Raw genomic sequence first — 57,671 nt, 5'->3', positions numbered from 1 at the left:
GTCATTTGGGACGCGGAGTAAGGATTCCATTCAATATCTAACCCACTGGCTTCTAACTGATCATAAAAACGCTCTTGTTCGAGAACTTCTTCTAACGGTGGCAAATAAGTATCTACAAGCAAATCATAGGATTCAAATTCTTCTGCACCATACAAAAATATATTGTTTTCTACGATAGTTCGCCCGTTTTCTATGTAATCGGGTAAAGCAGCCATTCCCTTGATTTCATTTCCACTGCGTTGACTTAAGATATAACGATTAACCCCTAAAGCTACAGAGTTACTCCCTAGGGCTTTTTGGACTTCCTGTCCCAATTCGCTGTCAAAATGACTTTGAGGAATGAGTCGGTAAATTTGTCGTTCATCTTCATACTCTTCGCTCATCTCAATAGCTGGAAACGTCACATTTTGTTGTCGATAGAGTAAGGAGAACGAGCCAAAAAAGACTAAAAATAAGGCAAGTAAGATTCGTGTTTTCCAATCTCTAAGGATTCTTAAGCCATTCCATTTTGCAATTTTTTTCATTTTCATTCTCCTCCTCTAACTCATAAATTTTTGTCGGGTCATTTTTTTGGAAGATCCATAGATAAAACCTTCTGTAATTAAAATTGTGGCTCCTAATACAAGTAACCCTTTCGTGTAAAGATTAGGGATGGCGACTAGTTGTTGTTGTTCCAATCTTCCAGTCAAGACTTTCCCAAAATCGATATAAGTTTGGGGAAAAATACTGAGATCTACTTCTGCTAATTCAGCTGAATCTCTTCCATAGTAAAGAGTTTGAAAGAGTATTAAAAACATTCCAAGGACCATTGTGACCACAGATTGTTTTGTCCAAAGGCTTAGAAGCGTGTTCAACCGAGTAAATAAATAGCCCAATAGCAATAAGTACGGCAGAGCTTGCAATAAAAAACGTCCTAGAGTTTCTACTTGATAATTCTCTTGATTTAAAAAGCCCAGCTCAAAATTTGGATCATAGTGGCCAATGGGTAAAGCAAATGAACCGAAACCATAAAGTAAACCATTCACTAAAAAGAAGACTCCAAATAAAAAGAGATAAAAGAGACTTACAAAACAAAAAGCCGTTAGCGCTTGAGTGAATGAATATTTTTGCCAACTCATTGGTATCCCTATTTTTTGGGTTTGTAAGGAGCGATCTTTTACATGGACATCGCTAATTAAAAAGACTAAACCTAAAAGTAAAAGGACAGGACCTAAACCAATTAAAAAAAGATGAATTTGTTGTAAGCTTGTTCGATCATGGACAATGTGGAAGGACAAAGGCTCAACCTCATCCTGATAGACTTTATTTTTCACTGTTTGATAGGGCTGTTCTAATTCATACCCAAAAACATTAAACACCAATTGTTCTAACCCACTTGCTTCTCGTTCGGTTGCAGTAGTTGGTCGATAATCAATCTCAATATAACGTTTAGCATCGCCTTGTTTGAGTGCAGTGAGTAGTTCTCTTTGAGCCACGGATTCACGTCGCCACTGATCATAGGCGGTGGTTCCTGTCAAGACATTAGGAACAATCAGTCCCTCATCCAAAGCTTCTTCAAACTGAATAACATTTCCTGTCATTTCACGTTCCATCATTTCGATATCTACTTCAACGTCTCCCGAAATCTTAGGAACAAGGAATAATGAATAAATAAGAACAAGCGCTGTGGTTAGAGCCATAAATAATCGATTCTTCTCACTTCGCCACATGTATTTGACTGTTTCTCTGATTACTTGTGTCATATTTTTAATCCTCTCACTTTCGATCCTTTCTGCAAACCCTGTAACTTGAAAAATAACAATATTCAATTAATGTTGCAGCTTTCTGTTGTATTGAATGAATTCTCGTTGTCGCAAGACAATCTTCTCGATATTTTCTCATAAAAACAAGCCATTTTAGATTTTGACCATCTTAAACCGAAACCTATTTTATTTCAATACGTGCGTGACTTCCTTCTTTTTTATTCTCCACAAGAATTCTTGCGGGTATTCGATCTTTCAACTCATCCACATGGGAAATAATACCGATTAACCGGCCGGACTCTTGTAATTCCATCAGGGTTTCAATTGCATTTTCTAAAGAATCAGCATCCAATGTGCCAAACCCTTCATCAATAAATAAAGTATCTACGCGCACACCACCTTGTTGACTCTGAATAATATCACTTAGTCCAAGTGCCAAAGAAAGTGCAGCTTTAAATGTTTCTCCACCTGAAAGAGTTCGAACGCTTCGTTCAAGACCTGAGTAGCGATCAAATACATTCAATTCTAATCCGTCTGCAGCACCACCCTTTGTTTTCTCTTCTCGACGAACAAGTTCAAAACGATGATTGGTCATTTTTTCAAAGCGTTGATTCGCAGCAATCAAAATTTCTGAAAAGTAGATACTTAAAACATAGCGTTCAAAAGAAACTCGATTCGTTCGGTTAGTCGAACCATTCGCGACTTCCGATAATTCCTTATAAATAGCTAGTGGCTTCAGTAACTCTTTACTGCTTTCATAATTTTTCTGGATCTCTTGGTGAGAGTTCTCTAAACGGCTTGTCTTTCGGATAATCTTTTCACGGATATCCTCCGCTTCATTTTTTAACGCTTGTATTTTTTCTAACTCCTCTTCCAACTCAGCTACAGCAGGAGCATCTTCCCCATAAACCTTTAATTCCTCTTCCACTTTTACAAGTTGTTGATGCGTATAAGAAACTTCATTTTCATACGTCTTTATTTGTTGCTGATACGCCTCCACGGCACCCTGTTCTAATAAATAATCCGTATAATTTTGATCCATTTCATGTTCTTGTCGTTTCTTTTCATAAATTTCTTTTTGCTTCGTTTCTTTTTCCTCGTTTTGATTTTGCTGCTCTTTTAACATCTCAATCGATGTTGTCACTTGAGATTGTTCAATTTCTTTCTTATTCAAATTTTCCCGAATCCACACAGCTTTATTTTCTATTTCTTTGATCGTTTGTTTCTCTTCATCCATTTTACGTTCAACTTTACTTGCCGAAGTATGAGTCAACTTTTTCTCTATAACCCGAATATCTTCCGCAAATTTTTCAATTTGTTCGAGAAGTATTTGTTGGTTCATTTTTTCTTTTTGGATATTTAAGGCATTCGTTTGGCTCATCTGTTGCGTCGTTTCCAAATATTTTCGCCATTGCCCTTCTTGAGAAATATGATTTTCAAGTTCACGGATTGCTGTTTGAGTCTCTTGCAGGCTACCTTTTAACTTCTGCTCTTTGTTGGAAGCTTCCTTCAGTCCCTCTAAGTACTCTCCTTCGAAAGGACCAAGTAAAGCCTTTTGTTCATTTATTTGTTGTTCGGTTTGCTTAATTTCTGCCATAATCTGAGTGCAAGCTGTTTGATCTTTATTTTTCGTTCGTTCATAAGCTTCAAGTTCCGATTTTGTTATTGCCTTCTCGTCCCTTTTAGCTGGATGAGGATGATGGACAGAGCCACAGACCGGGCAAGCTTCTTCGTCGACCAACTCGAGCGCAAGAATCCCCGCTAAGTTCCCAAAATACTGTTGTCGAGCTTGATCATATTGTTTTTGTGACTTATGTAATTGTGTGCTCAATTCTTGATCTTTTTTGAGCTGTTGAGCCAAAGTATCTTGTAGATGAAGCAACTTGTCGAAAAGTTCTTTTTCTTGTTGGTTTTTATGAAGCTCTTCTTCAATCTTTACTAATTCTTTTCGCTTCTCTTCAAGATGCATACGCTGCGTGGAAAGTTCGTTTAATTGTACCGAAAGACTTTGAATATCCTTTGTATAAGTCTCAGTATTTTTCTCCAAAGATTTAATTTGTACGGTTACTTCTTTTTGTTCCTTTTCAGCCTTTACAATTGCTTCACTCAATTGATCACGTTCTTCAAAAAGGGTTCGCTCCCCTTCTAGTTGTTTGATCGCTTCGCGAATGACTTCTAATTGAGATTCTGCTTCTTTAGAATTTCTTTGTTCATTTAGAAGATGCTTGTGCTCTTCATTTATCTGAATTAACTTTTTTTGTTTTTCTTCTAACTGCTGGGTTAATTTTACTCGTTCGCTTTCTAATTCTTCTAACTTATCCTGTTCTCCTTTAATTTCACGTGCTTGGTCATTTTGAATAAGGGCTTTTTGAAAGGTTTGAATTTCAGCGGAACGTTCAGAGAGTTCCTTTTCTTTCAATTTCAGTGCTTGGTGTTCTTTTAATTGTTGAATCCAACGCTCATTTTTTCGCTCAAGTTGTTCAAATTGGCTGATTTCTTGTTTCTTTAAGGTTAGGACGCGATTTTTTTTATCTATTCGCTCAGCTAATAAATTTAAAATTTTCTCGTAATCTGTCTTTTCTATCGCTTCCGCTAACTCATCTTCAGAATCATATTCAATATTAATTAAAGACTGGTCAAGTCGCGTACCATACTCTTCGTAGGCTTTATTTAAGTCGCGGGCTTTAACCCGTAGATTTTCTTGGAAATTTTGAATCGTTTCGGTCCCAAAAATATTTCTAAAGATATCTTCTTTTTCGCGACTGTTTGAAAGAAGTAATTTTCGAAACTCCCCTTGGGGCAGTAAAACGATTTGGCGAAATTGTTCATAGGATAAGCCTAGCAAATTCTCAATCGCTTGATCTGCTTCAGTTCCTGTATCTAATAATTCTTCTTCTTTATAAAATTCTACTTCTCGTGCTTGGTTGATTGGGTTTCCTCTTACGCCTGGGCCTTTTTATTTTGGAATCCGTTTAACTCGATAACTGGTAGTTCCCATCTCAAAGGTTAATTCGACAGAACAAAGATCTTCATCCGTCGCAAACTGTGATTTCAACATATCCGTTTCACGCACGCTGCTACTTGCTTTATTGTAAAGCGCGTAAGAGATTCCATCGAAAATTGTGGTCTTTCCTGCACCAGTTTGTCCTGAAATCAAATAAATGGAGGAAGCATTGAATTTAGTAAAATCCAAATCCACTTTTCCTCGGTATGGGCCAAATGCATTCATCACTAAACGTGTAGGTCTCACTGAGCATTCCCTTCTTTCCTTACTTCTTCAAGTACTTGGATGACCGCCGTTTGATGTTCCTCATTTAACGGCATCCCAATATGCTCCTCATAAAAATCTGCAAACAATTCATCTAAACGCAGCTTTTGAATATTTTCCTTTGAATGGTACAATTCCAACTGCTCATGCTCTTTATGATTCACATATTCTAATCCCATCGCATTCGGATAGTGCTTCCGCAACTGATTCATCGCATCCACCACATAAGCCGTATCCTCCAACTCAAAAAAGATATAATCCTTGGAGGACTCTTTTAAAATTTCTTCAAAAAATCCTCGAATGACTCGCAAATTCTTTGATACCTTAATTTCATGCGACTCCACCTCAACGCCCGCTTTAGAAAGTTCCACCACTAAATGCTGTTTCTTATGCTTCGCTTCGGACTTTGAATATTTAAGAGGCGAACCACTATAACGCACCTGCGCACTTTTTACTTTTTGCGCCTTATGAAGATGCCCTAAAGCTACATAATCAAACGCCTCCACTAACTCCACCGGCACATACTCCACCGTACCAATGGTCAATGGCCGCTCAGATTCTGACTCTTCCGGCACCTCACCCGTTTTCGTATTCATCACAAAGCCATGGTACAACAACACATTTAGCTCTTCTTCGTTCCATCCTTCGGCAATGACTTCAAGTTGAGCTTTTAAGGCATCTTCTGGAGTACGAATAGTGTCATCGTTTAACACTTGACGAATATTGCGCGGATCATCATAAGGGAGCAAGTAAAAATTGGTGTCTTTTATTTTTACTTTTCGGATTTGTTCTTTCGTCGTCCCTTCAATAAATAGATTCCCTGCGGAGAAAAGCTCTGAACCATACTCAATGCGTTCATTGCTATCATGATTTCCTGCAATAACCAGAAGTGGAATTTTTAAATCTTGGGTAATTTTCGTAAAGACACGATTAGCTAACGAGACCGCTTCTTTTGGTGGGAGTGCCCGATCATATAAATCTCCCGCCATAATTACAACATCGATCTTCATGTCTTCGAGTTCTTCCATTAAACGATTCAAATATTCTTCTTGCAAATCTAGCATCGAAAACTCATTCACAATTTTTCCAAGGTGCCAATCTGCTGTATGTAAAATTCGCATATCGCTACTCCGTCCTAATTTAATCTTATTTTAATGATAACAAAAATATTCCATGCTCAAACATTATATTTTAGAGAATTTCACAAAGATAGCCCTTAAAAAGAGATTCCTTTCCATAAAGATAAAATCTATAGGCTTTAATCGATCATCTTATGATTGAGTTGTTGTTCTTTTGTCGTCATTTCGGTGATGCCTTTTTGATCGTATTTTACTTCTCTGACATGAACATATCCTTTTTTATCCACTAAAATAGCAGTTGTTCCAACCGTACCAAATTCGCTTCCTTGGATAAACACTGGTGTATTTTGTTTGACCATTTCATAGTCTAGCTCTTTTGGATAGTCTTTAATTATTTCTGCTTTTTTATTATCTTGCATTAATCTTGTTAATTCTTTTAAATCTAATTTCTCTTTATTTGTATACACATATTGTGCTAAACGCTCCGATGAGCGATCTTTGCGGTGTTTACTCAAGTCATCCGTCGTGTTTGCGAGGCAGTGAATGCCCGCTTTGAAGGTATGGAACTTGTCCTGTACATTTGAATAATATCTGAGATCGTTAAATGTTCCATAAAGTAAATGGTAACCATTATAATCAAATCGGGTAGTCCGTAAAGTCTGATTGAAATCATCGATCAATATATCTTTTGTTAGATAATCGCGTAAAAGTTGGCCCCGGGATCTTGGAGTTGCCATTTTTGGCTTCCAATCTGTAAAAGGATGATTTAAAACAGCAATAAATTTTCCTTCGTTTGTATAACCTAGCCAGGTTCCTTTTTCTTTTAAGTCTAGGCCAGCAGTTACCATTGCTTCGTCAGCCCATTGATGAATAGCAGCAGTCGGGCGATCATAACGTTCATCCCGGTTAGCAACTAATATGAAGGGGTAATCTGGGTGCGCGTCTTTCATAAATGTCACTAAACACATTTCTTTTCCTCCTATTTTTTTCTTTGTCTCTTTATTATACCAAGATTTTATTTTCGATCTATCTCATAATAAACAAACAACTTCGAAAATTTGTTTATTTGATTAGTTAAAAATACGTGAGGAATGTAAACTCTATCATTTCTATGCCTATAACAAACGTTGATTTAATAGCTTTTGTTTTTCTTTTTCGTTTTCATTGTTTTCTCATTTAACCCTTGCTTCTCACTTTTCTTTAATGTATATTGATAACAATTTAATTCAGACAAATAAATAATTTTTATAAAAAATACGTGAGGCGGATATACATGTTTAACTTCGGCATTTTATTATACTTAATTCTTTAGGGCTTGTGCTTTTTTCAAAAAAAGCAAAGGCCCTGTTTCGCTTAAGTAAAATGGGACCTTACGAGAACCTCCCATTCTATATTGTTTGGGAGGTTTTTTAATTTGACAAATGGGATATTAAAAATGAGAAATAAAGAAAGGAAATGTATATGACAAAACAAATAAGAATCGAAGAAATAGAGAAAACGGTGCAATAGCATTTAACCCCTTTTGAGGAATTCATTGCTTTAGAAACAGTCTCTACACAAGGACGCCAATTAAGAGAAACTGCTGAATATGTGGTTAAAATGTTTGAAGACCTAGGTGGCGAATCAGAAATATTGGATGATTTAAATGATAGTTTTCCTTTTATATATGGATTTTTTGAAGCAGGTCCTGGAGGAAACAAAGAAAAGACGATTCTTTTCTATAATCACTTTGATGTCCAACCGGAAGAGCCGATTGAACTGTGGGACACGCCTCCTTTCCAACTTACTCAAAAGGATGGAAAATTAATCGCTCGAGGAATTTCTGATGATAAGGGCGAATTGATGGCTCGTTTATATGCGATTCAAATGTTGCAACAAACGGAAGACGGCCTACCAGTAAATATCAAATTCATTGTCGAAGGTGAAGAAGAGATTGGGAGTCCAAATATTGATGCTTATATTGAAAAATATGCAGATTTGCTTCAAGCGGATGTTTGCTTCTGGGAAGGTGGCGGCAAAAATGTGGATGAAAATATTGTTTTATCTGGCGGGATTAAAGGGATTGCCTATTTCGATATTTGGGTAAACAGTGCAGATACGGATATCCATTCTTCGAAGGGAGCCGTTGTGAATAATGCGGCTTGGCGTTTAGTGCATGCATTGGCGAGTTTACGAACACCTGATAACAAAATTATCATTGAGGACTTTTATGACATAATGACGGAACCTACTGAAAAGGAAAAAGAAGTGGTTAAAAATATTCCTTTTGATGCGGAAAAAGAAAAAGAAGTCTATGGTTTGAAGTATCCTTTGATCACAGAGGATTTAGATTACACCCCTCAAGAGGCGCTTGTTTTCTACCCTACTTTAACAATTAGCGGGATGGAATCCGGGTATAATGGTGAGGGGACAAAAACGGTATTACCGAGCACTGCAAAAGCAAAATTAGATTTCCGCTTAGTTCCTGGTTATACTGCACCTGAAGTTGAAAAATTACTACGGGCTCATTTAGATAAGCATGGTTTTGAAGATGTACAAATTGCTTTATTGACTGAGTTGATGCCTTTCCGAACAGATTTAGAAGATCCTTATGTAGATGTTGTGGTAGAGGCTGCTGAAGAAATTTACGGCACAGGAAATATTGTCCTTGAACCAAATTCTGCAGGTGGTGGGCCAATGTATGGTTTTGATGAATTCTTAAAAGTTCCGATTATGGGGACTGGGATTGGCTGGGCAAAAACAAATGTCCATGCACCGAATGAGAATGTTCGATTGCAAGATTTTTACGAAGGCGTTGCTTATATCATGACCCTTCTAGAAAAATTAAAATAAAATTAAGAAGAGTTTGGGAACCCAAAGGCCTTGATGCCTTTGGGTTTCTATTTTTCTAGGTAAATTAGTAGAGCTTTCGATAAGCGATTACTCTTACGCGTTATTCTTCGCAATTTATGTGCGAGGGAGCGTACTTGCACGCACTTTTACACGATTTGTGTGGGGTGAAACACTTTGCGCGTTATTTTTCGCGATTTGTGTGCGAAAGAGCATACTTACGCGCACTTCTACACGTTTTCGTGTGGGATGGAACACTTTGCGCGTTATTTTCCACAATTTGTGTGCGAGGGAGCGTACTTGCACGCACTTTTACGCGATTTGTGTGGGGTGGAACACTTTGCGCGTTATTTTTCGCAATTTGTGTGCGAGGGAGCGTACTTGCACGCACTTCTACGTGGTTTCGTGTGTGATGGAACACTCTGGTGTATTTTTAATGCTAATTATTCTGATTGTCTGAACGATTTGTATTTATGTGCTAAAATAGAAGAAATAGGACGAGGTGAAATAAATGATGACTCTTTATATTGATAAAGTTGAAAGCGATGTCTGGTCGGGATTTTTAGTAGTCAGTGAAAAAGGCTTATGTTTTGTTAGTCACTATACAGAAGATTTAAGTGATGTCGTTGCCTGGCAAATGAAACACTATCCTGAAAGTAAACTTATTTCTGACCGTGAAAAAGTTGCGCCTTATCGTAAGCAGTTCGAAGAATATTTAGAAGGTACACGCTTTGAGTTTGATTTACCTGTGGATCTTATGGGAACAGATTTTCAAAAAATAGTTTGGGCAGCTATGTTACAAATTCCTTATGGAGAAACAGCTAGTTATTTAGACCTTGCACATTGGATTGGTCGTGATTATAAGTCTACTCGTGCAGTAGGTGGGGCGGTTGGACGAAACCCGTTATCGATTATTTATCCTTGTCACCGAGTAGTCGGCCAAGATGGCTCGCTTACTGGTTATGGCGGCGGTTTGGAGAATAAAATTGCTTTACTGAATCACGAATTAGAACATGCTGTTGAGATGAAATCTTCCTATTAAAAATTAGGACAAATAAATATCTAAACCAAACTTTCTCGTATTTCCGAGGGAGGGGTTGCGGTTTTTTAAACGGAAAAATCTTCCTTCTTTAAGCGCTTGTTGGCGTAATGTCAGGAAGATTTTTATTTTATAGGGTTAGGATGACGATAAAGCCAAGCAAGTTATTTAGAAAGTGATAAACGATTGATGCTTCAACGGCTTCTGTATGTTTGGCTGCATAGGAGAAGATTAAACCCATTCCTACATAGGTATAAATGGAAAGTAAGTCTGTTGGTGTATGTACGAAACCAAAGATAATGGCACTGATACAGACTCTCAGCCAAGTAGTCTCTCTTCGATCACCTGAAAAAAGAATCATCCCTCTAAATAATAATTCTTCTGCGATTGGTGCGACCACCACAATCATTAAAAACATTTGCCATACTGGGATATACTCAAACATCGACTCTACAGCGATCTGATTTATCGGCTCACTTGGGCCTAATAAATTAATTAAAATGTTTTCTCCTAAAATATATAAAATATAAGAAGAGGGAATGTAGAAGAGTAAAAATTTCCAATCTTTTTTCGATAAGCCTCGAAGAATGAAGGATTGATTCTTCGTTAATTGTTTTCGATTAAATAAGGGAATTTCACGCTTATGAACGACCCATAACGTAAGCGGTAAGCTAGCAATCGTTCCATAAATCGTGCCATAAACGGGAATAAGATCCAACATTTCGATTGTAAATGGGGTATTAAAAAAACGATTGAGGATGAAAGGTCCATAAAGGGACAACGCTAGTGTCACAATGACTTGTAAAGCCAACGAGGACGTGATAATCATGAGTGTCCAATCTTTCCAATCATATTTTTTTAAGGAATAACCATCAAGCATTTCATCATCTCCTTTATTTAAATGACTATACTCATAAAAGTATAACGTAAAATTTCTTAATTGAAATACAAAGCGACCTGTAAATTACAAGTCGCTTTATTTTTTATTAAAGTAAGGTGCCTTTTATATTTAATTCTTTCTTTAGATACCACTTGGCCAAGAGAGCCACTACACCAATGATAAGAATGGCGACTGGAGGTATCGATGGATTTAATACGGCTGGCAATAAGTAAAGAATCAAAGTGATCGCAAGAACCCAAGCTAGCATTACAGAAACAGTTGCTAGAATGTATTTGAGCATGCCTTTGGTCTGCCCTTGTCTTGGCGCATATTTGGTTAAGACCAATACAGCTAAACCACCTAATAAAAAGTTCGAAATGAGTTGGAATAAGCCAACATGTGCCTGTGGATCTTGATAAGCGCCTATCCCATTTACGATACTGAATAAACCACCTAGCAATAAAGCCCCATCCATATAAATCATCCACGTTGGGGATTTCTCTTGGGCCCCTTCAGGAACATCGTAATCTTTACCTACAATGTTTTCAGCTTGTTCCGTCACAGTTCCATAAATTTTCTTTGCGGGAATATGAGAATGTTGGGCTTCAATAATTTCATGGAGCATTTCATTCAAAACATATTCTTTGGCGACTGGATCATAGTCCAGTTCCTTTAACCTATTGTTTAGTTGGAACATATATTGTTCATTTTTATTGGTTAATTGTTGATATAATTCTTTATTTTGTGCTTTCGTTTCTTCTAAATTCAAATGTTCTACTTTGTCTTTTTCTTTAGACACTCGGCTGTTCCTCCTTAGTATTTATACGTTAAAGCGGAATAACATGACATCGCCGTCTTGCACGACATAATCTTTTCCTTCTTGGCGCATTCTTCCGGCGTCGCGGGCCCCTTTTTCTCCATTATACTGATCATAATCTTCATAAGAGATAGTTTCTGCACGTATAAAACCACGTTCAAAGTCGGTATGGATTACACCAGCAGCTTGTGGAGCTTTCATTCCTTTGACAAATGTCCAAGCACGTACTTCTTGCACACCGGCTGTAAAGAAAGTTCCTAGATTTAACAAGTCATAAGAGCGACGAATTAGACGATTCAGTCCAGGCTCTGAAGCCCCTAAATCTTCTAAAAACATATCTCGTTCTTCATCATCTAAAGCAGAAAGTTCTTCTTCAATTTCTGCTGAAATGCCGACAACTTCTGCCCCTTCTGCATCCGCTATTGCTTTAATTGTCTGGTAATGAGGATTGATTGTTGGATCTGCCATATCCTCTTCGCCTACATTGGCCACGTATAACACGGGTTTACTGGTCAGCAAGAACAAACTATTGACAATTTTTTGCTCCTCTTCATCAAACTCAAGAGTACGTACGGGGTCTCCCTCTTCTAAAGCAGGCTTAATTTTATCAAAGACAGCGAGCTCTGCTGCGGCTTCTTTGTCTCCTGATCTTGCTTGTTTACTCACTCGATCATAGCGTTTTGAAATAGATTCTAAATCCGCTAAAGTTAATTCTAAATTAATTGTTTCGATATCATCTGCGGGGCTTACTTTATTGGAGACGTGGGTCACATTGTCATCATCAAATGATCGTACAACATGAACAATCGCATCTACTTCACGAATATTGGCTAAAAATTTATTTCCTAGCCCTTCCCCTTCACTTGCTCCTTTTACAATCCCTGCAATATCTGTAAATTCAAAGGTTGTCGGAACAATTCGTTTCGGATCAACGATTTCTGCTAAGCGACTCAAGCGCTTGTCGGGAACTTCAACAACTCCCACGTTTGGATCAATTGTCGCAAAGGGGTAATTCGCTGCCTCTACACTTGCTTTTGTTATTGCGTTAAATAACGTCGATTTCCCTACATTGGGTAAACCGACGATACCTGCTGTCAAAGCCATATTTTAATACTCACCTTTCCCAAATTACAAATCAAATAAAGATTAATTTTCACTCGATTTTAACACTTTTTTATACTTTCGATTAAATTCACGGCGCGGCATTAAGACTAATTGTCCGCAACCTAGGCATTTAATACGGATATCAGCGCCCATGCGAATAATCTCCCAATTGTTTTCACCACAAGCATGTGGTTTTTTCATTTCTACCACATCTTGTAAATCATACGTTGACTTAGTCATCCTCGCACCTCCTAGATTCCTTTGTTGATCATTTATTAGTTTAACGAGTTTAGTCTTCTAATTCAATCTCTAATACATCGACTAAAATTCGATTTAAATCACTTTGAGAGGTATATTCAATTTGAATTTTCCCTTTGGTTCCTTTTTCATTAATCATGACATCTGTTCCAAACTTATCCATTAGCTTACTTTCATATTCGCGAACAAAAGGAGATTTTCTCTTAACGGGTTGTGGTTTCTCTGGATTTTTGGCTTGCTTTTTCAGCTCAGAAACCATTTTTTCTAATTGACGAACTGTAAGATGTTCTTTAACTGCTTTATTGGCTAATTTAATCATAGCTTGTTCATCATCTAAAGCTCTCAGCGTTCGGGCTTGCCCCATTGATAATTTTTTCTCCGTTAATAATTGTTTGACTGGTTCCGGTAAAGAACGAAGTCTCAAATGATTGGCTACATGTGAGCGACTTTTTCCTAAAGCATCGGCTACACGTTCTTGTGTTAAGGATAATTTATCCATCATTAACTGGTAAGCATCAGCCTCTTCTAAAGGTGTCAAATCTTCCCGTTGTAAATTTTCAAGAATAGCGTATTTAATCATAAACTCTTCATCAAGCTCACGCACAATTGCTGGTATCCGTGTGAGCCCTGCTATAATAGACGCTTTATGACGACGTTCTCCTGCAACAAGTTCATAACCTTTTGCACTAGATTTACGAACAATAATAGGTTGCAAGACTCCACTTTGACTAATAGATTCTGCTAATTCTTCTAGAGCTTCTCGATCAAAACTTTTTCGTGGTTGATAAGGATTGGAACGAATTTCATCAACAGAAATCTGTTCAACTTTTTCTTCCCCTTCAACATTTTCGACATCTAATAAGGAAGTTTCTGGAAATAAAGCATTAATTCCTTGGCCTAAACCCTTTTTCTTAGCGCTCATTTTGTTTTAACACTTCCTTTGCTAACTCTTGATAGGTTTGTGAACCAATCGATTGGATATCAAAATCAATAATGGACTGTCCGTAACTTGGTGCTTCAGATAAACGAATATTTCTTGGGATAATGGTTTCGTAAACTTTTTCATGGAAATATTTCTTTACTTCTTCAACCACTTCGTAACCTAAGTTGGTTCGTCGATCCAACATAGTTAGCAAAACTCCCTCAATTTTTAATTGATTATTAAAATGCTTTTGAACTAATCTGACCGTATTTAATAATTGACTTAATCCTTCTAATGCATAATATTCACATTGAACTGGGATTAAAACAGAATCACTGGCTGTGAATGCATTAATGGTCAAATGACCTAAAGAAGGAGGACAATCAATTAAAATGTAATCATATTGATCACGAACAGATTCTAACGCACTCTTTAATCGTGTTTCGCGACGCTCGAGATTGGATAATTCCACTTCGGCTCCCGCTAGTTGGATAGATGCTGGAACGACATCCATTCTTTCACGACTGGATTCTAAAATCACTTCTTCAACGGGAACTTGGTTAATTAATACATCATAAATATCTTCACTTACTTCGCCTTTTCGGATACCAAGGCCGCTTGTTGCGTTTCCTTGGGCATCACTGTCGACGAGCAATACTTTATTGCCTTCGAATGCAAGTGAAGCACCTAGATTAATGGTGGTGGTTGTTTTTCCAACGCCACCTTTTTGATTTGCGACTGCTATAATTCTACCCATATTTCTCCTCCATCGTACCTCTGTTATCGCAACGGTTTTTTGATTCTTTCTTTACCATTTACAATGGTTTTTTATTTGGTGTTCCTGCTTGTCTTGGATATTTTTTGGGGGTTTTTTTCACTTTGTCAATGAGAAGAATGCTGCGTTCTCCTGCATCTTCAGGGAGTTCGAAGGTTTCGATTGTTCGCAACCGACCGCCTAAGGTTTTTAGTGCTTTTTTGGAATCCTCAAGTTCTTCTTCTCCTTGAGAGCCTTTCATTGCAGCAAATACGCCCTTTTCTTTGGTGATTGGTAGACAAAACTCCGCTAAAACACTTAAACGAGCCACAGCTCTGGCGGTAACTACATCAAATGCACTGCGAAATTCATCTTTTTGACCAAAATCTTCTGCTCGGGCATGGATTAAATGGACATTTTCTAAGGCAAGTTCTTCTACTAAAATTTCTAAAAAGCGTATTCGTTTCTTCAAAGAGTCCACAATCGTAATTTCAATTTCTGGAAATAAAATCTTTAGTGGAATACTTGGAAAACCCGCACCTGAACCCACATCACATAATTTAAGTGTTGGTTGGTTAAAATCAACAAAGCGAGCGAGTGTCAATGAGTCATAAAAATGCTTTAAATAAACGTCGTCTTCTTCAGTAATCGCGGTTAAGTTAATTTTATTGTTCCATTCTTGTAACAATAATAAATAACGGTTGTATTGTTCCATTTTAACCGCATCAATCGGATAACTTTCTTGTTCTAAACTCTTTTTGAATGTCTCTGGATTCATCCTTTAATTCTCCTCATCCGTTAATTGTGAAACACGATAATTGTTTCACACGAATAGTATAACTTTACTAGAAATACAGACTAAATTCAATGTTATCCAAAGAATATTTTGATTTAAATTCTAATCTCTTTACTTCGTAAAATGAATAAAAGACTCCCTATCTTTTATAAGGAAGTCTTTAGTCATTTTTCGAGTTTTATCTAAAGAAAAAAGTGCTGGTAAAGGGAAGTTTACCAACACTTTTTCAATTCAATTAGATTGTTCCTGAAGCCATTTGTTCTTCCACTGGTTTTTTCCAAAATCCGAGAATGATTGTGCTAATGACGGTTCCAATCAATACGGCCAGCATAAGCATCAAACGATTATCTCCTAAAGCAAGCATCGTGAAAATTCCACCGTGAGGAGCTGGAACACTGGTTAACCATAATTGACTCAGTCCACCACCGACAGCACTACCAATAGCACTTGAAATGATTACTCGTAGAGGATCTGCTGCAGCAAAAGGAATCGCTCCTTCTGTAATGAAAGATAAACCTAAAATAAAGTTTGTTAGTGCGGACTGTTTTTGTACTTCAGTAAATTTATCTTTAAAGAGAACAGATGCTAAAGCAATGGCTAATGGTGGAATCATTCCTCCAACCATAACAGCTGCCATGAATCGTCCATCTCCTGTATCTGTAAAAATACCGATAGAAAAAGCATAAGCCGCTTTATTCACTGGGCCTCCCATATCAATAGCCATCATTCCACCAAGGATCGCCCCGAGTAGTACTTGATTTCCGGTACCTAGTGTTTCTAAGAAATTAAGCATGGCAATATTAATGGAAGCAAAGATTGGACCAAATAGATAATACATCAATAGCCCTGTAATAAATAAGGTCAATATTGGATAAAGTAAAATAGTTCGTAATCCTGCTAAGTTTTTAGGCATCTTTCTTAAGGCTCTCATCACGAAAAGTGTGACATAACCTGCTAAGAAACCAGCAACTAAACCGCCAAGGAAGCCAGCATCAGCACTTACCGCTAAAGCCCCTCCAGCAAACCCACTAACAATCGCTGGTTTACCACCTATACTTGTTGCAATATATCCAGCAAGTACCGGAATTAGAAATGAAAAGGCTGCACTTCCTATTTCATTAAGACCAACAAAAATCGGTGAGTCACTACCTACAAAACCTTCCATTAAGAAAGATAGAGCCAGCATAATTCCACCCGCAATAACAAATGGCAACATATTTGAAACGCCACTCATTAAATCATTATAAACGGATTGTAGAGAAAAGGCTCCCCCACTTTCACTCGGTTCATCAGCTGTATCTGTCTCTTCATCGCTACTTCCGTGATATACAGGAGCTTCACCTGCCAAAGCTGTTTGGATGAGTTCTTCACTTTTATTAATACCATCCGCTACTGGACGCTCAACGACTCGTTTTCCTGAAAAGCGGCCCATTGGAACTTTTTTACCGACAGCTACAATAATACCATCTGCTTGGTCAATATCTTCTTTAGTAAGTCGGTGTTTTACTCCTTCTGAACCATCTGTTTCAACTTTAATCTTAACGCCTAATTCTTTGGCTTTATTCTTCAGGGCATCTTCTGCCATATACGTATGAGCAATCCCTGTTGGACAAGCTGTTACGGCAATGACATAAGGCTCATCAGAGTCTGTTGGTGCAACCTCTTCTTCTGGTGCTTCTGTTTTTTCTGTTTCTAAACTAGCCTCTGCTAGACTAACAACTGCCTGCACACTTTCTGGCGTATTGGCTGCCGTTAAAGCTTCGATAAAATCTTTATTCATCAATAATTTCGATAAGTTCGCTAAAATAGCTAAGTGAGTTTCATTGGCATCATCTTTTGCAGCAATCATAAAAAATAACTTTGCAGGTTGGCCATCTAAACTATCAAAGTCTACTCCAGCTGGTTGTTTAGCAAAAACAACCGACGTTTTCTTCACTGCGGTATTTTTTGCGTGTGGCATGGCAATCCCGTCGCCAAGTCCAGTACTCATACTTTCTTCACGGTCAGCAATTCCTTTTCTGAACGTGTCAAAATCATCAACGGCACCTGTCTCTACAAGTTTGTGGACCATTTCATCTAAAATTTCTTTTTTCGTTGTAGCTTGAGCTGGAAGAAGCATCAGTTCTTGCCGTATAATATCCGTCATCTTCATTTTATTCAACCTCTCTAGTTTTTATTTGATCATTTAACGCTTCAATCTCTTTTTTTGTTGCCAAATCTTCATTAAAAGCTGTCGCACTTCCGCTTTGAACCCCAAGCTTAAATGCTTCTTCTTTCGATTTTCCTTTTTCAATACCTGCTATAAATCCTGCAATCATTGAATCACCTGAGCCTACTGTGTTTTTTACCTTTCCTTTAGGAGAATCGGCTATAATCACTTGACTCTCATCAATAAAAATTGCACCTTCTCCTCCTAAAGAAACAATAACGTTTTGAGCTCCTGCTTCTTGTAACTTCTTCCCATAATGGATAGCCTCTTCTTTGGTTTGAATTGTTTCACCAAATAAATCGCCTAATTCTGCTTGGTTAGGTTTCACTAAAAAGGGTTGTGCTACTAATGCTTCGAGTAATTCTTTACTATTGGTATCGAGAATAAAAGATGTTTGATTTTTCTGACAAATTTCAATAATTTCATTATAAAATGTCTCTGACAGGCCTTTGTTTTTACTGCCTGAAATAACGAGTGTGTCTTGAGCAGTCAGTTGGCCGATCTGTTTCTTTAATTCTCGACTTTTTTCTTGTGAAATTTCTGGGCCTCGTCCGTTAATTTCCGTTTCACTTTCCCCTTTTAATTTCACATTAATTCGTGTCTGTCCCTCTACAGGAATAAACTGGCAAGCAGCGCCTTCTTTTTCTAACCATTCTTCAATAAATTTTCCCGTATGTCCTCCAATGAAACCTAGAGCTTGATTGGGAACATTTAATTGATTTAATACGCGCGAGACGTTAATCCCTTTCCCACCTGGCAACATATACTCTCCTTGTGCATAATTGGTTGCACCGAGCTGTAGATGCTCCAAGGGCATAATATAGTCTATCGATGGATTCAGGGTTAATGTATAAATCATATTTATCCAATCCTTTACTTTTTATTCAATCATTTCTATGTCGTATTTTACCTTTAATTTTTTGATTTTTTGAGGATGTTTTGTGGCTGCTTCTTGATTGATGAATATTTTCGCACTCGTTGGGAGATCTACTTTAAATTCATATACCTGATCTATTTTTGTGTCATCCATTAATAGATAGATGTTCTGGCTTTGATCCATTGCACATTCTTTCAGTGTGGCTTCATCAATATTAGTGGTCGTCAGACCTTGGTTTTCATGCAGTCCATTCATTCCCATAAAAGAAGCCGAAAAATTAATTTTACTTAATTGTTTATAAGCGGTCATGTCTGCAATAGCATGCGTATTTCTTTTAACCATTCCACCGAGTAAAGTCACTTCTATTCCTCGATTTAAGGCAAGTAAAGCATGATCGATTCCATTGGTTACTAGTTTTAGATTTTTTTCTGTAGGTAATAAGCGCACAAGTTCAAGTGTGGTTGTTCCTGCATCGATATACACTTGGGTCTCTTTTTCTACTAAAGTACTGACATGTTTTGCAACTTTAATTTTGGCTGATTGGTTGATGCTTTCTTTCTGTGCCATCTTTTGCTCTTTATTGAGATTAGTTGGTGTCGTCGCTCCACCATGCACTCTCTTCAATAGCCCTTCTTTTTCTAAAGCTACTAAATCCCGTCTTAGGGTGGACTCGCTCACACCAATAGCTGTTTCTAATTCTTGAATCGATATTGTGCTTTTTTCTGCAAGTCGTTCTAGAATTTTTTCTTTCCGATGTTGGAATAGCATCTCTCTCTTCCTTTTCTTTGGAACCCTTTTCTTTTTGTATTTCTACTATACAAGAATAAACGTTCAAAATCAATCATAACCATTCAAATTCATTCAAAAATATTCATTTTTTCGGTTTATTTAAAAAGAGGGTATTTCTGCCATCTTTTCCGACTTATCATACCTTTTGCTTATTTTACTCGGTAACTTCCTGTCCATTGGCTGCTACCCTCAGGAGTTGGCCTAGAAAATGTTGCGACTTCTTAGGGTACGACTGCTACCCTCAGGAGTTGATCCGGAAAATGTTGCGACTTCTTAGGATACGGCTGCTACCCTTAGGAGTTGACCCGGAAAATGTTGCGACTTCTTAGGGTACGGCTGCTACCCTCAGGAGTTGACTCATAAAAAGCTGCTACTTCTGAAGGTAAGGAGCTTTTGTCCGTTTAATGGACGAAAAAAAACCAGCTCCGACAAAGCAGAAGCTAGTTTTTTCAAATGTTTTATTGTCTTTAATTATAAATCGCTAAAAGTCACTAATTCGATTTCTTTGTTCTCGCGGATGTTATCTACAAAATTTGAGTCCGTTAGAATATCTACTTGATAAATTCGAGGTTCAACAAAAGAAGAGCTTTTAAATAAAAATTCATCAATATAACCCGTATGACACATTACTTCCGTTGATTCATTCTTTTTTATTTTTTCTACTAACAGCTCTAAATACGTTTCTTTTTCTTTTTCTTCCAGCATCCCTACTCCATCAAAAGCGGGTTCAAAATATGTAGTGGTTGGTCTGTTATGCTCTTGATCAAAGTTCCCGCGAATGGGTAAATCATATTTTTCAGAAAGTTTTAAAAACACTTCAAAATGATGGGCATTAAATGTATGGGCATGGTGGTGACTATCTAAATGCGTGGGTTGAATTCCCGCAGCCAAGACTTTTTGAATTTGGGCATCCCATTCTTTATACAAATCTTCTACATCAACGATTGCTAAACCTGAACGGTAAGCATCCGGACGATAAAAATCCCCTTTTTCATCCACTAAAGAAGGAACATCTTGGCGTAAAGGCTTCAGAAAAGTCAATACCAAGTGAACCCCCACACCCATTTTCGGGTTTTCTTTAGCTAACTTTACCGCATGTTCAAATCCCGGCGTATTCGACATTAAAGTCGTTGAAGTTAAAATACCTTCTTGATGTGTATCAATAATCGCATGATTAATCGCCCGACTATAACCGAAATCATCCGAGTTAATTATCAATTTATTCATTCTTATCCTCCCAATATTATTTACAAAATTATTATACCATTCAAGGTTTATAGTTTCATTCAAATCCGTGAATCCACTCTTTTTATTTTTTTGTTTGTGGAGTCTCTTTGAATCTGCTATCCTACTCTATGAATAATCTCTTTAGGAATAGGAATGATTGAGTGGAACAATTTTATCAAATGTTAGACTTACAACTTTCTGTTTTAATGTATTTACTAATCGGTGTGGTCGCCTACAAAACAAAAATTATTACCGATGAAAATCGCACACAATTTATCCATTTAATTTTAAGTTTATTAATGCCCATGCTTGTCTTCAATTCTTTTAAAAATTTGACGATGGAAATTTTAAAATTAGGTTTATGGGCTTTAATTGGTTCAACCATCATCTATACAGTCTCTTACTTCCTAGGCGCACTCGCTTTTTCGGATTTCGAGGATCCAAAGAAACGAATCTTGCACTACGGAACGTTAGTAAATAATGCTGGGCTGGGCGGTCAACCTCTTTCTTATTCTATGTATGGAGAACTCGGCGCTTTATTTTCTTCTATTTATCTCGTTCCTCATCGTATTTTTATGTGGTCGGTTGGAGTGGAGATTCTGGACAGTGATCAGGAAGAAAGCCATTCGACCCTTTATAAACTTTTAAGAAACCCTTCCATTGTTGCGGTTGTGTTAGGTCTTATTCGTGGGCTTTTGCAGATCCCCTTCCCTGAATTTTTAGACCGCGCGATTGAAACGATGGGATCAACCGTTTCGCCTTTATCCGCTATTATGATCGGTTCAATTATTGCCTCCATTGATTTTCGTGCTATTTACGAACGAGGCGTCATCCGCTACACGGTTATTCGATTGCTCCTGATTCCCTTTGCCGTCCTCATTGTCAGCAAGGCTCTCGGTTTAGATGAAACACTGATTGGCGTCCTAACCATCATGTCCTCCATGCCTGCTGGAGCAACTACCGCTCTTTTAGCAGCCCAATATGATCTGGATGAAGAGCTTGCTTCAAAAATTGTCTTTGTTACCACCCTCCTATCCATTGTCACCGTTCCGGCAATGATGTTGTTTCTATAACGACTTAGTGGATGCATGTCCCAAAAAGTGAGCGCATCTTTTTTATAGAGTAAAAAAACCAGTCAACTTCTTAACAATTCGTTGACTGGTTTATTTTTATTATTGAATTTTCTCTAACCATTCTTTCCCTGCTAATAAATTATCCCCATTTAATTCATGTCCTTCTACCCAAAACTCCGTAACCTCGGCGCCTAAATCTTTGAAAATAGAAACTACGCGTTCACTTTCTCTTTTGGGAACTATTGGATCATTTTCCCCCATAGATAAAAAGACTTTTGCATTCGGTAAGTCAGTCGTTTCTTCGACATCCATTGGATACATAGGTGCATATAACATGGCTTTATTTATGAGGGAATCATCGAGTAACATCATATTGATTGCAATATTTGCGCCATTTGAAAAGCCTAAGTAAATTGCTTCTTCTAAAGAAAAATCATATTCTTGTGCTTTTTCTTCAATAAATGCATAAAGCTCTTGCCCCCGCGTCATCAAATCAGGGATATCATAAGCTCCTGTATCCAAACGTTTAAAGTAACGAGCATTTCCATGTTCTAAAACATTTCCCCGAATACTTAAGACACTCGCGTTCGCATTTAACGCTGCGGCAACAGGCAATAAATCTTCTTCGTTCCCTCCTGTTCCATGTAGTAAAATAAATGTAGGGGTTTTGGTTTGACCTTTTTCGTATCTATATTTATACATGTGACTGTCTCCTTTTATTCTGGTCTTTTAATCGTAAAGATTTCGCCAATTTCCGCATAATCATGTCCGGCTAAACGACTCATGGCTGCTAAACCGATCGGGTCAATCCGCCCTTGATGGTAAAGTTCTTCTTGGATATGGTATCTTTTTATTTTTAGTAAGAGTAAATCTGCTGCTGGAACTCCATCATTTTCGAGGGGGACGTGTTGTTCTAATATAACTTCAAAGCGTATTTTTGTCTCCTTTAAGCTTGGAACATCCACCGTTTTTGACGGACAAGTTGTAAAGCTTGTTCGATCCAATTCGCTCATCTCTTCACTGAGATTGGCCGCTGTTTGATTGGCTTGAGCAACATTTTTTGAATCAACAATATGGATGACGGCTTCTTTCTTTTTCAAAATATTTCGTGCAGTATCTTTTAAACGGCCATTTTTTCTTTGAATAGCAATTGAGACAATCGGTGGGTTCGAGGTCACAATATTAAAGTAGCTGAATGGTGCAATGTTTAACACTTCATTCTCCGATAAGCTGGTCACTAAGGCGATGGGCCGTGGTATGATCGAGCCAATTAAAAACTTATAATTTTCTCTTTCACTTAATTCTTCGGGGGTGAAATGGATCATTTTATTCTCGGTTTCCATTTTCTTATTTTTTTGCTGTGTCAAAAGGGCGCACAACACTTTCAATATATTCACGATCCGGCTCTAAAAAGGGCGGTAAAGCCAACGTAGTGCCTAATTCTTCATAAGATTCTTGCTCATCAATGAAGCCAGGACCATCTGTCGAAATTTCAATAAGAATATGACCAATTCTTGTATAGAGGGCTTCAAAATAAAATCGATCGACTAAGCCTGAATGCTTCATTTCTAATCCATTATATTTTTCTTCCCACTCTTTTATTGCCTGATGATCAGCTACTCGAAAGGAAACATGATGAACCGTTCCATTTCCTTGCACTTCTATTGGTGAAGTATCATCTTTTCTAACAATCATTTGCCCACCATTGCCCCCTTGACCCACTTCTAAAAGAGCAACATTTTCTTCCTCAACTTTTAATGTGAAACCAAAGATCAATTGCATTGCTTGAACAAAATCTTCAAAATAGCTAACTGTAATTTCTATAGGTCCTAAACCATAGATTGCTTTATCTTCCGGAACAGGTCCATTTTTCCATGGAGTTCCAGGTGCCACTCCTTGATCATTTTCATCTGAGAATAACTGGTAACGTTGGCCATCCGCTTCTTGAAACGGAAGAATCTTACGGCCAAATAATTCTTGAATCCCTTCATTTTCTATCTCATATTCTTCAAAGCGGTCTAAATAATACGCTAGTGCTTCATCATTGGGCACTCTTAACCCTGTACGTGAAATAGAATTTGTTCCAAGTACATAGCTTGGAATATCTGGAAAATCAAAAAACGTTAAATCTGTTCCTGGATTTCCTCGGTCATCCGCATAAAATGTGTGATAGGTTTGAATATCGTCTTGGTTCACTGTCTTTTTAACCAGGCGCATGCCTAAAATATTGGTAATAAATTCATAGTTTCTTTGAACATCCTCTGTCATTGCGGTTACGTGATGAATGCCTATTAAATTTGTATTTGCCATTATTTAATAGCTCCTCTCTTTTCGTACATCTTTCATTTTAAAATTATCTCTAATGCGAGATAATAATAGCACGAGATCTATCCTACGTCAATTATTAGATTCGAATTCGAGATATTCTTCGATTATCCATGGAATCCACCCAATTTATTCGCCCAAGCTTCTGTATAAAAAGCATAATAACTTTGACGCTTTCTTTTACGGTAGCCTTTAAAAAACTTATTCCAAATAAGAGAAGGAAGACCAATCACAGGAAGGTAAAAGAACAATAACTTTTTCGATTGCAGAGTATGCCCATACTCATGTTTAATCATTTCAGATTGAAAATAAGTATCGTCCGCAAAAATGTACCGACTTAAAGAAATGGCTCCCCAGCGACCTTTCACATGCGTAACATAAGCCTCTTGATATTTATAGAAGGGACATTTGTAAATTTTTGTATATAATTTAAAGGTGACGAACCCTATGACATTTTGAGGAAATTCAAAAAAATACATCCACAACACCTCACTCTTTTATTCATATCTTTACTTTACCAATTGCATACAAAAAATGCTGGCTTGACAACTTATATTTAGCCACTTTCTAGGTATAAAACCAGCATCGAAAACACGATACAGAGTAACTTTCTGACACAAAACGTCAATAAAATCACCGAATCATTATAATACAAAGCGAGGGTTTCTTTTTTTTACTGAAAGCGTTATACTTATTATAAAGTTTATGATTATTTTATAGGAGGATTTAGAATGAACAAATTGGAAAATAAAATAGCCATTATTACAGGCGGAGCCGCTGGGATGGGCGAAACACATGTGCGCTTGTTTATTAAAGAAGGGGCAAAAGTCGTTTTAACCGATGTAAATGCTGAAAAAGGGCAAGAGTTGGCGGATGAATTAGGGGAGAATGCTCACTTTATTCAACACGACGTTACAGATGAAGCTGGCTGGAAAGAAGTAGTCAGTCAGACAGAAGAAAGATTTGGTCCTGTAAATATCTTAGTTAACAATGCTGGAATTAGTCCTGTTTTAAGCCTTGAAAGTTCTTCCTTAGAGGACTATATGAATGTTGTTAAAATCAACCAAGTGAGTGTGTTTTTAGGCATGAAATATGTAGTCCCTTCCATGAAGAAGGTCGATGATGGTTCTATTATCAATATCTCTTCCATCAATGGTTTAATCGGTGGAGCCGTTGGTTACACGGACACAAAATTTGCTGTACGCGGAATGACTAAAGCAGCGGCCAAAGAACTAGCGCATTACAATATTCGCGTAAACTCTGTTCATCCAGGTGTGATTAATACACCAATGGTTCAACAAAGTGCCGCCTTTGAACAAATCCAAGCTATGGTCGAAGCTATCCCATTAAAACGCATGTCTGAACCTAATGAAATAAGTCAACTCGTGATGTTTTTAGCTTCCGACGATTCAAGTTACTCTACTGGTGCTGAGTTTATTGCTGACGGTGGAATTACTGCTTAATTTGTGACTTAAAAATTTAAAAAGAATCCTGTTTTGAAGCAGGATTCTTTTTTATACCTATTTGCAGGAAATAAGTCGTGTTTTATGCTTAAAAATCTACGACGTTGTAGCTTCGAGTGTTGTATTTATTACGACTTCTTGAGTATTCAAAAGGAGTCCCATCTTCTAAATATACAACTTGTTCAATTTCTAGAATGGGGTCGTGTTCATCACAGTCTAAGTATTTTTGATCATACTCTGAAGCTTTATCGGCTTGAATAATTCTGTGAGCCCCTCCGAACTGTAAATTTAATTCTTTATGAATGTAGTCATAGATCGATTGATGTAAAATGTCTTCGTTGATTCCAGGAATTAAATTTGCATTCATGATTGTATGTTCAAGAATATAAGGTGCATCATCTACAACTCTTAATCGAATAATCTTATAGATGGGATCATGCTTGTCTAACATTAATTTTTCTTGGGTCAATTCATTTGGAAAATCCAGCTTAAAAGAAATGACTTGGCTCTTAACTTCTTGATTGGCCAGTTGTTTGGTTAAGCCTTCATACTCCATAATGCTAGCAGTAAGTCCTTCGCTTAGCGCTGTTTTCTTAACAAAAGTTCCTGCTCCTCTTTTTCGCAGGATCAGTCCTTCTAGTTCTAAAATATCCATTGCTTTTTTTACAGTCATTCGACTTACCTTAAACTCTTTTGCTAATGAGACTTGATCGGGGATAAGCGAATCCACCGGGTAAACCTCTTCTCGAATACGCTGGCGAATCTTTCCAGCAATCATTTCATACTTTGTCATTCCATTCCCCCTACCTAAGCTTATTTTAACAGATTTAATTTCAAAAGACTAGTTTTATTAGACATATATATATACCGTTAAATAAAAAAGTTCTTTACAAACAAAAAGCAACCCTATACTTATAGAGTTGCTTTTTTTAAAGAATATAATCTACAGGTAATTAAGCCTTAGACATATCCGGAGCTTGATTTTTCAAGTTTTGGCGATCCACTATTTTCAAGAATGGATACCAGATGACTCCGATAATTGCCATATCAATCAACTGTAACACTCCACCCATTAACGAGTTAGTGGCTAACATACCATTGGCAAATACTGGAACGGTCCACGGTACAGAAACACCCGTTGGTATTGGGAAGAGTCCAATATTCATGACAATATAATTAAAGGCTGTTGTTATTAATGGAGCAATTAACCATGGGATAAAGATGGCTGCATTCAATACAATCGGCATTCCGAAGATAACGGGTTCGTTTACGTTAAAAATACCGGGAGCTAAGGCTAAACGCCCTACATCATTAAATTGGCGACTCTTCATAAAGAAAGCAATTAAAATAACGACAATTAAGGTGCTTCCCGAGCCTCCCATTCCTACAGTATACATTTCCATAAATGGTTTAGTAACAATGTGAGGAAGAGGTTTACCCGTTTCATATGCCGCTAAGTTATCAAGCATGGTTGTATTCCAAATGGGATCCATCACTGAGTTTACAATAATTTGTCCATGTAGACCAAAGAACCATAGCAACTGAACAAAAAACACCGCTATCAATGTTGCCGGTAAGCCACTTCCTAAACCGGTTAACGGTTCTTGAATCGTATCATAAACTAAATCATGTAAGTTAGCATTTAATAAACCAATAACGAGAGCGTTGAGTAGTGTGAAAATACCTAATGTTATAATAGCTGGAATCATTGCTGCAAATGAGCGGGCAACAGCTTCTGGAACACCCTCAGGCATAGTAATGGTAATCCCTTTTTTAGTAATTCGGGCATATACTTCGGCTGCTAAAAAAGCTGCAACCATTCCAACAAACATTCCCTTCGCTCCTAAGCGATCTAATGTTAAGACGCCTGTAACAGCTTCTCCACCTTCTGTGATCATTTCAAAGGGTGTCAAGATGAGATATGCTGCTAAAGAAACAGCGCCTCCAAATGCAGGATCAATGTCATATGTTTTTGATAAATAATACCCAATACCAAAAGTAACAAATATAGACATAATGGACATTGTTGCATTTTGACCATTTCCAAATAAAGTGCCTAAAGTTCCTTGTAATTCTTCACTAAAGAAGGGTAGATTATTGATAACTACGACTAAAGATCCAAACATTGTAATTGGGAAAGCTAGCATAAAGGCATCTCTTAATACAAGTAAATATTTATTCTGCCCTAGCTTTGAAGCTACAGGAACTAACTTATCACTTAACTTGTCAATAAAGTTATTCATTGCAAAAACTCCTTTTCTTTTATTTTTTAACCGTTTACATTACAAAGTATACCATTTTATTTTTAAATGTCTAGTCTTTTATAAAATAAAGTAAGCTCTTACTAAAAAAACACCCACTTTTTCAGTGAGTGTTTTTTACTATCAACTTTAAAATCCGTTATTTTTCGTCATTTCATTAAACCAATGACCACTTTTCTTGATGGTTCTTTTTCTTTCATTCTCTAAATCAACAGATATAAAGCCATAACGATTTTTATAAGCATTCGTCCAAGACCAATTATCCATACAAGTCCACATATGGTAGCCGCGAACATTGCTTCCTTCTTCCAACGCTTGATGCACATATTTTAGATGATCTTTTACGAATTCAATTCGGTAATCATCATCGATTTGGCCATCTTCATTAATATAACGTTCTTCACCTTCAACACCCATTCCATTTTCTGAAATGAAACATTTAATATTTCCGTAATTTTCACGAAGATCGGTCAAGATATCATAAATTCCTTTTTCGTAAATTTCCCAACCACGATAGGGATTCATTTTACGATTTGGCATCTCGTAATTGTCAAAGAAGTTATCGGGCATGAAGCCATTTTCTGTACCTTCTTCTGTTTCTTTCGCTTTAATCCGACGAGGTTGATAGTAATTGACCCCTAAAATATCTACGGTGTTATTTTTGATAATTTCCAAATCTCCATCTTCGATTTTTGGGAGATAATCAATTTCATCTAACAGATCAATTAAATCACTTGGAAATTCTCCTTTTACTGAAGAATCTAAGAATGAACGGTTGAAAAAGGCATCTGCAATTTTAGCTGCTTTTACGTCTTCTTCGTTATTTTCATCTCGAGGATAGCTTGGAGTTAAGTTTAAGATAATTCCAATTTCTCCTTCTAAATCTGTTTCATGATAGGCTTTAATAACTTTGGCACTCGCTAAAGCTTCATGGTAAGCCACCTGAACAGCCTTTTTCATATCCACTTGATTTGGGTAGTGGAATTGGTAGAGATAACCACCTTCAACCGGAACAATAGGTTCATTGTGCGTGAACCATTTTTTTACGCGATCGCCAAATAAATCAAAACATGTCTTAGCAAATTCTACATAGGCTTCTACTACTTCCCGATTTTCCCAGCCACCTTTTTCTTGCATTTTCATTGGCATGTCAAAATGAAACAAGTTAATGAATGGCTCGATATCGTTTGCCAGTAGTTCATCTATTACATTATTATAAAAATTAACCGCTTCTTGATTCACTTCTCCTACCCCTTCAGGGATTAAACGACTCCACTGAATCGAGGTACGGAATGAATTATGTCCCGTTTGTTTCATTAATTGAATGTCTTCTTTATATTTGTGATAAAAAGCAGAAGCGGTGTCGGGTCCTACCTGGTCAAAAAACTTCTCTGGTTCTTCTTCATACCAATAGTCCCAAATACTGTCGCCTTTATTGTCCCCTTCGTAAACGCCTTCTGTTTGTGGCCCACTAGCTGCCGAACCCCACCAAAAATCTTTTGGAAATTTAAAGTCCATGAAACATCTACTCCTCCTAAAATAAAATGACTATACTTTTCATTTTTTTGATTAGTCTTTTTAATCTTAACAGATTTATTTCTGTTTGTCTCGTATTAATCGCTAATCTTTCAAAGTTCATTAAAAAAAGCCACCCCTTCTATTTAAAAGAAAGAGTGGTGTCAAAGTTTTTATGAGTCGTGTTCAGGAAAAAAGAGAAATTAAAGCAAAGATTCGATTTGTTTTTTATAGTTGATCACCGCTCCATAGAGGTTGGCGTCGTTTCTGTATTGAGCATTGACTATTTTTGGTTTGGCGCCTAATATGTCTAGTTCTTCTAAATGTTTATCCATTCTTACTGCCAATTCTTCGGACAGAGAAGATCGGTTGGAGATTCCGCCCCCTAGGACGATAGTGTCTGGATCGATGATTACTTGAACGTTGTATAAAATTTCTGCAATAGCGTTAAACATTTGATCGATTGTTTTAACGGCTTCTGCTTGGCCTTGATCATACAAATCTAACAATTGGATGCCATCCAGGTTTGTTCCCATTTGTTCATTATATTTTTTAGCTGCGGCGACTAAGGTTCCGTTCTTGCTCCCTGTTTCTCCGTTTGAGTTTAGGGACATGCCGAATTCTCCGCCATACATGTGGCTGCCGGTATGTAATTGTCGATTGATAAAAACGGAGCCGCCCATTCCTGTTCCCAAAACGAAAAAGACAATATTTTCTCCATTCTTTGCCGCTCCACGATCCACTTCGCATAAACCAGCACAGTTTGCGTCATTTTCAATCGCAACAGGCAGGCCAAACTCTTTTTCAAATAAATCATAAATAGGTGTGAAATGGATATATGGAATAGCACTAATTCCTTCAATGACTCGATCTTTTTGATTCACAGATCCGGGTGCACTGATGGCAATTCCTTCTATTTTTTCTTGCTTATCTATTACAGTTGTCATCTTTTCCATTAATTCTTCTAGGGTGGCAGGCGTGATAAAACTTCCTTTATCGATCAGTTCATCCTTTACATAGGTACCGTATTTAACGGATGTTCCCCCTAAATCAAAAGCCATTAGTCGCATTTATCTTCCTCTTTTCATTGTATTTTTTGAGTTGTTTCAATTCTTTTCTTTATCATAACACTTTTTATGTTAGCGCACTCACTTTCATTATACGTCTTGTATGAAAAAAATAAAGACAAAAAATCTAAAGACTAGTCTTAACCGCTAATCTTTAGATTCTATGCTTTAACTTCTTATTCTTCTAAATCTCCATAGTCTTCTTTCTTTACATCTAAATGGAAGACCTTGCCGCTCCGTTCGTAAAGAACATCTTTCGTATCTGCCCGATGATTAGCAACACGGGCAACCGCAAAAAAGTAATCGGACAAGCGATTGACAAACATTTGCACATAAGGATTAGCTTCCGACTCTTTACGCTGCGTTTCATACGCCTCTGTTTCTTGGCTAACTTCCAAATAATGATTGAAAGCCACAATCGAACGCTCAGCTCGTCGGGTCACTGTTCGGCAAACATGAAGATCTGAAGCAAGCGGCGTTCCTCCAGGTAAAATGAAAGATTCTAAAGGCTCAGGTTCATCCGCATAGCCATCAATAATACTTTCTAACCATTGAGTAGGCTCAACACTCATCCGATAAGGGTATTTTTTTGTATTAGAGGTCGCTAAGTCATTCCCGCAATCAAACAAAAATTGTTGAATCTGCTGCAACTCTTCTTTTAAAGTAGGCCAAGTTCCCTCTGAACTGGCTGCCCGTCCGACAAAACTATTTAACTCGTCAATTGTACCGTAAGCTTCCACCCGTGCCGAATCTTTGTCGACTGTATAATTCCCATTAATTTTAGTTTGTCCTTTATCGCCAACTCTTGTATAAATTTGCATCTTTTGGTCTCCTTTTCTATCTTCAATTAAAAATTTCCGGTCTCGGCTTTCTGTTTTTATATCACTATTTTAAAAAATAAACAAAGGGCATCCATCGCTTCGCAAATGAATTTAATCGTCTTTTATTCCATGAAGAAAAAACTCCAAATGACTTCTCAGCAATTTGGAGTTTTTATTTCGTTCATTTATCTTTTTAAGTGTTCTTACAGCCCACAACGTAATTGAGCATTACAGTTTGTACACGTATTGCAACCGCCAATATCTTCAACGACTCCTTGGCGACAAATTGGGCAAGTATCTCCAACTTCCGAGCCATAAACAATATCATCGGTGTGTCCCTTTTGCATCACATGTTCTTTTTCTGCCTGATCCACTAATTGACGCAACTCTTCGCTATCATCCACTACACGACTGTCTTCCACTTCAAACAATGAAACATTCTCGATATCATTTTCTTCTGCTTCAAGCGTTAGCACTTGTGAATCGCGCGAACCGTCAACATAGACTGTCCCACCTTTAGCGCCACCTTTGAATAGACGCTCATAAATTTTGGCAACTTCAGATACGCTGTAGCCCTTAGGCGCATTGACTGTTTTAGAAATTGAACTATCCACCCAACGTTGAATCGTTGTTTGAACATCAACATGTTCTTCAGGTTTGAGCTCCATTGACGTCACAAAGAAATCTGGCAAGTGTTCTTCATCCGCTTCTGGATGAGCTTCTAAATATTCTTGGACAATGTCTGAATTCACTTCGATGAATTTACCTAAACGACCACTTCGGAAATATTTAAAGGCAAAGTATGGTTCTAAACCAGTTGAAACATTCATCATCGTTCCGGTACTTCCTGTTGGCGCTACGGTTAATAAGTGAGAGTTACGAATTCCATGTTCTAAAATACCTTTGCGAACATGTTCCGGCATACGCTCCATGTAGCCTGTTCGAATAAATTTCTCACGTAATTCTTGTGTTTCTTCCTCGGTTTCACCAATTAAGAATGGGAAACTGCCTTTTTCTTTCGCTAATTCAATCGATTCTTCGTAAGCTGAAACAGCAATCGTTTCAAAGACTTTATCGATGACTGCATTTCCTTCAGCTGAGCCATAACGATTATGCGTATAAATCATTAAATCCGCCAAGCCCATTACACCAAGTCCTACACGACGTTCACCTAGTGCTTGTTTTTCATTTTCTTTTAAGAAGTAAGGTGTGGCATCAATAACATTATCTTGCATACGAACCCCCGTCTTCACGGTTTCGATTAACTTCTCATAATCGACAGTGTTCGTTTCGTGATCGGCCATTTCTGCTAGGTTTACTGCTGCTAAGTTACAGACTGAATAAGGCGCTAGCGGTTGCTCACCACATGGGTTTGTAGCTACTACTTTTTGTCCATAAGCTTTGGCATTAGTATCTTGATTAGCATTATCGATAAAGAAAATTCCAGGTTCTGCTGAATATGTTGCACAAATATTGATTAAATTCCATAATTCGCGTGCAGGAATTGTACGATACGTGCGAACGGTATAACCCATTTCTTCCCATTCACGAACATCCCCGACTTCTGACCATTTTTCGTTATAATCAGCCATTTCTTGTTCTGTGTAGTTTTCTGTATCTGGGAATCGTAAAGCCCAATCTTCGTCATTATCGACAGCTTTCATAAAGTCATCGGTTAAGGTCACTGAAATATTAGCACCCGTTAAAAATTCTGGGTTTTGAACAGAGTAAGTTCCGCCATCTTTTAGTTTTGCTTCTGCATTACTAATAATGTCTGCTGAAAAACCTCCCTGTCCCGGTGAATTTTTATGTTTTGCAATGGTATCATACATTTCGGTTTCCGCTGCAGTAAAAGGTGTAAATTTTAAATTTTCTTTAGCAAGTTGCTTGATTTGTTCATCATTCGATTTCTCGATTAAATAACGTAAAATGCGAGGGTTTTGCATTTTAGAAATAATAAATTCTAAGATATCTGGATGCCAATCGGCCAACATAATCATTTGCGCACCGCGACGTGAACCTCCTTGTTCAACCAAGTGGGTCAATTGTGCAATATCATCTAACCATGAAACAGATCCGCTTGACTTACCATTGACACCTCGTGCTAAAGTATTGCGTGGACGTAGGGTTGAGCCATTTGTTCCAACTCCTCCACCTCGAGACATGATTTCCATAACTTCTTTCCGATGGTCAGAAATTCCTTCTCGTGAATCAGGAACAAAAGGCATTACGTAACAATTAAAGTACGTAACATCTGTCTCTGAACCTGCTCCATATAACACACGTCCAGCTGGTACAAAGTTACCTTTTCGTAATTGCTTATAAAACTTTTCAAAGGATTCTTCTACTTGATTAGGATCCGCTTCTGCCTCAGCCAATCCTCGTGCATTTCGTTTGACAATTTGTTCATAGAAAACTTCTAAAGGTTTTTCAATTGCTTCAATTTTTCGAGTAATCAAACCCGTTTCAATTTCTTCTGGATCTTCTAAGGAACCTCTATACTCTTCTTCAAGCAAGATGCGTGCTTCATTTGTGTCCCAGTTTAGTTCTTGAACGTAACCAATTCCTCTTGCTGGGTATTTTGGATCATTTTTTACAGTGAGAACAACTAAATCGCCCTCGGACAATGTTTCCTTTTTTGTATCTTTGAATGAATAGCGGTCAATCATTACCATTCGAGAGACACCTTTATGTGTAATATGCATATCTTCTGTAATCGGATATACAACAGGGAATCTTTCAATATCTTTATTTAATTTCTGAATATCGATATTTAGGGGTTGAATTTTAGTCGCTTCCATGTTAGTGGCTCCTTTTTTCTGTTCATATTTTCACAACATATAGACAATTTAGTTTAAAACCAATACTATATCTTGTGATTTGCTAGAAATTAGTATACAACAAAGTGGAGTGGCTATCAATGAAAAACGTCCAAAAAATTTTCGTGTTTAGACAAAAACTCCTCTACTCGTTGAGAGTAAAGGAGCTTGAAATTAATATTTTTTAGTGTAATATTTTTTCGAATTTTTTCTTTATAATCGGAACAATAATGGGTTCTAATATTATAAAGAAACCCACATTTCCGACAGCATGTAATAAATCAAAGGGAACTCCATTAAGGTAATAAACCCAAAAGTTACTCATCCCATATAAATGAACATTTAAATACGAAATAACAAAGCCATATGCAAACCCCATAAGTCCTGCCCAAACAGCAAAAATAAGTCGATGAATGAAAGAGTCGGATCGATAAAAGTATTTAATCAAACCCGTCAATAAAATAACGAGTGCAAATGAAATAATTTGCAAAACAGTCCAAGGACCCATTCCTAAGAATAAATTCGTCAATAATATCGATAATAAAGAAACAATCAAACTATCAACGATACCGATATTTAAGGCAATAATAATGAGTAAAGCCGTCATTGGTTGAATATTTGGCATAAAAGGTAAAGCAAAAGCTAAACGTCCCACAGCAGTTAGAGCGGTCATTATTGCGAGTAAAGAGATTCGGTATACGCTAAAATAATTTGATGATTTATTCAAAGCTTTCTAGTCTCCACTCAATTTGGTCAGCTGCTTCTGGAGCATAATCAGCGGCTCCTACTTCACCAGATTCACCATTTATATAGTATAGCCAGTAACGATTCTCTGCTTCATCTTGTTCGTATCCTTCAATAGATGAAATAAAGCCATCTGTTTCTTCAATATCATATGTGTCTTCCATTACATCAAGAAGATACATACCTTCTTCAGCTGTTACTTCTTTACTTAGATCAGCAACTGCTTCTCCATCCACTAAAATATCAATGGTAAAAGAAACTTCATCCGCTGCATCTTCGGTATCCGTGGTTTCTTCTGTCTCTTCTGGGGTTTCTGCTACTTCTGTTTCTGGTTCTTCTGCTTCCTCAGGCGTCTCTTCTGCCTGATTTCCACATCCGACTAATAAAGCACCTGATAGTGAAAATAAAAATAATTTACTTAATAATTTTTTGTCCATTTTGTTTGCTCCTTTATATAGTGTTTGCTACGTTTCAAGATAGATTTCATTCATTCGCTAAAAATACACCCTTTGAAGTTAAATCTAAAAAAAATAGCCTATGCACCCAGACATAGACTCTCCATGTAGCTGCTTGACCTCGAAACAGCCCATATGCATTATTAGCAAACTAAGTAAAGATCTGGCTCCATGCTTCATGCATGATTACAGTGGCGGGACCGCGTTGGAATTTAACCAAACTTCCATACCTTAGTTGTCTTTGAATGGTTCTTTCTATCTATCAAAGAGTATTCTAGATGAATTGTTCCTTTTTTTCAAGTTTAGTTACTGTAAGATCTGCGTCAATTTTTTCTCGGCTTGGGTATTTTATTACTCTTTTACGTCTTTTATGTTTAACAACTTTTAAGTCCTAAGTTACATACAGAATCAATCCAGCGATTTAGTACTTTTTATTAAGCGCAAAAACTCCTTTCTTACAAGGCTTATCGATGCCTTAAGAAAGAAGTTTCATTTCTTATTTTATTTTTTCCAAAACCACTTGTGCAACAGCCATTTTTTGCGAGTGACTAATAGAAACAAAAACATTTCCTTCATAAGGTGACTTTACAACAACAGGTTGCCCTTTATTGTTAGTCAAAACTGATATACTTTTGAAAGTAACTGTTTTACCGATACCTGTCCCCATCGCTTTACTGAACGCCTCTTTAACTGCATAACGACCTGCTAGAAATTCTAGCTTCCGCTTCTCACCATACCTCTCATAAACTTCAATCTCTTTTTCCGTCAAAATTTTCTCGAAAATACGAGGCTGCTTTTGACAAACCGAAGCCATATGGTCTAAATCAATCAAATCAATTCCTATACCAGCTACCATATCAATAGTTAACCTCCATCATTAGAACTTTCGAAAACGTTCATAACGGTTTGCCACACGATCTTTTGAATCCTGCTTTTCTAATTCTTCAAAGGCTGTTTTAATCTCTGGAATCAAACGTTCTGCTAATTCTTCATTGCTGAATGTTTTCCCTTTTTCTCCTTCGGCAATGACTCGATCAATGACGGTAAGTTCCTTGAGCTCCGTTGCAGTCAGTTTCATAATATCTGCCGCCTCTGCGGCTAGACTCGAGTCTTTCCACAAAATAGATGCGAAGCCTTCTGGAGAGAGAATCGAATAGATACTATTTTCAAGCATCCACACTTGATCACTTAAAGCTAAGGCAATCGCGCCTCCACTTCCACCTTCTCCAAGGATAATAGCTAAAGTAGGTACTGTCAATTCACTCATAGTGATCAACATACTGGCGATAGCTTCACCAATGCCGTATTCTTCCGAATCTGGGGCAGCATCAGCACCTGCTGTATTGATTAAAGTCAAAACAGGGCGCTGAAATTTTTCGGCTTGTTTCATCAAACGCTCCGCCTTGCGATAACCGGCTGGACCACTTGAACCAAAGTTTCTACGGATATTTTCTTCTGTGTTGCGTCCTTTTTGAATTCCAATAATTGTGATTGGATCTTGATCCTCTATTAGCCCCACACCACCAACGACCGCTTGATCATCGGTCATTCGACGGTCACCATGAAGCTCCATAAAATCTGAACAAAGAGCATTGATTATTTCAATCGTCGATAAACGCTGAATGTCGCGTGCTTTTTTTACAATATCATAAGCTTTCATCTAGACACCTGCGCTTTCTGCTGGAGTTCTATGTGCAGTTAAGAGGAAACGTAAAACTTGCGTTTGTTTTTTTCGCGGAACAATGTGGTCAATAAAGCCATTTTTTAAAACAGATTCGGCTGTTTGAAAATCTTCAGGCAAATCTGAGCCAATGGTTTGTTCAATTACTCGTTTTCCAGCAAAGCCAATCGTTGCCTCAGGCTCGGCTAACGTAATGTCCCCTTGCATGGCAAAGCTGGCTGTTACGCCTCCTGTTGTTGGATGCGTAAGAACGGTACAGTAAAATAGCCCAGCTTGACTATGTTTAGAAATCGCCTGAGAAATCTTTGCCATCTGCATTAAGGATAAAATCCCTTCTTGCATTCGCGCGCCTCCTGAAGCAATATATAAAACAACCGGAAGCTTTTTCTCTGTCGCTTGCTCAAATAAGCGGGTCAATTTTTCACCCACAACAGTTCCCATACTGGCCATCACAAAGCGACTATCCATTACGCCAAGCGCAAAAGGAAGGTGCTCTATTTCTGCTTGTCCAGTCACCACTGCTTCTTTTAATTCTGTACTACTTTGGCTTCGATCCAGTTTTTCTTGGTATCCTGGAAAATTCAAAGGATCTCTTGCCGTAAGGTTACTATCCCACTCTCTAAACGATCCTTCGTCCACTAACCATTCAATCCGTTTTAAAGCTGGAAATTGGAGATGATAGTTACATTTTGGACACAGATAATCACTTTCAATGGAATTTTGAAAAATGATTGCTTGGCATTTCGGACAACGCTCCGCCAAGCCATCTGGTATTTGGGCACGCCTTTCTCTAAGTTCATCCGCTCTTCTCGGATTGATTTCTACATATTTCTTTTTCTTACGAAATAAGGCCATCCTCTATTCTCTCCTCTTATGACATCTTCTACTCATTTAAAGCAGAATGTTCCTTCACTTCTTCGATCCATTGAGGCATAAACTCCTCTTCCAACCATTTAGCGTGAACATTATCTGCCTGGACTTCTGGGTGACTGATTAAAGCTTCCAATAATTCAATATTGGTATTCAACCCCTCAACTGTCACTTCGTACAATGCTCGTTCCATCAACTTAAAGGCATCTTCCCTTGTGGGCTGATGGGTAATAATTTTAGCCACCATAGAATCATAAAATGGCGGAAGGGTATAGTTAGAATATAAAGTCGTTTCAACGCGTAAACCCATTCCTCCATTTGGTAAAAACAAACGATCAATGTAGCCGCTTGACGGTTGAAAATGATTATAAGGGTCTTCGGCATTTAACCGGCATTCAATAGCAAAACCATTTAATTCTATATCGGATTGTTTGAAGGGTAGCGGTTGACCAGCTGCAATCTCAATTTGCGCCTTTACGATATCTACGCCCGTAACCATTTCTGTGATAGGATGTTCGACTTGCAGCCGGGTATTCATTTCCATGAAATAGAAGTTCTCATCATTATCGACTAGAAATTCAATCGTTCCCGCATTGGTATAGCCAATTGCTTTCGCTGCATCTACTGCTGCTTGATTCAATTTATTGCGTGTTTCCTCTGACAACGTTGGTGAAGGAGCAAACTCAATCACTTTCTGATTATTTCTTTGAAGGGAACAATCTCGCTCTCCTAAATGCACTACGTTTCCTTGTTCATCCGCTAAAATTTGTACTTCAATATGTTTGGCAGGATAAATAGTCCGCTCAATATATAAGTGTCGATTGCCATAAATGCTTTGTGTTTCATTTTGCGCTTGCGTAAACATCGGCTCTAATTCTTCTGGTGAACTGGCTAGACGCATTCCTTTTCCACCGCCACCGTCAGCGGCTTTAATCATTAAAGGATAGCCTGTTTCTTCGGCAATTTTACGTGCTTGTTCAATATTTTCGACCAAATCTTTTCCACCTGGGACAATTGGCACACCCGCTTCTCGCATCGTAGTGCGGGCATTTTGTTTATTCCCCATATCTCGAATAATATCACTGTTGGGCCCAATAAATTTAATGTTCATCTTTTCGCATAAAGAGGCGAAGTCACTGCGTTCGGATAGAAACCCGTAGCCCGGATGGATAGCATCAGCCCCAGATACATTTGCAGCACTTAAAACGGCAACCGGGTTTGCATAGGAATCTATTCCTTTAGCTGGCCCAATACAAATTGCTTCGTCTGCTAATTCTGTATGTAAGGCATAACGATCGGCCTCACTAAACACAGCAACTGATGTAATTCCTAGTTCTCTTAAGGCACGAATAATTCGTACCGCAATTTCTCCTCGGTTAGCAACTAATACTTTTTGAAACATAGCGTCCCACCTATAATTGTTCTAAATCACTAATAATAAAGGTCATCTTTGCTTCGGAAACAACGTCTCCGTTTTGGTTCGTAATGGTTCCTTGTCCAATCCCCATAACGGCTTTTAACTTTACAATATCTACTGTAATCGTTAAAACATCTCCAGGTACAACATTTCTTCGGAATTTCACTTTATCTACTGCCGCTAAAAAAGCAATTTTCCCTTTAAAATTTGGACTCATTAATAAAGGAATGGAGCCTACTTGTGCCATGGTTTCCACTTGTAAAACACCTGGCATAATCGGATTTCCAGGAAAATGTCCTTGGAAATAAGATTCATTCGCTGCAACGTTTTTGGTTGCAACGATTCGCTCTTCTAAATCTAGCTCTTCTACCCGATCGACAAAAAACATTGGATAACGGTTAGGAATGACCTCCATAACCTCTTGAGCTGTCATGACGGGTTTGTTTTGTTCTGACATTTTGTCCTCCTTATAAAACACTAATCGATTCGAACGAGCGGTTGTTTGTACTCAACGACCGCTTCATTTTCAACTAAAATTTCTGTGACTACCCCTGAATGTGGAGCTTGTATTTCATTCATAAGCTTCATAGCTTCGACAATACAAATGACATCCCCTTGTTTCACATGGTCGCCTACTTTGATGTAAGGCTCTTCATCTGGATGAGGTTTTAAATAGAGGACTCCGACCATTGGTGACTCGACGACTTCTCCTGCCTCTTCTGTGACAGATGGTGTTGTCTCGTTGTCTGCTGCTCCTGCAGCTTCTTGTACCACAGGTGTTTGAACCGGAGCAGGATCTGTTGAAGTTGCCTCTGGTGTCGGTCCTTCATTTTTAGGTGCAGCCATTTGGGGAACTTCTTTAGAAAGGATAATATGCTCATCATCCGTTTGATAGTCCATAAAGGCTAAACTGGATTGATCTAAATGATTAATCAGTTCAGTTAATTCTTCGTATTTCATCATTACTCACCATTCCAACTTTTAAATAATAGCACAGCATTATGTCCACCAAATCCTAAGGAACTAGATAAGGCGTAGTTAATTTCTTGGTTACGTCCTTCTTTAGGTACATAATCTAAATCACAATCTTCATCTGGCGTTTCAAGTCCCAAAGTTGCTGGAACAAAACTATCCTGTAAGGCTTTAACCACCGTTACTGCTTCAACGCCCCCAGCAGCTCCTAGTAAATGTCCAAAAAATCCTTTCGAACTCGATACTGGAATTTTATAAGCATGTTCACCTAGAGCATACTTAATGGATTCTGTTTCTGCCGAGTCATTCGTTGGTGTACTTGTTCCATGCGCATTAATATAATCAACTTCTTCTGGTTGGATATCCGCCATATGAATGGCTGATTTAATGGCCTCACCAGCACCACTACCATCTGGACGGGGGGCCGTCATATGATAGGCATCACTATTCGAACCATAGCCAACAACTTCAGCTAAAATATTTGCACCTCGTGCCTGAGCAGATTCTAAAGATTCCATAAATAAAATTCCTGCTCCTTCACCCATTACAAAACCATCTCGGTCTTTATCAAAAGGACGCGATGCTGTTTTAGGATCATCATTGGTCGATAGAGCAGTTAATACATCAAAGCCTGCAATGCCGATTTCGTTAATCGTGGCCTCCGTACCTCCTGCAAGACACGCATCTAACATACCACTTTGAATTTTTAAAAAAGCTTCTCCAATAGAATTCGTTGCACTCGCACAAGCAGTTACAATATCCAAACTAATGCCACGAGCGCCTACTTTCATAGAAATGTTTCCAGCGCCCATATTTCCAATGGTCATCGGTACAAATAATGGAGTCACGCGTTTGGGGCCTTTGTCTCGCATTTTATCGATTCCATCTTGAATCGCTAATAATCCACCGATTCCTGAACCAACAATCACACCAACTCGATCTGCATTTTCTTCAATGTTATAGCCACTATTATCGACGGCTTCAACACTGGCAGCTACTCCAAATTGTGAAAAGCGATCCATTCGTGAGTATTCTTTTCGTCCCATTGTATTTTTAGGGTCAAAGTCTTTAACTTCTGCAGCTACAGAAACACCTGTTTCAGAAGCGTCAAAGCTTTCGATCGGGGCAATCCCAGAATTCCCAGCTTTCATATTTTCCCAAAAAGTCTCTACATCATTACCAATTGGGGAAATGGTTCCAATCCCTGTAATTACTACTCGTTGCATCTTATCCTCCTTAAATTCTGTTCCGATGGTTCCTTACATGTTCAAACCGCCATTAACTTCGAGAACTTGTCCCGTCATATATTTATTATCAATTAAAAACTCAACAGTTTTAGCAATTTCTTCTGCCTGTCCAAAACGCTTCAATGGGATTTGGCTCAGCATTGTTTCTTTTACTCGATCGCTTAAAGATTCCGTCATTTCCGTTTCAATATAACCAGGAGCAATCGCATTGACCGTAATATGACGACTCGATAACTCGCGTGCTAAAGCCTTAGTTAACCCAAGCAAGCCTGCTTTACTGGCGGCATAATTGGTTTGTCCAGCATTTCCAATTAAACCCACCACACTAGACATATTAATAATCGTTCCTGCCCGTTGCTTCAGCATAGGTTGTGTCACATGACGACACATATTGAACGCACCTTTCAAGTTTGTATTCAAAACATCATCGAAATCGGCTTCTTTCATCCGCATAATTAAGCCATCACGAGTAATCCCTGCATTATTGATTAGAATATCCACTCGGCCAAATCGGTCAATCACTTCGCCTACAATGGCTTTGGCTTCATCGAAATTACTTACATCGCCTGTTACTTGGGCTACAGGAACTGGAACGTTTGAAAATTGTTCAAGAACTTCCTCGCTGATTTCACGACGGCCATTTAAAACCACTTGATAGCCAACTTTCGCTAATCGTTTAGCGATTTCTAATCCAATTCCCCGAGAGCTCCCGGTAATTAAAGCTACTTCTACCACTGCTTATCCTCCTAGAAATTCTTCTATTTCTTCCACATCTGCTATTTTATCCACCACTAAAGTGTCGGGGGCTTCTAGTTCGCGTTTTAACAAGTTGACCAAGGTTTTTCCTGGACCAATTTGAATAATCTTTGTAACTCCTGCTGCAACAAGAGCATCAATCGTTTCTTGCCAACGAACGGGCTCCACTAAATGACGGACCAGTAATTCCTTCACATTGTCTGGTTGATGAGGTTTTACGGTCGTATTACTAATGACCGGAACCTCCCCTTCGGAAAATGACACAGAAGCTAGTGCTTCGTCATAAAGCGCACAAACAGCCTGCATATATGGACTGTGAAAAGGGCCTTCTACTTTTAGCGGCATTATTTTTTTATAGCCTTGTGTACGTGCTATTTTTTTAAATTGATCAACGGCTGCTGTCGTACCGGCAATCGTTACTTGTGTGGATGAATTTAAATTCGCTAAGTATAATTTTTCTTCTGGTTCATTGACTTCCCTAAGGACGGCTTGAATTTCTTCAAGCGGCATTTTCATAACGGCTGCCATCACGATGTCAGAAGACTCTCTTAATTTTTGACAATGATCTGTCATTAGTTGCCCGCGTTTTTTAATTAATTTAAATCCTTCTTCAACGCTCAACATTCCACTTGCGATTAACGAAGAATACTCACCTAAACTTAAGCCAGCCATGTAGTCAATGGCTGGCAACTTCGCTTGTATACTTTCATAAATGGCTAAACTCGTTGCTGCAATGGCAACTTGCGCGTAACGAGTCTCTTGTAAAGCCTCGAAATCATCCGTAATCCATTGACGTACGGGATAGTTTGTCAAAGTTTCAACTTTTTCATAAACGGCTTGTGCCTTTGGAAATGCGTGGGCAAAATCTTGCCCCATTTCTTTATACTGGGCACCTTGCCCGTTAAATATAATAGCTAAAGACATAAATCTCCCTCTTTATTCGAAGTAGTGACCTCGATCTTCATAGATTCGTTTGGCTTCACTTACATAATCTAAAATAATTTCTTCAACCGTTCCTTCTTCATTAACCAGTCCTGCAATTTGACCGGCCATCATGGAACCTGTTTTAGTGTTTCCTTCAACCACTGCTCGATATAGCGCTCCACTCCCTAATCGCTCTAACTCTGAAAAATCAGGATTGTCATCACTAGTAATCGATTTTTGAACAGATAAATATTCTTTTGTTAATTGGTTCCGAAGAACACGAACAGGATGTCCGGTAATTTCACCGGTTACCGTTGTAGAAATATCTTTTGCTTTTAGAATTTGCTGTTTAAAGTTTGGATGTGCATTTGATTCTTTCGCTACAACAAATCGTGTTCCGACCTGAATGCCTGCCGCTCCAAGCATTAATCCAGCGGCCATCGTACGACCATCCCCAAAGCCTCCTGCTCCGATGACAGGGATTGAGACGGCATCTACCACTTGTGGAAGTAAGGCCATGGTGGTCAGACGGCCAATGTGACCGCCCGCTTCCATTCCTTCAACCACAATTGCATCGGCACCAATCCGTTCCATACGTTTTGCGACGGCAACGGATGCCACGACAGGAATAATAACGATTCCCGCTTCTTTGAATCGATCCATATATTTGCTGGGGTTTCCAGCACCGGTTGTAATAATTTTTACGGAGGGTTCTTCAATTAAGTAATCCACCACCGCATCTACATGAGGACTTAGAAACATCGCATTTACCGCGAAAGGTTTGTCTGTTTTTTGTTTCATTTCTTCCACTTTTTCACGAACAACGTCTACCGGATCATGTCCGGTACCGACTATTCCAAGCCCTCCCGCATTGGATACTGCACTTGCTAAATCTGGATCAGCTACCCATGCCATGGCGCCTTGAATAATTGGATATTTTATATTTAATAATTCCGTAATTGCTGTTTTCATTCATGACATCCTTTTCACTGTAATTGCGGGAAATAATTATTCTTTTGTTGCTTCGATGTGGTCGACTAATTGTTGAACTGTTTGAATACTTTCATCTGTTTCAATCACAATGTCTAATTCATCTTCGATTTCACTTAGTACTTGGAAAATGTCTAAGCTGTCAGCTTCTAAATCTTCCATAAAGTTTGTTTCTGGTGTAATAATGTCTTTGTCTACTTCTAATTGGTCTGAAATAATATCAATTACTGTATCTTTAATCATTGGTTGTTTCCTCCATAAATTGTTTTATTTTTTTATATTGTTAAGCGAATTTGGCCCCATGCTAAACCTGCACCGTATCCGACCAACACGACTTCTTGTGTGCTGTTTAAAAAGATACGTTCTTCCTTAACCATTTGGTCCAGAAGAATAGGGATACTTCCAGCTGACGTATTCGCCATTTTGTCAATATTTGCTGGAATTTTATCGAGACTCACTTTTAATTTTTTCGCTAATATTTCAATAAAGCGATAATTTGCTTGATGGCTAATTAAATAATCAAAATCTTTTGCATAGTCTTGGATAAAATTTGAAAGTGATGGAATCACTTGTCGTAAAACAAAATTAAAGACTTCTCGTCCATCCATCGACATTTGACCTTTTGGATTTTCTTCTGCTGGAACGTGAATTGAATCTTTTGGATCCGGTAAACTAATTAATTCACTTTGATAGTTCTTTAATCCTTCTCCATCGTGTTTAATCAATACCGCTCCTGCTCCATCTCCAAAGAGAATCGAAGTTCCTCGATCTTCAAAATTCAAGATCTCGCTCATTTTCTCCGCCCCAATCATCAAGGTATATCCTGAAGATTGTTCGCGAGTAAGCTTTTCAGCCACTTCTAAGGCCATTATAAAACCCGAGCAAGCTCCACTGATATCAAAAGCTAAAGCTTGTTCAATTCCTAGCCCACGCTGGACTTGACTTGCAACAGAAGGCGTCGGTAAACGCGAAGACATCGTTGCAACAAGAATCAGCTGAATCTCTTGAACAATTTCTGCATCCATCTGCTTTAATAAATCCTTAGCAGCTTGAATAGCTAAATCACTCACTGTTTCATGTCCTAAAGCGAAATGACGTTGGTGAATGCCTGTTCGTTGGGTAATCCATTCATCACTTGAATCAATTCCCGTTCGCTCAATCAGTTCTTTATTCGTCAGTATTTTTTCAGGTAAATAAGAACCTGTCGCAACTATCCTACTCATCCTACTCTTCTCTCTTTATCTTTTCCTTGTCTTTTTACAAAGATAGACTTTTTACATCGTTTATTTTTATTGCCATTTGGTCTCTTTCGAATAAACAACTTTTCTATTTTATATATTTTTATGTACAAATATTTTAAAGTGTCTACTCGATGCTCCTGATTTTAGCTCACTCCATTTTCTTTGTCAACATATTTTGAGATCTGTTCATCAATTCTTCATACCTTTTTCTTTACACAAGAGCATGAAAAAACTTATTGTGATCGGATTTATTCTTCAAAATGTTCTCAAAAATCCTCAAAGGTTAACTTTTTCTTAAGCCTTAAAAAGGTCGGAAATATTTCTGTTTTTAAAATGCTTCTTTGCACGTTCTTTATTTGTAACCATTCTAAATAAATGGTAATCTATTCATATGAAACACTCTTATACTTCAAAGATAAAAGGAGACAACAAAGAAATGAAACCCATTTTAGAATTAAGAGATCTTTCTTTTGAAATCGAGGGAAGAAAAATTTTAGAAAATATTTCTTTTTCTATTGATAAAGGAGAATTTGTTACCTTAACTGGCCCTTCCGGCAGTGGAAAAAGTACACTACTTAAACTCATCGGTCATTTAATCAGCCCTTCTTCTGGGAAAATCTTCTACGACGGCAAAGAAATTTTTAAATATGCACCCACGGACTATCGAAAGAATGTTTCTTATTTCTTTCAAAGTGCAACCTTATTCGATGAAACAGTTTATGATAACTTAGCTTTCCCATCAAAAATAAGAGACAAAGCCTTTGATAAAAACCGAGCACTTAAAGGACTACATACCGTACAGCTTCCAGAAACATATTTAAATAAGCCTATTCGGGAACTTTCTGGTGGAGAACGTCAAAGAATTGCTCTCGTCAGAAATTTAATGTATGCACCCAACGTTCTATTAATGGATGAAGTAACAAGCTCTTTAGATAAGGAAAATAAAGAGATTATCTTAACGTTCATTAAACGATTAAACCAAGACGAAAAGCTAACCATTCTTTGGATTACCCATGATACGCAAGAAATCAAAGAATCGAATAGACTGATTCTAATAAAAGATGGAAGAGCGGAGGATATAAAACATGACTAATCATTTAGAAATTAGTAATCTTTCTTTAATATTATCGACTCTGTTACTAGTAATCGCTATTTTAGTGGACTATAAAGAAAAGTTAGGTCTCGGAAAAGATATTTTTATTGCAGGAATTCGTGTAGTTATCCAACTATTTATTATTGGATACGTCTTAAGCTTTGTCTTTCAGATTAATAATAATTTAGTAACATTGATAATGGTTTTATTTATCATATTTAATGCTTCTTATAATGCACATAAGACTAGTGAGGGAATTCCAAATTCTTTTAAAATCTCATTAACTTCTATTGGAGTAGGAACTATATTAGCATTAGGAATATTAGTTCTTTCAGGTGCTATTGATTGGGTGCCTTCACAGATTGTCCCCATTACAGGAATGATTGCAAGTAATTCTATGACGACTATCGGAATTACATACCAATCACTCACTACTCAATTTAAAGATAATAGACAACAAATTCTTGAAAAGCTAGCTTTAGGAGCAGACGAAAAACAAAGTTCTTTAACGATTGTTCGACAAAGTATTAAAACAGGAATGCAACCTTCAATCAGTCGTTCAAAAACTGTTGGTTTGGTCAGCTTACCTGGAATGATGTCAGGACTAATGTTTGCTGGTATTGATCCTACTGAAGCCATTCGTTATCAAATTGTTGTCATGTTTATGTTGATCTCTGTTACAGCTATTTCTTCCTTTATCGCAAGTTATATGACGTACCGCTCATTTTATAATGAAGAAATCCAATTAATGATTTAGAGGAAATTCCCCACCTAATATACAAAAACTCGGACATTCCACTATAAGGATGGAATGTCCGAGTTTTATTTTTCTTATTTATATTTTTCTACTTTGATAACCCATATCGTTGATTTTATCCATAATCTCAGTTTCTGTAATTATTTCTTCACTAAAGGTTACTCTTGCCTTACTTGAATCAAAAAGAATTTTTGTCTTCTCAACACCATTTAACTTATTTGTTGTTTGTATAATGGTCTGCATACAAGAGGGGCAAGTTAACTTTTCTAATTGTAAAGTTATTTGACTCATTTTTCTTCCCTCATTTAATAATGTAATGACAAAGAACTTAAGCAGCTTTTACGCGTGATTTTTTCACTTCGTAGCCCATATCAGTGATTGCTTTTTCAATTTCTTCAATAGAAGTTTCACTATCGTTAAATTCTACTTTTACTCGACTTGCGTTGAACATCACTTTCAAACTATCTTGGTCGATTCCTTCAACACCTCTGACTGCTCCTTCAATTTTTTGAAGACAAGATGGACAAGTTAGGGTTTCTAATTGAATGTTTGCTTTTTGCATGGTTTATTTCCCCTTTTTTTAGTTTTTATATTCTCTATTTCCTACTACGCCTTTATTATAGAAGCTTTTCGTTTTTAAAGAATTGATCCATATCAACTTTTTCTTTTATTTTGGTTTTCTGCGTATTTTTTAAAACGAGAAATATCCGTCGTATTTTGAATCAAATTTTCGCAAAATAAAAAAAGCCAAAGTGTTAAGTGTAAAAATCTTTTAACCCTCTGGCTTTTCTATTTATTCAGCTTCTTCTGCATCCTCTTTATTTTCCTTTAATTCTTCAATTAAACGTTCCATTTCAGCAATTTCTTCTTTTTGTGCTTGAATAATTTCTTCACTTAATTCCTTCACACGTGGATCTTTAAGATTCGCATTTTCACTGGTTAAAATAGCAGTAGAGTGATGAGGAATCATCGCCTTCATCCAAGCTGTATCGCCAACGCCTACTTGATTTTGAATGAATCCAAATGAAACGCCGATGATTAGAACAGAAATTCCCAAAATAAGTGCATTCATTTTTTTATTGTCATACATCTTCCACATAAACAGCATCATGATAATCGCCATTACTCCACCCATTAAAAGCGCCATATAGATCCGTGTCTGGCTAAGATGAAAATGAGCAAATTCGCTAACATTGACGAACATCAGAAAGTACATCACAATTGTTGAAGTCAAAATCATAAGCCCGAATTTCATATATTTCTTCATTAAAATCCTCCTACTATTTTAGTCTCTTCTTCAAAAGTATCTTCATACTGTTAATATAGAACTCAATGTTCATAAGAACAAGTGAAACGCTTAATAATTTCTATCTTAGATTTACTCTTAAGAAACTCTTTCGGTTATAACTTCGGTGCTTGTTTCTTGGCGATTTCCTTTTAAACGATATTTTAATAAACGCATACCATTCAAAATGACCACCAAAATACTTCCTTCATGAACCAACATCCCAATCGACATATTCATCCAATCGCTAAAGAATACACTGACTAGAAGGACTAAAACAACGCCTATAGCGATTAAAATATTTTGCATCATATTTCGAGCTGTAGCTTTCGTCAAACCCAAAGCATGGGGTAAACGACTGAAGTCTGAATTCATTAACACAACATCTGATGTTTCAATCGCGACATCTGTTCCGCTACCCATCGCAATTCCAATATCTGCTAACGCAAGAGAAGGACTATCGTTAACACCATCGCCTACAAAGGCAACAATTTGACCTTCTGCTTGTAACTTTTCAATGTAAGCCGATTTGTCTTCCGGCAACATATGTCCATGAGCTTCTGTTAAACCTAACTCGTTTGCGACTAGGTCAACTGTTCCTTGGTTGTCTCCAGAAAGGACAATTAAATTTTTAACGCCTAGATTTTTCAATTCTTGAAGATCCTCTTTAACACCTTTTCGAACTTGATCCCGTATACCCATTAAAACGTTTAATTTACCATCAACAGCCGTTAAGACAAGAGAATTTCCATTTTTTTCATATTTTTTAATGTCTGTCAATACTTCTTGATTCAATGAAACATTTTCCTGCTCCATTAAAGCAACATTTCCTACAGCGACACGATGACCATCAACTTGGGCAATAATTCCGCCACCCTTAACGACCTCTGTCTCTTCAACAGTATAGCGTTCAATTTCTCCAAGATCTGCCACAATCGCTTTTCCTAAAGGATGATCTGATTCAGCTTCAATACTTGCCAAATAACTTAGCGCTCGATTAGCCTCACCATAAGTTTTAGATTCTGCCACTTCTGGGTTTCCAATAGTCAACGTTCCTGTTTTGTCAAATACGATGGAGTCTACCTTACTAAAATCATTAATGACTTCGCTCCCTTTTAAGAGAATACCATTTTTAGCTCCGTTCCCAATTCCTGAAACATTTGATACAGGTACACCTATTACTAAAGCTCCAGGGCATCCTAAAACAAGAATAGTAATTGCTAATTCAATATCTTTAGAAATAAACCACACAATCAAAGATAAAACTAAAACTGTTGGTGTATACCATTTTGAAAATCGATCAATAAAGCGTTCTGCTTCGGATTTAGAATCTTGTGCTTCCTCCACGAGTTCAATAATTTTACCAAAAGTTGTGTCTTCGCCTACACGGTCTGCTTGAATTTGAAGGGTTCCATTTTCTAAAATTGTCCCTGCAAAAACTTCCGAATCTTTTATTTTACTTACGGGCACCGCTTCTCCTGTGATACTTGCTTCATTAATATGCCCTTCACCTATTAATACCGTCCCGTCAACAGGAACTTTTGCACCAGTTTTTACAAGAAGGGTATCTCCTTCATCTACATCCCAAATGTCAACTTCTGCAAACTCACCCTTTTCATTTTGCTTCAAAGCAACTTCTGGTGCCATATCTGTTAATTCTTTAATAGCGGATCGCGTTTGATTTAATGTACGAGCTTCTAACCAAGCACCAAATAAAAATAGAAAAGTAACTATCGCTGATTCTTCATAGTTTTGAATGAAGAAAGCCCCAATTACCGCAATTGTAACCAATAAATCAATACTTACAACTTTGACTTTCAATGCACTAATTGCTTGAATCGCAATCGGTATAACCCCTAAAATAGAAGCTAAAATGAACGCTGCATTAAATAACCCTACATTTTCAAAGCCAAAGTGAGCGATAAATCCTAACACGATTAAAATACCACTAATAAATGTAATCTGATTTTTCTTACTTAAAATGAACCTTTGCATTATATTCCTCCTCCTACATTTTTATGCATGATAAGCCGTATCGACTTCTTCTAGCATAGTATAAACGGCTTCGTAACTTTCACAGACGTCATCGGGTACGGTATAGTTATTTGTTATTTCACGTAATTGTGTAAATTCTTTATCCAATTCAGGTTGATCAGAGCCAGCTGCATTTGTTTTTCCTTGAATTTGTTCCCACAAGGTTTTTACCTTATGCATTTCAGGATGGTTCTTTCCATGAACTCGGTCAACAATCGGTGTAAATTGATCTAGTCTTTCAAAGTTTTTTTCTTTTGCTTCGTTAAATGTTAAATTAGTCATTATAAATTCCCTCTTTCTTTTATCTTGTGAATGTAGTCTAAGCCGAAAAGGTAAAAGAAAAATTGACTTGTATCAACTTTTTCCTTTTCTTTTAAGAAATGATCTATTCGCTATCCATTTTAGTTATCATATGTTTCAAGTAAAATAGGATACTAAAACTATCACTAGTTTTAGTACCCTATTTATTATCCTTAATTTCATTATTATAGAGGCAAATCTTTTTTTATAAAGATAGCATTTGATGCTGTATATAAGACTAAAGCAATTCCCCCTAGAGCAACTAATCTCCACCCAAATTCCCCGCTGGCTAAAATTGTGTCTGTATCAAATAAACTAGTTATTGTAAAATATTCAAGCGAATCTGTACTATCCATCAGTTGTTGAATCATCGTGATTAAAAAGAAAGCAAATGGCAAGCCGCCACCAATAGCTAAGGCTAAACCCGTACGGTTAAATAAAGTGGAGGCGAAAAACGAAATAGAACTCATTGCTAAAATCAAAAGAAGCAACCCAAAACTTAACCAAAAATAGGCTTCAGTATCAAAATCTAAGGCTTCATCAACGGACCTTGCAGAGGATACCATCGCATGGTTTGCCATCATTATAATTTGTTCTTCAGTTAAACCTGTTACTTCAGTAGATGCTGATAAAGCAGTAGGCTCTTTGATTAAAGTCATATTATCTTTTACTTGATCACTATTTACATTTAAAACATTCGCAGAAGAATCAACCACAGTTTGTAGCAAAAGTTCTGCATTGTCTTCAGTAACGATAACTGCTGATTCATGATTTCCTTCTGCTTCTTCCTTCTCCTCAGCTTCAAGTGCAGCTATTTCATCGGTTATAAATTGAAGATATTCATTAACAGAAAATCCATGCACGCGAGCACCCGCTGCTAAGGCATCGTTACTTGCTAAAATCATCTCAGGGTTTTCAATTAGTTCTTCCGTTGTAATTTCAATATCTTCGTCTTCCATATCATCGTCATCTTCATAGATATCTTCACGTTCATCAGTGATAATCTCCGCTGCCTCTTCGTAAGATCGTTCATCAATAACATCTTGTATGTAGATAGCGTATGCATCTGTATCCATATCTCGGGCTGCCGCAGCCTCCCACATAGCATCTTCATCCTCTTGAATTAAGTATAAGCGTTCAGAAATATAACGTTCATCTTGATTTAAACTTTCCGTTGCTGCTTTTACATCATCGGTGATAGGATAACCCGTTACATTGTTATATTGCAATTGAGAAACGCCCAATCCAGCTAATGAAATGAGTATATACATTAAAATAACTGACAAAATGAGATAAAGAGACTTTGTAAAAATAACACTTAAACGTGTAATCGGAGTAGATAATGTATAAGCCATGGAACCTGAATCTACTTCATTTACGACTAGATTATTTGCTGTAAAGACAACATATACGATGCCAAGAATCACAGCAATCAATTTGTAAAAATTTTCTAAACTTCCTAAAAGGCTAGTCATTGATGAAAGAATATTGGAAAAAGCCGTTCCTTCTGCCGCTGCAGCAATCGACGCATAACCTGTTGCGTCATAACTAATGATAAAACCCGATAAAATAGTTGAAGCAACGATTGTAATAATTACCCATAGCCTCCAGTTTGCTTGGACACTTTGTTTAAATATTGGTTTTGAGAACATTTAATCTTCCCCCTTGAATATTTCAGTGATATAATTTTCAAATGAAACTTTAATTTCTTTAAAATAAACTAAATCAAAAGATTTTAAATCTTGGATAAGACGATTAATATCTTCATCGTGAATCTGAGCAAATACTTGTAAATCTTCCGCTTTTACTTGACCAATTTGGTAACCTAAGCTTAAAAAGCGTTCAAAATCTTCTCGCGATTTAAATTCCATTCTATACGTTTTATTCTTGTTATATCGAATGTCTTTCATATCCGTAATATCAATAATTTTCCCTTGGCGGATTACTGCGACACGATCGCAGACCTCTTCCACTTCTTGAAAAATATGACTCGACATGAAAATCGTTTTCCCTTTTTCTTTTTCTTGTTTTAAAAGATCAAGGAAGACATCACGCATCAACGGGTCTAAGCCTGTTGATGGTTCATCCATAATTAAAATATCTGCATCGGATGCAAAAGCTGAGACAATCGCTGTTTTTTGTTTCATTCCTTTACTCATGGAATGCACATTAGCCGTTACATCTAGTTGGAAGAGACTACTCAATTCCTTAGCATGTTCCCAACTTCCTCTTCCTGATAAATAGATTTGATCCTTTAAAAACACTTCCCCTGTTGAATTTCCAGGAAAATTGATTTCACCGGGAATATAAGATACATGACGCTTAACTTCTGCACTGTTTTTAGTAGCATCTATTCCCTTAATAAGGACATTGCCCTCATCAGGTTTCAAAAAACCCATCATATGGCGAATAGTTGTCGTCTTTCCAGCACCATTAATACCTACGAAACCATAGATTTCTCCTTTATTAATTTCTAAGGATACATCAAATATCCCGCGTCCTTTTCCATAATCTTTCGTCAAATGATCTATATTAATGTAAGCCATATTGTAAGTTCTCCTCTGCATCAGCTACTGTTTTCTTACGATCATAAAAGTCCATAAAGTAATCTTCGAGCGTAAATTTAATTTCTGAAATGAAATTTACCTTAACCTTGGTTAATTCCGTAAAGAGTTGCTTCATCTTCTCATCTGTGAGATTTAGTTTGACCTGGTTTTGTTCTGGTCTTTCAATTGGAATAATAAATTTAGTGTTTTCCATAAATTTTTGATAATCTTCAGGACTAGCAAATTCAATTTTGAATGCTTTATTCGAATTTTGCTTTAATTGAGAAGAATCGATAGTTGAAACAACGACCCCTTCTTTAATAATGGCGATTCGATCACAGGTTGCATCGACTTCACTAAAGATATGGCTGGACAATAGAATTGTTTTTCCTTCCGCTTTTTCATTTAAAACAAATTGAATAAAACGTTCTTGCATCACTGGATCCAAACCGGAGGTAGGTTCATCTAATATTAAGATTTTTGGGTTATGCATAAAAGCAGTAACTATAGCTAACTTCCTCTTAGTTCCAAGGCTCATTTCTTTAATTTCTTCAGAGGTATCTAATTCAAATAGTTTTTTAAGTTTTTCTGTCCTTGTCATATTGGTAATTTGTCTTTCTTCTGCCATAAATTTAATGAAGTGATTCCCTGTCATGCTTTTTGGAAAGGCCAACTCTCCAGGTAAATAACCAACATCTCGTTTAATATTGGCGGCTTGTTGCCAACAATTTTTCCCGTTAATATACAGTTCTCCATCTTGAGCTTTGGTAAACCCCATCAAATGACGTATAGTTGTAGTCTTTCCAGCGCCATTTGGTCCTAAAAACCCGAAAACTTCTCCTTCTTCAACTTTGAAAGAAATATCAAATATTCCACGTCCATGTCCATAATCTTTCGTCACATGTTTTAATTTAATAACAGGCATTTAATTCCCTCTTTCATTTCGAGCTTACAAACGATAAATAATTAACATCTGTAAGTTTATTTACTTTTGTTACATTTATGATTATACTTAAATTAAATACTGGGACAAGAGACATAATCAGGCATGTGATAGTTAATTAACACTTACAGATAAATTGTTAACTAATTACAAAGGAGAACCTTTCATTATGGAAGAATTAGATTTAAGAGTCCAAAGAACTTATAAATTACTTATTGAAGCTTTTGAAGATTTATTACGAGAGAAAGAGTTTGAAAAAATTTCAGTAAAGGAACTATGCGATACTGCTATGATACGACGTCCTACCTTTTATAAACATTTTTTAGATAAATATGATTTCCTAACTTTCTTTATTAAACACAAAATGAATCTAATTTTTGATCATGCATTTCAAAATTTAGAAGATGAAGAAGAGGACTTTTTTGTTTTAGTTTTTGAACAATTACTCGATCAATTTGACAACCTAGTGTATCTCCTCTTCCGTCTCCAAATGAATGCAGACATTATTGTAGAGCTAGAAAGTGTTCAAGAATATGGACAACGCATGTTAAGAAACCATATAAATACAAGCGATGATAATGATAATTTATCATTAATCAATGAATATAAAGGACAAATTATTATGAACCTCACCATTCAGTCCGTCTATTGGTATAAAAATAACAAAGATAAAATTAGTCGTGAAGAAATCATTGACCTTTACAAGCAAACTTTAGAAAAATTATGGGAATAAAATAACCCACTAACACACTTTGAATTTGTTCACACAGTAAAAGAGGTTTACTGTTTTTTATATCTGTTTCGCAACAGTAAAATGAAATAATCATCTAAAAACACAAAAAATCCTAGAAGGTAGCTATTTGCACTACTCTCTAGGATCATATTTTTATCTTATTCTACCGAAAATAATAACTCTTCTATACTTGGAATATGAATTTTGTTTTTGGTTAGAGGTTTAATCAAGCCTTTATTTTCTAGTTCTTTAAAGCGACGGCTTAGCGTCTCAGGGGTTGTCCCTAGATAGGAAGATAAATCTTTTCGTGTCATCGGCAATTCTACCGTTACTTCATCTTCCATCTCCGTATTAGCCAAGCCTTCCAAATAATAAATAATTCGATTCAAAACGGACTCCGTAGCAACTGAAGCAGTTTGTCTCTCAGATTGCTGTAAACGATCAGACATTGAAGATAATATTTTCATTGAAATTTCTGGATGTTCCTTTAAAAGTTCCAATAAATCATTTCGATTAATCATACAAATAGCAGAATTACGTATTGCTTCCGCATAATGCTCATGATACGTATCCGCAGAGAAAATCGTCCATTCACCCGTAAAGTCTCCAGGGTTTAGAACCCGAATTAATTGTTCTTTTCCAGACTCAGATAAATGAAAAATGCGAACTTGTCCTTTATGCACAATATAAACAGTATCATCTTCATCCGCTGCTTGGTATAAATATTCTCCACGTTTTAAATCTTTATGACGTGCCTTAGTTGCAATCTTCATCATCGACTCTTCATCTAAATGGTTAAAAATTGGAACTAATCTTACGCATCCTACATGTGTGTGTACTTTTTTCATTGCCGCTTATTCTCCTCTCTGCAAAAATCATTAAACGATCAAATCTCAGTAACTGGTCGAGAAGTCGGAACCCCCATGTAACTATCATCATAGGCTTCGGCAAATGCGACAAAGACTTCCTCTGAAACTTCTGAATGTTCTTCTTTTCTTTCAATATATAAATCAAATAGTGCTTTCTTCTCTTCAAACGTTGCATCCATATTATGAATACCTTCTAAAATAGCAGCCACAGCTTTTGGAGCTGTTAAGGCAATTTTTTCCAATGGGGTATCACAACTTAATGGATTTCCAGTCTTATCTCTCACTTCAAGAAATTCATCTAAATTATGAATCGTTCCATCTTCCTTTAAAGCAGTTGTTATTCCTAAATCTGCCAAATAGGCATTACTTTTATATTGTTTCAAAACCTTTCTAGCGTAGTCAATTTTCTCATTTTTATTCATTTCTTCTATAGACATTTTTTCACTTTCTTTCTGAGTCATTTTCGCAATCGGGAACATACAAAAAAGCGACAACAGATTTGCATCTTTTCTATATTGTCGCTCAAATTATAATAAAATTCAGGTATTTTGTTTGATTTCACTGTCTTACAAGCGTTCATATCCTACAATCAGACCGCCTTTTTCAGCGTAAAAGCTACAAAGACCACTCGTTGGACGTATTCGAATATCTGTTTTTGGAAACTGTTCTAATACTTTTTCAGCTAGTTTTTTAGCTAGCGGTTCATTATTCACGTGCGAAATTTCCAATACCTTCCCACTAAATCCTGCTTCTACGAAATCTTTAATAAAAGTATTCAATGCTCGTTTCTCTCCACGTGCGCGACTAGACATCTCTATCGTTCCTTCTTCTGAACGTACACCCATCACATGAATATTTAACAAACCAACTAATGAACCAACAATTTTATTTACTCGTCCATTTTTTACAAGGTTTTCAATTGATTTTAGCATATAACCTGCATGTGTTTTTTCATGGTATTCATTTAACGCATCCACAACCTCATGGAAGCCTAAACCTTCTTTTACTAATTCTATCGCTTTAAATACCAGCAAATCATTTTCTCCACCGGCAGATTTTGAATCAAAAATATAAATGTCCGCATCTGGGTTTTCTTCTAAAGCAATCTGCTTTCCTTGTTCTGCACTATTATAGCTTCCTGAAAGTTCAGAAGAAATAGTAAAACAAATTACATGATCTGCCCCTTTAAACTTCTCCGCATAAACGCCAGGTGCTGGGCAGGCTGAACTAGATTCAGAAGATTGTGCTACTTTTTGATTTAATAATTCAATATCTAAATCGGGCGTATCTACAAAATCTTCATTATCAATGTGTAGGATTAATGGGATGATATCAAAAGATATACTCTCTGGTAAGTCATTTATTTGTCGAATGTTGGAACCTGTATCGGTTACAATTTTCCAGTCCATGTCGTCACCTCTTCGTTATTTTCTTGATAATTATAACATATAAGAAAGGAACATGACAAAACTTTATCGTTTTTCGGCAGAAGACTCTCACTTCTAAGCAAAGGGAAAGTGGAAGATGAATGCCAATTGAGCGTCAGTTCAAAAGCCTTTCGTTTCTAATGCAGTGCGTACTAACTCAAACAATGCTTGTGTAAAGGTGCTAATCTCATTTTGCTTCTGGTATTCAGAAATTCTTGCTTCCAATTTCTTTGGAAACCGTATGCTTTTAGTGATTCTTTCCATTGTTATTCCTCCTATTAATAGGTATAATAAATATACCTAAAGTGAGGTGATAATACAATGAAAATCCACAAAGCGTATAAATTTCGACTCTACCCAAACAAGGAGCAAGCTATCCTAATCAACAAAACCATCGGTTGTTCACGGTTCGTATACAACCACTTCCTGAATCAATGGAACGAAACGTACAAA

At 37.2% G+C, this 57,671-nt stretch carries 60 protein-coding genes, 1 pseudogene and 1 riboswitch (1 of these 62 running past the window's edge); of the genes and pseudogenes, 8 read left to right on the top strand and 53 right to left on the bottom strand.

Translation table 11 applies throughout. The features are described from left to right. The 6 genes from BUB96_RS03400 to BUB96_RS03375 form a co-directional block, all read right to left on the bottom strand. Positions 1 to 524, bottom strand: partial view of a hypothetical protein gene (locus BUB96_RS03400; protein ID WP_073296456.1) — the start only. 667 nt of this gene lie to the left of the window's left edge; the window shows 524 of its 1,191 coding nt (coding positions 1-524); it begins with the start codon at positions 522 to 524; its stop codon lies beyond the left edge, outside the window. Between the two features lie 15 nt (positions 525 to 539). Then, positions 540 to 1,742, bottom strand: a complete 1,203-nt coding sequence (locus BUB96_RS03395; protein ID WP_073296451.1) for a hypothetical protein — start codon at positions 1,740 to 1,742, stop codon at positions 540 to 542. Between the two features lie 181 nt (positions 1,743 to 1,923). Continuing rightward, positions 1,924 to 4,587: an SbcC/MukB-like Walker B domain-containing protein gene (locus tag BUB96_RS03390; protein ID WP_073296448.1), complete on the bottom strand. Its 2,664-nt coding sequence runs from the start codon at positions 4,585 to 4,587 to the stop codon at positions 1,924 to 1,926. A 111-nt stretch (positions 4,588 to 4,698) separates the two neighbouring features. Next, positions 4,699 to 4,992, bottom strand: coding sequence for an AAA family ATPase (locus tag BUB96_RS03385; RefSeq protein WP_073296445.1), 294 nt, complete (start codon positions 4,990 to 4,992; stop codon positions 4,699 to 4,701). Then, positions 4,989 to 6,131, bottom strand: coding sequence for an exonuclease SbcCD subunit D (locus BUB96_RS03380; protein ID WP_073296442.1), 1,143 nt, complete (start codon positions 6,129 to 6,131; stop codon positions 4,989 to 4,991). The genes BUB96_RS03385 and BUB96_RS03380 overlap by 4 nt, the downstream gene beginning before the upstream one ends. 137 nt (positions 6,132 to 6,268) lie before the next feature. Continuing rightward, entirely contained in the window at positions 6,269 to 7,057 is a 789-nt protein-coding gene (locus BUB96_RS03375; protein WP_073296439.1) for an NRDE family protein, read from the bottom strand. A gap of 562 nt (positions 7,058 to 7,619) precedes the next feature. On the opposite strand from BUB96_RS03375, the pseudogene BUB96_RS03370 reads away from it, so the two are divergent. Together BUB96_RS03370 and BUB96_RS10655 are read left to right on the top strand one after the other, a co-directional pair. After that, positions 7,620 to 8,921 (top strand): annotated as a pseudogene (locus tag BUB96_RS03370) (M20/M25/M40 family metallo-hydrolase); the annotation flags it as partial. Positions 8,922 to 9,429: 508 nt separating this feature from the next. Continuing rightward, positions 9,430 to 9,960: a methylated-DNA--[protein]-cysteine S-methyltransferase gene (locus tag BUB96_RS10655; protein ID WP_084136791.1), complete on the top strand. Its 531-nt coding sequence runs from the start codon at positions 9,430 to 9,432 to the stop codon at positions 9,958 to 9,960. 127 nt (positions 9,961 to 10,087) lie between these two features. Here BUB96_RS10655 and BUB96_RS03355 read toward each other — a convergent pair whose 3' ends face one another. From BUB96_RS03355 to BUB96_RS03305, 11 genes are all read right to left on the bottom strand, one after another. After that, complete coding sequence (locus BUB96_RS03355; RefSeq protein ID WP_073296429.1) at positions 10,088 to 10,837, bottom strand: CPBP family intramembrane glutamic endopeptidase; 750 nt, start codon at positions 10,835 to 10,837, stop codon at positions 10,088 to 10,090. A gap of 106 nt (positions 10,838 to 10,943) precedes the next feature. Next, on the bottom strand, positions 10,944 to 11,636 hold the full coding sequence (locus BUB96_RS03350) for a DUF1129 domain-containing protein (protein ID WP_073296425.1): 693 nt from the start codon (positions 11,634 to 11,636) through the stop codon (positions 10,944 to 10,946). Positions 11,637 to 11,657: 21 nt separating this feature from the next. After that, complete coding sequence (gene ychF, locus BUB96_RS03345) at positions 11,658 to 12,758, bottom strand: redox-regulated ATPase YchF (RefSeq protein ID WP_073296422.1); 1,101 nt, start codon at positions 12,756 to 12,758, stop codon at positions 11,658 to 11,660. 42 nt (positions 12,759 to 12,800) lie between these two features. Continuing rightward, positions 12,801 to 12,998: a DUF951 domain-containing protein gene (locus BUB96_RS03340; RefSeq protein WP_073296419.1), complete on the bottom strand. Its 198-nt coding sequence runs from the start codon at positions 12,996 to 12,998 to the stop codon at positions 12,801 to 12,803. A 49-nt stretch (positions 12,999 to 13,047) separates the two neighbouring features. Further along, positions 13,048 to 13,938, bottom strand: coding sequence for a ParB/RepB/Spo0J family partition protein (locus tag BUB96_RS03335; protein WP_073296416.1), 891 nt, complete (start codon positions 13,936 to 13,938; stop codon positions 13,048 to 13,050). Beyond that, positions 13,928 to 14,695 (bottom strand): ParA family protein, encoded by a 768-nt coding sequence (locus tag BUB96_RS03330; RefSeq protein ID WP_073296413.1) that lies wholly within the window; start codon positions 14,693 to 14,695, stop codon positions 13,928 to 13,930. Before BUB96_RS03330 ends, BUB96_RS03335 begins: the two co-directional genes overlap by 11 nt. 58 nt (positions 14,696 to 14,753) lie before the next feature. Then, positions 14,754 to 15,470, bottom strand: coding sequence for a 16S rRNA (guanine(527)-N(7))-methyltransferase RsmG (gene rsmG, locus BUB96_RS03325; protein ID WP_073296410.1), 717 nt, complete (start codon positions 15,468 to 15,470; stop codon positions 14,754 to 14,756). 253 nt (positions 15,471 to 15,723) lie between these two features. Next, the gene (locus BUB96_RS03320) at positions 15,724 to 17,640 is read right to left on the bottom strand and encodes a PTS fructose transporter subunit IIABC (protein ID WP_073296407.1); all 1,917 of its coding nucleotides are present in this window, start codon (positions 17,638 to 17,640) and stop codon (positions 15,724 to 15,726) included. A 1-nt stretch (position 17,641) separates the two neighbouring features. Further along, positions 17,642 to 18,556, bottom strand: a complete 915-nt coding sequence (pfkB, locus tag BUB96_RS03315) for a 1-phosphofructokinase (protein ID WP_073296403.1) — start codon at positions 18,554 to 18,556, stop codon at positions 17,642 to 17,644. Between the two features lie 21 nt (positions 18,557 to 18,577). Beyond that, positions 18,578 to 19,342 (bottom strand): DeoR/GlpR family DNA-binding transcription regulator, encoded by a 765-nt coding sequence (locus BUB96_RS03310; RefSeq protein ID WP_073296400.1) that lies wholly within the window; start codon positions 19,340 to 19,342, stop codon positions 18,578 to 18,580. A 492-nt stretch (positions 19,343 to 19,834) separates the two neighbouring features. Continuing rightward, positions 19,835 to 20,590 (bottom strand): carbohydrate deacetylase, encoded by a 756-nt coding sequence (locus BUB96_RS03305; protein ID WP_073296398.1) that lies wholly within the window; start codon positions 20,588 to 20,590, stop codon positions 19,835 to 19,837. 161 nt (positions 20,591 to 20,751) lie between these two features. Between BUB96_RS03305 and BUB96_RS03300 the strand changes: the two genes are divergently transcribed. After that, the gene (locus BUB96_RS03300) at positions 20,752 to 21,663 is read left to right on the top strand and encodes an AEC family transporter (RefSeq protein ID WP_073296395.1); all 912 of its coding nucleotides are present in this window, start codon (positions 20,752 to 20,754) and stop codon (positions 21,661 to 21,663) included. 99 nt (positions 21,664 to 21,762) lie between these two features. Here BUB96_RS03300 and BUB96_RS03295 read toward each other — a convergent pair whose 3' ends face one another. The 4 genes from BUB96_RS03295 to BUB96_RS03280 form a co-directional block, all read right to left on the bottom strand. Continuing rightward, positions 21,763 to 22,365 (bottom strand): alpha/beta hydrolase, encoded by a 603-nt coding sequence (locus tag BUB96_RS03295; RefSeq protein ID WP_073296392.1) that lies wholly within the window; start codon positions 22,363 to 22,365, stop codon positions 21,763 to 21,765. A gap of 14 nt (positions 22,366 to 22,379) precedes the next feature. Continuing rightward, positions 22,380 to 22,988 carry a flavin reductase family protein gene (locus BUB96_RS03290; protein ID WP_073296534.1) on the bottom strand — a complete coding sequence of 203 codons (609 nt, stop codon included), beginning with the start codon at positions 22,986 to 22,988 and terminating at the stop codon, positions 22,380 to 22,382. 22 nt (positions 22,989 to 23,010) lie between these two features. Next, positions 23,011 to 23,973, bottom strand: a complete 963-nt coding sequence (locus BUB96_RS03285; RefSeq protein ID WP_073296389.1) for a VOC family protein — start codon at positions 23,971 to 23,973, stop codon at positions 23,011 to 23,013. A 122-nt stretch (positions 23,974 to 24,095) separates the two neighbouring features. Beyond that, on the bottom strand, positions 24,096 to 24,467 hold the full coding sequence (locus tag BUB96_RS03280) for a hypothetical protein (protein WP_073296386.1): 372 nt from the start codon (positions 24,465 to 24,467) through the stop codon (positions 24,096 to 24,098). A 252-nt stretch (positions 24,468 to 24,719) separates the two neighbouring features. Between BUB96_RS03280 and BUB96_RS03275 the strand changes: the two genes are divergently transcribed. Beyond that, positions 24,720 to 25,451, top strand: coding sequence for a glucose 1-dehydrogenase (locus BUB96_RS03275; RefSeq protein ID WP_073296383.1), 732 nt, complete (start codon positions 24,720 to 24,722; stop codon positions 25,449 to 25,451). Between the two features lie 88 nt (positions 25,452 to 25,539). Here the strand turns inward: BUB96_RS03275 and BUB96_RS03270 are convergent, their stop codons facing one another. The 20 genes from BUB96_RS03270 to BUB96_RS03175 form a co-directional block, all read right to left on the bottom strand. Then, the gene (locus tag BUB96_RS03270; RefSeq protein WP_073296380.1) at positions 25,540 to 26,244 is read right to left on the bottom strand and encodes a GntR family transcriptional regulator; all 705 of its coding nucleotides are present in this window, start codon (positions 26,242 to 26,244) and stop codon (positions 25,540 to 25,542) included. A 160-nt stretch (positions 26,245 to 26,404) separates the two neighbouring features. After that, positions 26,405 to 27,694, bottom strand: coding sequence for a PTS cellobiose transporter subunit IIC (gene celB / locus BUB96_RS03265; RefSeq protein ID WP_073296376.1), 1,290 nt, complete (start codon positions 27,692 to 27,694; stop codon positions 26,405 to 26,407). 147 nt (positions 27,695 to 27,841) lie between these two features. After that, positions 27,842 to 29,230 carry a glycoside hydrolase family 1 protein gene (locus tag BUB96_RS03260; protein WP_073296373.1) on the bottom strand — a complete coding sequence of 463 codons (1,389 nt, stop codon included), beginning with the start codon at positions 29,228 to 29,230 and terminating at the stop codon, positions 27,842 to 27,844. Between the two features lie 200 nt (positions 29,231 to 29,430). After that, complete coding sequence (locus BUB96_RS03255) at positions 29,431 to 30,297, bottom strand: ROK family protein (RefSeq protein ID WP_073296370.1); 867 nt, start codon at positions 30,295 to 30,297, stop codon at positions 29,431 to 29,433. Positions 30,298 to 30,470: 173 nt separating this feature from the next. Then, positions 30,471 to 31,115, bottom strand: coding sequence for a cob(I)yrinic acid a,c-diamide adenosyltransferase (locus BUB96_RS03250; RefSeq protein WP_073296367.1), 645 nt, complete (start codon positions 31,113 to 31,115; stop codon positions 30,471 to 30,473). A 203-nt stretch (positions 31,116 to 31,318) separates the two neighbouring features. Beyond that, complete coding sequence (locus BUB96_RS03245; protein ID WP_073296364.1) at positions 31,319 to 33,916, bottom strand: vitamin B12-dependent ribonucleotide reductase; 2,598 nt, start codon at positions 33,914 to 33,916, stop codon at positions 31,319 to 31,321. Between the two features lie 202 nt (positions 33,917 to 34,118). After that, on the bottom strand, positions 34,119 to 34,661 hold the full coding sequence (locus BUB96_RS03240; protein WP_073296361.1) for an ECF transporter S component: 543 nt from the start codon (positions 34,659 to 34,661) through the stop codon (positions 34,119 to 34,121). Beyond that, positions 34,654 to 35,115 carry a DUF4430 domain-containing protein gene (locus BUB96_RS03235; protein ID WP_073296358.1) on the bottom strand — a complete coding sequence of 154 codons (462 nt, stop codon included), beginning with the start codon at positions 35,113 to 35,115 and terminating at the stop codon, positions 34,654 to 34,656. The genes BUB96_RS03240 and BUB96_RS03235 overlap by 8 nt, the downstream gene beginning before the upstream one ends. A 118-nt stretch (positions 35,116 to 35,233) precedes the next feature. Further along, a riboswitch (adenosylcobalamin (AdoCbl) riboswitch) is annotated at positions 35,234 to 35,387 on the bottom strand. A gap of 242 nt (positions 35,388 to 35,629) precedes the next feature. After that, positions 35,630 to 35,989: a holo-ACP synthase gene (acpS, locus tag BUB96_RS03230; RefSeq protein ID WP_073296355.1), complete on the bottom strand. Its 360-nt coding sequence runs from the start codon at positions 35,987 to 35,989 to the stop codon at positions 35,630 to 35,632. A gap of 21 nt (positions 35,990 to 36,010) precedes the next feature. Beyond that, positions 36,011 to 36,793, bottom strand: coding sequence for a carboxyltransferase subunit alpha (gene accA, locus BUB96_RS03225; RefSeq protein WP_073296352.1), 783 nt, complete (start codon positions 36,791 to 36,793; stop codon positions 36,011 to 36,013). Next, a complete protein-coding gene (gene accD / locus BUB96_RS03220) occupies positions 36,794 to 37,669 on the bottom strand; it encodes an acetyl-CoA carboxylase, carboxyltransferase subunit beta (RefSeq protein WP_073296348.1) in 876 nt (291 codons plus the stop codon). 28 nt (positions 37,670 to 37,697) lie between these two features. Then, positions 37,698 to 39,086 carry an acetyl-CoA carboxylase biotin carboxylase subunit gene (gene accC / locus BUB96_RS03215; RefSeq protein WP_073296345.1) on the bottom strand — a complete coding sequence of 463 codons (1,389 nt, stop codon included), beginning with the start codon at positions 39,084 to 39,086 and terminating at the stop codon, positions 37,698 to 37,700. Between the two features lie 10 nt (positions 39,087 to 39,096). Then, a complete protein-coding gene (gene fabZ, locus BUB96_RS03210; RefSeq protein ID WP_234945786.1) occupies positions 39,097 to 39,558 on the bottom strand; it encodes a 3-hydroxyacyl-ACP dehydratase FabZ in 462 nt (153 codons plus the stop codon). Between the two features lie 20 nt (positions 39,559 to 39,578). Beyond that, positions 39,579 to 40,064: an acetyl-CoA carboxylase biotin carboxyl carrier protein gene (gene accB, locus BUB96_RS03205; RefSeq protein ID WP_084136788.1), complete on the bottom strand. Its 486-nt coding sequence runs from the start codon at positions 40,062 to 40,064 to the stop codon at positions 39,579 to 39,581. Then, the gene (fabF, locus tag BUB96_RS03200; protein ID WP_073296339.1) at positions 40,064 to 41,299 is read right to left on the bottom strand and encodes a beta-ketoacyl-ACP synthase II; all 1,236 of its coding nucleotides are present in this window, start codon (positions 41,297 to 41,299) and stop codon (positions 40,064 to 40,066) included. Before fabF ends, accB begins: the two co-directional genes overlap by 1 nt. 33 nt (positions 41,300 to 41,332) lie before the next feature. Further along, positions 41,333 to 42,055, bottom strand: a complete 723-nt coding sequence (fabG, locus tag BUB96_RS03195; protein WP_073296336.1) for a 3-oxoacyl-[acyl-carrier-protein] reductase — start codon at positions 42,053 to 42,055, stop codon at positions 41,333 to 41,335. Between the two features lie 3 nt (positions 42,056 to 42,058). Next, on the bottom strand, positions 42,059 to 43,000 hold the full coding sequence (locus tag BUB96_RS03190; RefSeq protein ID WP_073296332.1) for an ACP S-malonyltransferase: 942 nt from the start codon (positions 42,998 to 43,000) through the stop codon (positions 42,059 to 42,061). A gap of 12 nt (positions 43,001 to 43,012) precedes the next feature. After that, positions 43,013 to 43,972, bottom strand: coding sequence for an enoyl-[acyl-carrier-protein] reductase FabK (fabK, locus tag BUB96_RS03185; RefSeq protein WP_073296329.1), 960 nt, complete (start codon positions 43,970 to 43,972; stop codon positions 43,013 to 43,015). A 36-nt stretch (positions 43,973 to 44,008) separates the two neighbouring features. Next, complete coding sequence (locus tag BUB96_RS03180) at positions 44,009 to 44,233, bottom strand: acyl carrier protein (protein ID WP_073296325.1); 225 nt, start codon at positions 44,231 to 44,233, stop codon at positions 44,009 to 44,011. A 32-nt stretch (positions 44,234 to 44,265) separates the two neighbouring features. Further along, complete coding sequence (locus BUB96_RS03175) at positions 44,266 to 45,213, bottom strand: beta-ketoacyl-ACP synthase 3 (RefSeq protein ID WP_073296320.1); 948 nt, start codon at positions 45,211 to 45,213, stop codon at positions 44,266 to 44,268. Positions 45,214 to 45,667: 454 nt separating this feature from the next. Here BUB96_RS03175 and BUB96_RS03170 point away from each other — a divergent pair, with 454 nt between their 5' ends. Further along, positions 45,668 to 46,324 carry an ABC transporter ATP-binding protein gene (locus tag BUB96_RS03170; protein WP_073296317.1) on the top strand — a complete coding sequence of 219 codons (657 nt, stop codon included), beginning with the start codon at positions 45,668 to 45,670 and terminating at the stop codon, positions 46,322 to 46,324. Then, entirely contained in the window at positions 46,317 to 47,081 is a 765-nt protein-coding gene (locus tag BUB96_RS03165) for an ABC transporter permease (protein ID WP_073296312.1), read from the top strand. Before BUB96_RS03170 ends, BUB96_RS03165 begins: the two co-directional genes overlap by 8 nt. A 78-nt stretch (positions 47,082 to 47,159) precedes the next feature. On the opposite strand, the gene BUB96_RS03160 is transcribed toward BUB96_RS03165, so the two are convergent. From BUB96_RS03160 to BUB96_RS03125, 8 genes are all read right to left on the bottom strand, one after another. Then, positions 47,160 to 47,372 (bottom strand): heavy-metal-associated domain-containing protein, encoded by a 213-nt coding sequence (locus tag BUB96_RS03160; RefSeq protein ID WP_073296309.1) that lies wholly within the window; start codon positions 47,370 to 47,372, stop codon positions 47,160 to 47,162. Between the two features lie 37 nt (positions 47,373 to 47,409). Beyond that, positions 47,410 to 47,643, bottom strand: coding sequence for a heavy-metal-associated domain-containing protein (locus tag BUB96_RS03155; protein ID WP_073296306.1), 234 nt, complete (start codon positions 47,641 to 47,643; stop codon positions 47,410 to 47,412). Positions 47,644 to 47,874: 231 nt separating this feature from the next. Next, a complete protein-coding gene (locus BUB96_RS03150; protein ID WP_073296303.1) occupies positions 47,875 to 48,348 on the bottom strand; it encodes a DUF305 domain-containing protein in 474 nt (157 codons plus the stop codon). Positions 48,349 to 48,465: 117 nt separating this feature from the next. Further along, positions 48,466 to 50,361 (bottom strand): heavy metal translocating P-type ATPase, encoded by a 1,896-nt coding sequence (locus tag BUB96_RS03145; protein WP_073296300.1) that lies wholly within the window; start codon positions 50,359 to 50,361, stop codon positions 48,466 to 48,468. A 21-nt stretch (positions 50,362 to 50,382) separates the two neighbouring features. After that, positions 50,383 to 50,682, bottom strand: a complete 300-nt coding sequence (locus BUB96_RS03140) for an iron-sulfur cluster repair di-iron protein, ric (protein ID WP_073296297.1) — start codon at positions 50,680 to 50,682, stop codon at positions 50,383 to 50,385. A 203-nt stretch (positions 50,683 to 50,885) separates the two neighbouring features. After that, on the bottom strand, positions 50,886 to 52,352 hold the full coding sequence (locus BUB96_RS03135) for an ABC transporter permease subunit (RefSeq protein WP_073296294.1): 1,467 nt from the start codon (positions 52,350 to 52,352) through the stop codon (positions 50,886 to 50,888). Next, positions 52,353 to 53,246, bottom strand: coding sequence for an ABC transporter ATP-binding protein (locus tag BUB96_RS03130; RefSeq protein ID WP_073296289.1), 894 nt, complete (start codon positions 53,244 to 53,246; stop codon positions 52,353 to 52,355). Further along, positions 53,233 to 54,171, bottom strand: coding sequence for an ABC transporter ATP-binding protein (locus BUB96_RS03125; RefSeq protein ID WP_073296286.1), 939 nt, complete (start codon positions 54,169 to 54,171; stop codon positions 53,233 to 53,235). The genes BUB96_RS03130 and BUB96_RS03125 overlap by 14 nt, the downstream gene beginning before the upstream one ends. A 187-nt stretch (positions 54,172 to 54,358) precedes the next feature. Here BUB96_RS03125 and BUB96_RS03120 point away from each other — a divergent pair, with 187 nt between their 5' ends. Beyond that, entirely contained in the window at positions 54,359 to 54,922 is a 564-nt protein-coding gene (locus BUB96_RS03120; protein ID WP_073296283.1) for a TetR/AcrR family transcriptional regulator, read from the top strand. Positions 54,923 to 55,080: 158 nt separating this feature from the next. On the opposite strand, the gene BUB96_RS03115 is transcribed toward BUB96_RS03120, so the two are convergent. The 4 genes from BUB96_RS03115 to BUB96_RS10450 all read right to left on the bottom strand — a co-directional run bounded on the left by BUB96_RS03115 (position 55,081) and on the right by BUB96_RS10450 (position 57,482). Continuing rightward, on the bottom strand, positions 55,081 to 55,770 hold the full coding sequence (locus BUB96_RS03115) for a Crp/Fnr family transcriptional regulator (RefSeq protein ID WP_234945785.1): 690 nt from the start codon (positions 55,768 to 55,770) through the stop codon (positions 55,081 to 55,083). Positions 55,771 to 55,808: 38 nt separating this feature from the next. Then, complete coding sequence (locus BUB96_RS03110; protein ID WP_159431723.1) at positions 55,809 to 56,252, bottom strand: hypothetical protein; 444 nt, start codon at positions 56,250 to 56,252, stop codon at positions 55,809 to 55,811. Between the two features lie 105 nt (positions 56,253 to 56,357). Next, positions 56,358 to 57,200: a DegV family protein gene (locus BUB96_RS03105; RefSeq protein WP_073296269.1), complete on the bottom strand. Its 843-nt coding sequence runs from the start codon at positions 57,198 to 57,200 to the stop codon at positions 56,358 to 56,360. 138 nt (positions 57,201 to 57,338) lie between these two features. After that, entirely contained in the window at positions 57,339 to 57,482 is a 144-nt protein-coding gene (locus BUB96_RS10450) for a hypothetical protein (protein WP_200789022.1), read from the bottom strand. Positions 57,483 to 57,539: 57 nt separating this feature from the next. Between BUB96_RS10450 and BUB96_RS03100 the strand changes: the two genes are divergently transcribed. Then, positions 57,540 to 57,671: helix-turn-helix domain-containing protein (locus BUB96_RS03100; protein WP_159431722.1), on the top strand; the 132-nt coding region annotated here is incomplete at its 3' end.

The organism is Atopostipes suicloacalis DSM 15692 (assembly GCF_900129085.1).
Taxonomy (GTDB): Bacteria; Bacillota; Bacilli; order Lactobacillales; family Carnobacteriaceae_A; genus Atopostipes; species Atopostipes suicloacalis.
This window is presented reverse-complemented; position numbering and strand designations above follow the sequence as displayed.

Coding starts and splice junctions, on each gene's coding strand:
- BUB96_RS03395 (WP_073296451.1), bottom strand. CDS start 1,742: ATGACACAAGTAATCAGAGAAACAGTCAAATACATGTGGCGAAGTGAG.
- BUB96_RS03380 (WP_073296442.1), bottom strand. CDS start 6,131: ATGCGAATTTTACATACAGCAGATTGGCACCTTGGAAAAATTGTGAAT.
- BUB96_RS03375 (WP_073296439.1), bottom strand. CDS start 7,057: ATGTGTTTAGTGACATTTATGAAAGACGCGCACCCAGATTACCCCTTC.
- BUB96_RS10655 (WP_084136791.1), top strand. CDS start 9,430: ATGATGACTCTTTATATTGATAAAGTTGAAAGCGATGTCTGGTCGGGA.
- BUB96_RS03355 (WP_073296429.1), bottom strand. CDS start 10,837: ATGCTTGATGGTTATTCCTTAAAAAAATATGATTGGAAAGATTGGACA.
- ychF (WP_073296422.1), bottom strand. CDS start 12,758: ATGGCTTTGACAGCAGGTATCGTCGGTTTACCCAATGTAGGGAAATCG.
- BUB96_RS03340 (WP_073296419.1), bottom strand. CDS start 12,998: ATGACTAAGTCAACGTATGATTTACAAGATGTGGTAGAAATGAAAAAA.
- BUB96_RS03335 (WP_073296416.1), bottom strand. CDS start 13,938: ATGAGCGCTAAGAAAAAGGGTTTAGGCCAAGGAATTAATGCTTTATTT.
- BUB96_RS03330 (WP_073296413.1), bottom strand. CDS start 14,695: ATGGGTAGAATTATAGCAGTCGCAAATCAAAAAGGTGGCGTTGGAAAA.
- rsmG (WP_073296410.1), bottom strand. CDS start 15,470: ATGAATCCAGAGACATTCAAAAAGAGTTTAGAACAAGAAAGTTATCCG.
- BUB96_RS03320 (WP_073296407.1), bottom strand. CDS start 17,640: ATGAAGATGACGGATATTATACGGCAAGAACTGATGCTTCTTCCAGCT.
- pfkB (WP_073296403.1), bottom strand. CDS start 18,556: ATGATTTATACATTAACCCTGAATCCATCGATAGACTATATTATGCCC.
- BUB96_RS03310 (WP_073296400.1), bottom strand. CDS start 19,342: ATGCTATTCCAACATCGGAAAGAAAAAATTCTAGAACGACTTGCAGAA.
- BUB96_RS03305 (WP_073296398.1), bottom strand. CDS start 20,590: ATGAATAAATTGATAATTAACTCGGATGATTTCGGTTATAGTCGGGCG.
- BUB96_RS03295 (WP_073296392.1), bottom strand. CDS start 22,365: ATGTATAAATATAGATACGAAAAAGGTCAAACCAAAACCCCTACATTT.
- BUB96_RS03290 (WP_073296534.1), bottom strand. CDS start 22,988: ATGATCCATTTCACCCCCGAAGAATTAAGTGAAAGAGAAAATTATAAG.
- BUB96_RS03285 (WP_073296389.1), bottom strand. CDS start 23,973: ATGGCAAATACAAATTTAATAGGCATTCATCACGTAACCGCAATGACA.
- BUB96_RS03280 (WP_073296386.1), bottom strand. CDS start 24,467: ATGTATTTTTTTGAATTTCCTCAAAATGTCATAGGGTTCGTCACCTTT.
- BUB96_RS03275 (WP_073296383.1), top strand. CDS start 24,720: ATGAACAAATTGGAAAATAAAATAGCCATTATTACAGGCGGAGCCGCT.
- BUB96_RS03270 (WP_073296380.1), bottom strand. CDS start 26,244: ATGACAAAGTATGAAATGATTGCTGGAAAGATTCGCCAGCGTATTCGA.
- celB (WP_073296376.1), bottom strand. CDS start 27,694: ATGAATAACTTTATTGACAAGTTAAGTGATAAGTTAGTTCCTGTAGCT.
- BUB96_RS03260 (WP_073296373.1), bottom strand. CDS start 29,230: ATGGACTTTAAATTTCCAAAAGATTTTTGGTGGGGTTCGGCAGCTAGT.
- BUB96_RS03255 (WP_073296370.1), bottom strand. CDS start 30,297: ATGCGACTAATGGCTTTTGATTTAGGGGGAACATCCGTTAAATACGGT.
- BUB96_RS03250 (WP_073296367.1), bottom strand. CDS start 31,115: ATGCAAATTTATACAAGAGTTGGCGATAAAGGACAAACTAAAATTAAT.
- BUB96_RS03245 (WP_073296364.1), bottom strand. CDS start 33,916: ATGGAAGCGACTAAAATTCAACCCCTAAATATCGATATTCAGAAATTA.
- BUB96_RS03235 (WP_073296358.1), bottom strand. CDS start 35,115: ATGGACAAAAAATTATTAAGTAAATTATTTTTATTTTCACTATCAGGT.
- acpS (WP_073296355.1), bottom strand. CDS start 35,989: ATGGTAGCTGGTATAGGAATTGATTTGATTGATTTAGACCATATGGCT.
- accA (WP_073296352.1), bottom strand. CDS start 36,793: ATGAAAGCTTATGATATTGTAAAAAAAGCACGCGACATTCAGCGTTTA.
- accD (WP_073296348.1), bottom strand. CDS start 37,669: ATGGCCTTATTTCGTAAGAAAAAGAAATATGTAGAAATCAATCCGAGA.
- accC (WP_073296345.1), bottom strand. CDS start 39,086: ATGTTTCAAAAAGTATTAGTTGCTAACCGAGGAGAAATTGCGGTACGA.
- fabZ (WP_234945786.1), bottom strand. CDS start 39,558: ATGTCAGAACAAAACAAACCCGTCATGACAGCTCAAGAGGTTATGGAG.
- accB (WP_084136788.1), bottom strand. CDS start 40,064: ATGATGAAATACGAAGAATTAACTGAACTGATTAATCATTTAGATCAA.
- fabF (WP_073296339.1), bottom strand. CDS start 41,299: ATGCAACGAGTAGTAATTACAGGGATTGGAACCATTTCCCCAATTGGT.
- BUB96_RS03190 (WP_073296332.1), bottom strand. CDS start 43,000: ATGTCTTTAGCTATTATATTTAACGGGCAAGGTGCCCAGTATAAAGAA.
- fabK (WP_073296329.1), bottom strand. CDS start 43,972: ATGAAAACAGCAATTACGGAATTATTAAATATAAAATATCCAATTATT.
- BUB96_RS03180 (WP_073296325.1), bottom strand. CDS start 44,233: ATGATTAAAGATACAGTAATTGATATTATTTCAGACCAATTAGAAGTA.
- BUB96_RS03175 (WP_073296320.1), bottom strand. CDS start 45,213: ATGAGTAGGATAGTTGCGACAGGTTCTTATTTACCTGAAAAAATACTG.
- BUB96_RS03170 (WP_073296317.1), top strand. CDS start 45,668: ATGAAACCCATTTTAGAATTAAGAGATCTTTCTTTTGAAATCGAGGGA.
- BUB96_RS03165 (WP_073296312.1), top strand. CDS start 46,317: ATGACTAATCATTTAGAAATTAGTAATCTTTCTTTAATATTATCGACT.
- BUB96_RS03160 (WP_073296309.1), bottom strand. CDS start 47,372: ATGAGTCAAATAACTTTACAATTAGAAAAGTTAACTTGCCCCTCTTGT.
- BUB96_RS03155 (WP_073296306.1), bottom strand. CDS start 47,643: ATGCAAAAAGCAAACATTCAATTAGAAACCCTAACTTGTCCATCTTGT.
- BUB96_RS03150 (WP_073296303.1), bottom strand. CDS start 48,348: ATGAAGAAATATATGAAATTCGGGCTTATGATTTTGACTTCAACAATT.
- BUB96_RS03145 (WP_073296300.1), bottom strand. CDS start 50,361: ATGCAAAGGTTCATTTTAAGTAAGAAAAATCAGATTACATTTATTAGT.
- BUB96_RS03140 (WP_073296297.1), bottom strand. CDS start 50,682: ATGACTAATTTAACATTTAACGAAGCAAAAGAAAAAAACTTTGAAAGA.
- BUB96_RS03135 (WP_073296294.1), bottom strand. CDS start 52,352: ATGTTCTCAAAACCAATATTTAAACAAAGTGTCCAAGCAAACTGGAGG.
- BUB96_RS03130 (WP_073296289.1), bottom strand. CDS start 53,246: ATGGCTTACATTAATATAGATCATTTGACGAAAGATTATGGAAAAGGA.
- BUB96_RS03125 (WP_073296286.1), bottom strand. CDS start 54,171: ATGCCTGTTATTAAATTAAAACATGTGACGAAAGATTATGGACATGGA.
- BUB96_RS03120 (WP_073296283.1), top strand. CDS start 54,359: ATGGAAGAATTAGATTTAAGAGTCCAAAGAACTTATAAATTACTTATT.
- BUB96_RS03115 (WP_234945785.1), bottom strand. CDS start 55,770: ATGAAAAAAGTACACACACATGTAGGATGCGTAAGATTAGTTCCAATT.
- BUB96_RS03110 (WP_159431723.1), bottom strand. CDS start 56,252: ATGACTCAGAAAGAAAGTGAAAAAATGTCTATAGAAGAAATGAATAAA.
- BUB96_RS03105 (WP_073296269.1), bottom strand. CDS start 57,200: ATGGACTGGAAAATTGTAACCGATACAGGTTCCAACATTCGACAAATA.
- BUB96_RS10450 (WP_200789022.1), bottom strand. CDS start 57,482: ATGGAAAGAATCACTAAAAGCATACGGTTTCCAAAGAAATTGGAAGCA.